Consider the following 41,782-nt stretch of genomic DNA (forward strand, 5'->3'; position numbering starts at 1 on the left):
CCTCCCTGCGGCTGCGGCGGTTTGCGACGGTGCTCGCTCATCGAACGACTACTCCTCGGGCAGGCGCGCCCCTGCGCGCCTGGAAACAACAGCGGCTGGTCTCCGGTCGGTCCCCCCGAAGTACGGATGTGGCCGATCTCGCATTCACCCGTACTGCACCGAGGACGAGGACGCCCCCGGGCGCCTCGTGGTTCCCGGCGTTGTGCATGGCGGACAGACTACGCACCGCCAAAACCCACCGGTCCCCGAAGTTCACCCCAAATCAGGCAACTTGGCTCCAACGAAACGGTGATGTGATCCCGTTCACTCCACCCCCTCTTGTCGCGCGCGCGGGGCCGTTCTATCGTCTGGATGTATCGAGTCGATACATCAGCACGGCATAAAGACCGTCACGGCACCCGCCACCGGCGGGTCGCGGCAGAGAGGAGGCGACGATGGGCCGGCGTTCCGGAATCCTTGAGTTCGCCGTACTCGGCCTGCTCCGCGAGTCCCCGATGCACGGCTATGAGCTGCGCAAACGACTCAATACATCACTGGGCGTGTTCCGGGCCTTCAGCTACGGCACGCTGTATCCCTGCCTCAAGACGCTGGTCACGAGCGGCTGGTTGACCGAGGAGCCGGGCCACACCACCGAGGACGCCCTCGCCGCTCCGCTGGCGGGGCGCCGCGCCAAGATCGTCTACCGGCTGACGGCCGAGGGCAAGGAGCACTTCGAGGAGCTGCTCTCCCAGACGGGCCCCGACGCGTACGACGACGAGCACTTCGCCGCGCGTTTCGCCTTCTTCGGGCAGACCTCGCGCGATGTGCGCATGCGCGTGCTGGAGGGCCGCCGCAGCCGTCTGGAGGAGCGCCTGGAGAAGATGCGCGCCTCCCTGGCACGCACCCGGGAGCGCCTCGACGACTACACCCTCGAACTCCAGCGCCACGGCATGGAGTCCGTGGAGCGCGAAGTGCGCTGGCTGAACGAGCTGATCGAGAGCGAGCGGGCCGGGCGGGACCTCAAGGGTTCCGCCGCGGGGGGAACCGCTCAGCAGGACACCACCAATGGAGCGACGGGCGGCCTGCCCCGGTCCGGGGAGCCTTCCCGGCCGGATACGCCCGGCGACACCGCCACGTGAGGTCCCGTCGGGGCTTCACCGAGTACACACAGGGAGCAACCGGAATGGGTTCGGTTCGCGTAGCCATCGTCGGCGTGGGCAACTGCGCCGCATCGCTGGTGCAGGGCGTCGAGTACTACAAGGACGCCGACCCGGCGTCCAAGGTCCCGGGCCTCATGCACGTGCAGTTCGGCGACTACCACGTGCGTGACGTCGAGTTCGTCGCCGCCTTCGACGTCGACGCGAAGAAGGTCGGCCTGGACCTCGCGGACGCCATCGGCGCCTCCGAGAACAACACCATCAAGATCTGCGACGTCCCCTCCACCGGTGTGACGGTCCAGCGCGGCCACACCCTCGACGGCCTGGGCAAGTACTACCGCCAGACCATCGAGGAGTCCGCCGAGGCGCCGGTCGACATCGTCCAGATCCTCAAGGACAAGCAGGTCGACGTCCTCGTCTGCTACCTGCCGGTCGGTTCCGAGGACGCGGCGAAGTACTACGCCCAGTGCGCCATCGACGCCAAGGTCGGCTTCGTCAACGCCCTCCCGGTCTTCATCGCCGGCACCAAGGAGTGGGCGGACAAGTTCACCGAGGCGGGCGTCCCGATCGTCGGTGACGACATCAAGTCGCAGGTCGGCGCCACCATCACGCACCGCGTCATGGCGAAGCTGTTCGAGGACCGGGGCGTCATCCTGGACCGCACGATGCAGCTGAACGTCGGCGGCAACATGGACTTCAAGAACATGCTCGAACGCGAGCGCCTGGAGTCCAAGAAGATCTCCAAGACGCAGGCCGTCACCTCCCAGATCCCCGACCGGGACCTCGGCGAGAAGAACGTCCACATCGGCCCGTCCGACTACGTGGCCTGGCTGGACGACCGCAAGTGGGCCTACGTCCGCCTGGAGGGCCGCGCCTTCGGTGACGTCCCGCTGAACCTGGAGTACAAGCTTGAGGTCTGGGACTCCCCGAACTCCGCGGGTGTCATCATCGACGCCCTGCGCGCCGCGAAGATCGCCAAGGACCGCGGCATCGGCGGCCCGATCCTCTCGGCCTCCTCGTACTTCATGAAGTCCCCGCCGGTCCAGTACTTCGACGACGAGGCCCGCGAGAACGTCGAGAAGTTCATCCGCGGCGACGTCGAGCGCTAGCCGGACCGGGCGCCGCGCACCGGGGAACACTCCTCACAAGCGCTCCTGCCGGGGCTGCCGGGCCCTCGGACGCACCCTGTGTGCGTCCGAGGGCCCTGCCTTGTGTGAGGCTGTGCCCCATGGCCGTCGTCCGTGACCTGCGCGTCCTGCTGCGCCTGCGGGACTTCCGGCACCTGCTGGGCGTACGGCTGCTCTCGCAGGGCGCCGACGGCGTCTTCCAGGTCGCGCTCGCCGCCTACGTCGTCTTCTCGCCGGAACACCAGGCGACGGCCGCCGCGGTCGCCTCCGCGATGGCGGTGCTGCTGCTCCCCTACTCCCTGGTCGGCCCGTTCGCCGGGGTGCTCCTGGACCGCTGGCGGCGCCGGCAGGTCCTGCTGCACGGCAATCTGGTGCGCGCGGCGCTGGCGTGCGCCACGGCCGTGCTGATGGCGGCCGCCGTGCCGGACTGGCTGTTCTACGTCTCCGCCCTGTGCGTCACCGCCGTCAACCGCTTCGTCCTTGCGGGCCTGTCCGCCGCGCTGCCGCGGGTGGTCGACGCCGAGCGGCTGGTGGTGGCCAACTCCCTGTCGCCGACCGCCGGCTCCCTGGCCGCGTTCGGCGGCGGCGGCCTCGCCTTCGCCGTGCGCCTGGCCGGGGCCGACTCCGACACCGCCGTGGTCCTGCTGGGCGCCGTCCTCTATCTCTGCGCGGCCCTCGTGTCGCTGCTCATCGCACCCGGGCTGCTCGGCCCGGACCGGGACTCGGCGCGACCCCCGCTGGGCACCGCGCTGCGGGGCACCGCCCGCGACCTGGCCGCGGGCGTACGGCATCTCCTCGCACCGCGGCGCCGGGCGGCCGCCGGGGCGCTGGCCGCCATGACGCTGATGCGGTTCTGCTACGGCGCGCTCACGGTCATGGTGCTGATGCTGTGCCGCTACGCCCTGACGCCGGGGCCGGCCGCCGGACTGCGCCTGCTCGGGTTGGCGCTGGGTGTCTCGGGAGCCGGGTTCTTCGCCGCGGCGGCGCTGACCCCGTGGGCGGCGGGGCGCCTCGGCCCGGCCCGGTGGATCGCCGTGTGCGCCGGGGCGGCCGCGGTGCTGGAGCCCGCCCTCGGGCTGCCGTTCGCCACCGGCCCGCTGCTGGTCGCCGCCTTCGTGCTGGGGCTGGCGACCCAGGGCGCGAAGATCGCCACGGACACGATCGTGCAGTCCGCCGTCGAGGACGGCTTCCGCGGCCGGATCTTCTCCGTGTACGACGTGCTCTTCAACCTCGCCTTCGTCGCCGCGGCGGCCGTCGCCGCGCTCGTGCTGCCGCCGGACGGGCGCTCGGCCGTGCTGGTGGTCGCGGTCGCCGTGATCCAGGCGGCGGTTGCGGTGGCTATGGCCCGGTTTGATCGACGGTGAGTGTCACATCAATGACACAGACCCCCCGTGAAGTACGGGGTTGTCAGTGCGGGGCGGTAGCTTACGTGCGTCTTATTTCGACGTCGTGTTCGCGTCATCGTGCCTATGTTCTAGGGGGACCCCCAAGTGACCACTCCGCCGCCCCAGGGCCAGAACCCGTACGCCCAGGTGCCCACCGCTCCCCTGGGGCAGCAGCCGGGGCAGCCGGGAGTCCCTCAGCAGCCGTACCCGCAGCAGCAGCCCTACCCCCCGCAGCAGCCGTACGCCCCCTTCCCGCAGCAGCAGGGCGCACCGGTCCCGCCGCCGCCCGCGCCGGCCAAGCGCGGCGGCAAGAAGATGCTGCGCATCGTCGGCGGTATCGTCGTCGCCGTCCTCCTGGGCCTGCTGAAGTTCGGCGGCGCCCTGGGGCTGGGCTGGTTCCTGAGCCGTGACGACGCGGAGACCACCTCGGTGGGCTCGTGCATGCACAACGACGGCACGATGTCCAAGCCGGACCTCAAGGACGTCGACTGCTCCTCCGGCAACGCGCAGTACAAGGTGGTCCAGAAGTTCGACAGCTCCACCGACGAGAGCAAGTGCCAGACCGTCACCGACGCGACGGTCTCCTACGTCCAGTACGGCGGCGGCCACGACGTGGTGCTCTGCCTGAAGGAGACCAAGTAGCGGCCGGCCGGCTCATGACTGAGGGGCGGTGTTTCACGTGAAACACCGCCCCTCAGCCATGACCGGGAACGGAGACGGAGACGGGGGCGGGGTCGTGTTTCACGTGAAACACGACCCCCTCCCCGTCTCTCAGCCCTGCTCGGCCCACCACTCCTTGAGTGCCGTGACCGCCGCGTCGTGGTCCATCGGCCCGTTCTCCAGGCGCAGCTCCAGCAGGTGCTGGTAGGCGCGGCCCACGGCCGGGCCGGGCTTGACGCCCAGGATCTCCATGATCTGGTTGCCGTCGAGGTCCGGACGGATCGCGTCCAGCTCCTCCTGCTCCTGGAGCTGCGCGATGCGCGCCTCCAGCCCGTCGTACGCCCGCGACAGCGCGGCCGCCCGGCGCTTGTTGCGGGTGGTGCAGTCGGAGCGGGTCAGCTGGTGCAGGCGGCCGAGGAGAGGGCCCGCGTCGCGGACGTAGCGGCGGACCGCGGAGTCCGTCCACTCGCCGGTGCCGTACCCGTGGAAGCGCAGGTGCAGCTCGACCAGCCGAGAGACGTCCTTCACCAGCTCGTTGGAGTACTTCAGGGCCGTCATGCGCTTCTTGGTCATCTTCGCGCCCACCACCTCGTGGTGGTGGAAGGAGACCCGGCCGTCCTGCTCGAAGCGGCGGGTGCGGGGCTTGCCGATGTCGTGCAGCAGCGCGGCCAGCCGGAGGGTGAGGTCGGGGCCGTCCTCCTCCAGGGCCATCGCCTGCTCCAGGACGATCAGCGTGTGGTCGTAGACGTCCTTGTGCCGGTGGTGCTCGTCGCGCTCCAGGCGCAGGGCGGGCAGCTCGGGCAGCACCCGCTCGGCGAGCCCGGTGTCGACGAGCAGGGTCAGGCCCTCGCGAGGGTGTGCGGACAGGATCAGCTTGTTCAGCTCGTCGCGCACCCGCTCGGCCGAGACGATCCCGATCCGCTCGGACATCTCCCGCATCGCCGTGACCACGTCCGCGGCGACCTCGAAGTCCAGCTGGGCGGCGAAGCGCGCGGCCCGCATCATGCGCAGCGGGTCGTCGGAGAAGGACTCCTCGGGCGTGCCGGGCGTGCGCAGCACCCGCGCGGCGAGATCCTCGAGGCCGTGGTGCGGGTCGATGAACGTCTTCTCCGGCAGCCCCACCGCCATCGCGTTGACGGTGAAGTCCCGCCGGACCAGATCCTGCTCGATGGAGTCCCCGTACGACACCTCGGGCTTGCGCGAGGTGCGGTCGTAGGCCTCGGAGCGGTAGGTGGTCACCTCGATCTGGAAGCAGCGGTCGGTGCCGCCGACGCGGGCCTGCTTCTGGGCGCCGACCGTGCCGAAGGCGATCCCCACGTCCCACACGGCGTCCGCCCAGGGCCGCACGATCTTCAGTACGTCCTCGGGACGCGCGTCGGTCGTGAAGTCCAGGTCGTTGCCGAGCCGGCCGAGCAGCGCGTCCCGGACCGAGCCGCCGACCAGGGCGAGGGAGAACCCGGCCTCCTGGAAGCGGCGCGCGAGATCGTCGGCGACGGGGGCCACCCGCAGCAGCTCGCTCACCGCGCGCTGCTGCACCTGGCTCAGGGCAGGGGGAGTGTCTTCGTTGGCGTTCGGCACAACAGAAGAGGGTACGTGGCCCGGACGCCGCACCGCGCCCTCCTGCCCGTGCGCCTGCCCGCCGCCGCGCCCCCGCGCCACCCGCGCAATCCCCGCCGTTCGTGACGTAACGAACAGCATCCCCGGATACCCGTACATGCGGGGCGACGGCGGCCTCCCGCCGATCTTGTGGCGGCCTCCGCGGCACTTCCGCTCAGCGCACATCGTTACCATGCGTGGACGCACATTCCAACGACCACTGACGACGAGGGACGGGCGAGCGCGTGGCCGAGGCGGCAGACTTCCAGGGGACCCGTCCCTCACCTGCCCGCCGCTGGCTGCGGCGCACCGGGGCGCTGCTCGCCGCGGCGCCCCTGCTGGCCGGTCTGCTGCAGCTCTCCGCCGCCCCGGACGCGCACGCCGCGGGCCGGGAAGCACCCCGCGCGGCGGCCTCCGGCTCGCGCACGGTGGCGGTGTCCCTCGACTCGCTCAGCCCCGGCGTCCCCTCCGAGGGGGACACGCTGACCGTCTCGGGCACGGTGACCAACAACGGCGGCCAGGCGGTCACCGACGCCCATGTCGGCCTGCGCCTCGGGCCGGAACTGGGCACCCGCTCGGACATCGACTCCGTGGCCCGGCGCACCGGGTTCGATCCGGGCGCCGACGGCGCCGAGCTGGGCGGCGCGTATGTGCAGAAGTTCGCCCGGCTGTCCCCGGGTGTCGCCCAGCCCTTCAAGATCTCCGTGCCGGTCGCCAAGCTGGGCCTCGGCTCGGACGGGGTCTACGCGTTCTCCGTGTCGCTGTCGGGCCGGACCGCCGCCGAGCAGTGGGACCAGGTGCTGGGCATCCAGCACACGTTCCTGCCGTGGCAGCCGGCCGACGCGGGCACGAAGACGAGGACGACCTATCTGTGGCCGCTCGTCTCCCCCGTCCACATGACCTCGGAGACGGGACCCGGCGCGCAGCAGGTGCCGGTCTTCCTCGACGACGACCTCGCCAAGGACCTCGCCCCCGGCGGCCGGCTGGAGCGGATGCTGGCCCTGGGCAAGGACCTCGACGTCACCTGGGTGATCGACCCGGACCTGCTGGCGACCGTCGACGCCATGACCCGCGCCTACCGCGTCCGGACGGCCGGCGACCCCGGTCCCGTGGCCGGCACCCATCAGGCGGTGGCCAAGCAGTGGCTCGCCGAGCTGCAGCAGGCCATCGCGGGCAAGGAGGTCGTGGCGCTGCCCTTCGCCGACCCTGACCTGGCCTCCCTCGCGCACAACGGCACCAGCGTCTCCGGCTCGCTGAGCCAGCTCAAGGACGCCACCGACGTCGCCTCCAGCACCGTGGAGACCGTGCTCCACGTGAAACCGGACACGGACTTCGCCTGGCCGGTGGACGGAGCCGTCGACCCGGCGATCGTCAGGGTCGCCACCTCCGCGGGGGCCGACAAGGTCATCGCGCGCAGCGACAGCCTCCAGGAGACGGGCGGCCTGAGCTACACGCCCTCCGCGGCCCGCCCGATCGGCGGCGGCACCACGGCGGTCGTCGCGGACGCCCGGATGTCGACGGCGTTCGAGGGCGACCTGACCCGGGCCGGCACGAGCACGCTGGCCGTGCAGCGCTTCCTCGCCGAGAGCCTCGAACTCGACGGCCAGACCGGCACGCAGCGCAGCATCGTCGTCGCCCCGCAGCGCATGCCCACCACGGGCCAGGCCCAGGCCATGGCGCAGGCGCTGCTCGCCCTCCAGCAGAGCACCTGGTCCCAGTCCCAGAACCTGGCCGCCGCCGCCAAGGCGAAGCCGGACCCCGGCGCCACGACCCGGGTGCCGTCGGCGGCGGACTACCCGTCCGCGCTGCGCCGGCAGGAACTGGGCGGCCCCGCCTTCGCGGAGATCTCCGGCACCCAGGACGCGGTCGACAACTTCAAGGTCGTCCTCACCGACGAGTCCCGGGTCGTCACGCCGTTCGGGCGGGCCATGAACCGCGAGATGTCCACCGCCTGGCGCGGCCAGGCCCGCGCGGCCCAGAGCTTCCGGGACGGGGTGAAGGCCTACCTCGGCGACCTCTCCCATCAGGTCCGGCTGATCGACAAGTCGGAGACCAAGCTGTCCGGCCGCAGCGCCACGATCCCCGTGACCGTGCAGAACAACCTCGTGCAGGGCGTCGACCACCTGGTGCTGCGGCTCACCTCGACCAACCCCACCCGTCTCAAGATCGGCGGCAAGGCGTACTCGGAACAGCCCGTCGCGGTCTCGGGCGGGCACAGCCAGTCGGTGAAGTTCACCACCTCGTCCAACGCCAACGGGCCGGTGACGGTGATCGCCCAGCTGTACACCCAGGACGGCCAGGAGTACGGCGCTCCCGTCACCTTCGACGTGAAGGTCACCGAGATCACCGCCACCGTCATGCTGGTCATCGGCGGCGGCGTCCTGCTCCTCGTCCTGGCCGGCTTCCGCATGTACACCCAGCGCAAGCGCGCCGCGGCCAGGGACGACACGGCGGCGGGGGACGCGGACGGCTCGGGGGACGGCCCGGACGGCCCCGCCGGGGGCACGCACGGACCGCGCGACGACGGCCCGGAGAACCCCGCGGCCCCTGACGGACGTCTCACGCAGGAGTCGGGCGCCCGGCCCCCGGAGGAAGACCCGGAGCAGCCGAGTGACCCGACACCGGACACCGCATCGGAAAGCGCCGACCCGTCCGGCACGGGTGAGAAAGTGGACCGTTGAGGATGTCGTGGCCCGGAGGGCCCGGGACGATGAGGTGGGGTAACCATGAACGCGCCGTACGACGGTGACCGCGGCCGGGCCGTGGACGGCTCGGGCCACCCCGACGCCCCGCAGCCCGGGCCCGGTCAGGTGCCGCCGCAGCATCCGGCGGACATGTACCTCCAGGACGCCTACGCCGAGGACCCCTACCGGGCGCAGGACCTCACCGCGCAGGACCCGGTCGGCGAGGCGCTGTACGACCGGGCGGCGCACCCGCCGCCGCCACCGGGCAGCTACGAGCCGCAGCAGCCGCTCTACGGCAGCCCGCCGCAGTCGCCGTACGCCCCCGACCCGCGCGTCTGGGCCCGGACCCCGCCGCCGGAGCCGTCGGGCACCACCCAGTACCTGCCGCACGGTGAGGACCCCCGGACCACGCAGTTCGTGGGCGTCGACGACCTCGTCAGCCACTCCGCCGAGGAGCAGCACGAGCCGGACGCCTTCGCGCACCTCTTCCGGGACCAGCAGCAGGGCGGCTACCAGGACCCCCGGCAGAGCGCCTACCAGGACCCCGCCCAGGGCTACCCCGACGCCGGTCAGAACGGCTACCGGGCCGCGGAGCAGGGCGGGCAGTACGGCGGCGGCCAGGCCGCCGCCGGTCCGTACGGCTACCAGGCGCCGCAGCAGACGAACGGGTACGCGCAGGCGCAGACCCCGCCGGTCCCCGGCCCCGCGCCGGTCGCCGGGCAGGTCCCGCTCACCGGTCAGGACCCGATGGGGCCGTACGCCCCCGCCCCCGTCGGCGGCCAGGCCGCTGCGCCGGCCGCCACCATGGAGGCCGCCCCGGCCCCGGTGGCCGCCCCGGCGAAGAAGGGCGGGAAGGCCGGGAACCTGCTCAAGTCGAGCGCCGTGATGGCGGCGGGCACGCTGGTCTCACGGCTCACCGGTTTCATCCGCTCCGCGATGATCGTCTCCGCGCTGGGCGTCGGCGTGCTCGGCGACACCTTCCAGGTCGCCTACCAGCTGCCGACGATGATCTACATCCTGACCGTCGGCGGCGGCCTCAACTCGGTCTTCGTGCCGCAGCTCGTGCGGACCATGAAGGAGGACGAGGACGGCGGCGAGGCGTACGCCAACCGGCTGCTGACGCTGGTCATGGTGGCGCTGGGGGCCCTGACCGTGCTCGCGGTGGTCGCCGCGCCGCTGCTGATCCGCCTGCTGTCGCCGTCGGTGGCGGCCGACCCGGCCGCCGACCAGGTCGGCATCACCTTCGTCCGCTACTTCGTGCCCACGATCTTCTTCATGGGCATCCACGTGGTGATGGGGCAGGTCCTCAACGCGCGCGGCAAGTTCGGCGCGATGATGTGGACGCCGGTCCTGAACAACATCGTCATCATCGTCACCCTCTCCACGTTCATCTGGGTGTACGGCACGGCCGCCCACTCCGGTATGAAGGTCGCCAACATCCCGGCGGACGGCCAGCGCCTGCTGGGCGTCGGCATCCTGCTGGGCCTCGTCGTCCAGGCCCTCGCGATGCTGCCCTACCTGCGCGAGACCGGTTTCCGGCTGCGGCCGCGCTTCGACTGGCGCGGGCACGGCCTCGGCAAGGCCGCCACGCTCGCCAAGTGGACCGTCCTGTTCGTGCTCGCCAACCAGGCGGGCGCGATCATCGTCACGCGGCTGTCCACCGCGGCCGGCAAGGACTCGCCCGCGGACGGCACCGGTTTCGCCGCCTACGCCAACGCCCAGCTGATCTGGGGTCTGCCCCAGGCCATCATCACCGTCTCCCTGATGGCCGCCCTGCTGCCGCGGATCTCCCGCTCGGCCCACGAGGGCGACGCCGGGGCCGTCCGCGACGACATCTCGCAGGGCCTGCGCACCACGGCCGTGGCCATCGTGCCGATCGCCTTCGGCTTCGTCTCGCTCGGCATCCCGATGTGCACGCTGATCTTCGGCTCCTCGGGCACCGGCGAGGCCACCAACATGGGCTTCATGCTGATGGCCTTCGGCCTCGGTCTGATCCCCTACTCGGTGCAGTACGTCGTCCTGCGCGCCTTCTACGCCTACGAGGACACCCGCACCCCCTTCTACAACACGGTCATCGTGGCCGCCGTCAACGCGAGCGCCTCGGCCCTGTGCTACTTCCTGCTCCCGGCCCGCTGGTCGGTGATCGGCATGTCCGCCGCGTACGGCCTCGCCTACGCGATCGGCGTGGGCGTCGCCTGGAACCGGCTGCGCAAGCGGCTCGGCGGCGACCTCGACGGCTCCCGGGTGCTGCGCACGTACGCCAGGCTGTGCATCGCCTCCGTACCGGCGGCGCTGCTCAGCGGCGCGGCCTGCTACGGCATCGGCCGCACCCTGGGCCAGGGGGTCGTCGGCTCGTTCGCGGCGCTGGTGGCCGGCGGGGCCCTGCTGCTGGGCGTCTTCTTCGTCGCCGCCCGCCGGATGCGCATCGAGGAACTCAACTCGCTCGTGGGCATGGTCCGCGGACGGTTGGGACGCTGAGGCAGGGTAGGCGCACAACCATCGTCCGAGGCCGCGTGTCGTGCATAGCGCCGGACTGTGGGCACAATGGGGCTCGGCGTCGGACAGCGCGCGATGGATGGGGAGGCAGGAGCGACGGTGGCGGAACGGAGCACGGCTGCCGTCGACGTGGCAGACACCAGCGGTGACGAACCGCTGACCGCCGAGGCGGACCAGTCCACGGCCGACGGGGTGGCCCAGAAGCGGGAGCGGGACACGGACATCGACGAGGTACAGGGGAGCGGCGGGACCGCGGGTCCCGGGAAGAAAGCCTCGACGCCTGAACTGCACAGCGGCCACAAGCTGGCCAGACGCTACCGCCTGGAGGAGTGCGTCACCCGTCTGGACGGGTTCAGCAGTTGGCGGGCGGTGGACGAGAAGCTCCGCCGTGCCGTCGGTGTGCACGTCCTGCCCGCGGACCACGCGCGTTCCCGTTCGGTGCTGGCCGCGGCCCGCTCCTCCGCCCTGCTGGGCGACCCCCGCTTCGTCCAGGTCCTCGACGCCGTCGACGAGAACGACCTCGTCTACGTCGTCCACGAATGGCTCCCGGACGCCACCGAGCTGACCACGCTGCTGTCGGCCGGGCCGCTGGAGCCGCACGACGCCTACCAGTTGGTCAGCCAGACCGCCTCCGCGATGGCCGCCGCACACCGCGAGGGCCTCGCCCATCTGCGGCTCAACCCCAACGCCGTGCTGCGCACCTCCACCGGGCAGTGGCGCATCCGCGGCCTGGCCGTGAACGCCGCGCTGCGCGGCGCCGGCTCCGACACCCCGCAGCGCACCGACACCGAGGCGATCGGTGCCCTGCTGTACGCGGCGCTCACCCAGCGCTGGCCGTACGAGAGCGACGCCTACGGCCTGTCCGGCCTGCCCAAGGACCTCGGTCTCATCCCTCCCGACCAGGTGCGCGCCGGCGTCCACCGCGGCCTGTCCGAACTGGCCATGCGCGCCCTCGCCAACGACGGCGCCACCGCCTCCCGCCACGAGTCCCCGTGCACCACGCCGGAGGAACTGGTGAAGGCGATCGGCGAGATGCCCCGGATCCGCCCGCCGGAGGCCGCGTTCACCGCGCCGCCGGAGTATCAGGGCACGACGTACCAGCAGGGCAGCTACGGCCGCCCGGCGGCGCGCCCCGGCGTCACCCAGCCGGTCGTGGCGCCGCCGCCCCCGCTGCAGAGCCGCACCGGCAAGGCCCTCAAATGGGCCGTCTCGGCGCTGCTCATCGCCGCCCTGGGCCTGGGCAGCTGGCAGCTCGCGGACGCCCTGATGGACCGCGGCGGCAAGTCCACCAAGAACTCCCAGACCCAGACGCAGGACAGCAGCGACAAGAACGACACACAGCCCAAGCCGGTCAAACCGCTGCCGATCCAGGGCGCCCAGGAGTTCGTCGCCAAGGGCGACTTCCAGCACCCCGGTGACGTCGCCAAGACATACGACGGCAACCCGTCGACGTCCTGGCGCACCTCCACGTTCCTGGACGGGCCGCCCCTCGCGCCGCTCAAGCCCGGTGTCGGGATCGTCTACGACCTCGGCTCGGCGCAGCAGCTGAGCACGGCGTCCATAGGGCTCCAGTACGGCGGCGACCACACCACGGTCCAGTTGTACGCGGCCGACTCCCTGTCACCGTCACCGGCGTCGCTGGACTCGATGCGCAGGATCGGTGAGGTGCGGACCAGCGGGACCACCGCCACGGTGAAGGTCTCCAAGCCGGTCAAGAGCCGGTACGTCCTCGTGTGGCTCACCGCGCTGCCCTACTCGGGCTCCGACCCCAGCTCCTACGCCGGTGCCGGGTACAAGCAGGCCATCACCGAAGTGAAGTTCACGGGCTGAGGCCGCCGGACGGGGAGGGGGGTCCGATGGCGGACGACACCGGCTACGGCGACGCGAGCGACCAGGACCTTCTGGGCCGCCATGTCGCCGGTGACCCCGACGCCTTCGGGGAGCTGGTACGCCGCCACCGCGACCGGCTCTGGGCGGTCGCCCTGCGCACGCTGGGCGACCGCGAGGAGGCCGCCGACGCCGTGCAGGACGCGTTCGTCTCCGCCTACCGCGCCGCCCACACCTTCCGCGGCCAGTCGGCCGTCACGACCTGGCTGCACCGGATCACCGTGAACGCCTGCCTGGACCGGGTCCGCAAGGCGGCCACCCGCAGGACGTCGCCGGTGGACGACACCGAGCGCCTGGAGCAGCTGCTGGAGCCGCACGAGTCGGCCGCGGCGCCCGCCGAGCGCAACGACGTGCAGCGACAGCTCGTCGAGGCGCTCGGCACCCTCCCGCCCGACCAGCGGGCCGCCCTGGTGCTCGTGGACATGCAGGGCTATCCCGTCGCGGAGGCCGCCCGGGTCCTCGACGTGCCGACCGGGACGGTGAAGAGCCGCTGCGCGCGGGGCAGGGCCAGACTCCTGCCGCTCCTCGCCCATCTGCGGCCGGCCGGCTCCGGCGGCGGAAAAGATCCGGGCGCGGGACGGAACCGGCCGCAGGGGGCATCCGTCCCACCGGCAGCGGACCCGCCGGACAAGGGTGCGCGCAGGACGGGACCAGATGATTCGGCCGCGGTGAAGGGCGGAGGTGGGCGAGCGTGACATCCACGACGGATACGGCCGGGCACCCGGACGTCACGGAGATCTCCGACCTCACCGAGGGCCTGCTCACTCCCGCCAGGGCCGAGGAACTGCACCGGCACCTGGCGGTGTGCGCGGCCTGCGCCGAGGTACACGCCTCGCTGGAGGAGATCCGCGGCCTGCTCGGCGCACTGCCGCAGCCGCAGGCGATGCCCGACGATGTCGCCGCCCGCATCGACGCGGCGCTCGCCGCCGAGAGTGACGGCTCCGGCGACGGCACGGGTGTTTCACGTGAAACAGCGGCCGCGGACCGCCCGGCGGGCCGCCCCCGCACCTCCGCCACCGGACCGGGCCGCAAGCCCCGCGCCCGCCGAGGACGCCGCAGGATCGCCGTGCTGGGCACCGCCTTCACCGTCGCCGCCCTCGGTGTCGCCGCCGTGGTACTGGCGGCCCTGCCCGGCAGCGAGAAGCCCGGCACGGCGGTGCAGGGGCAGTCCACCGCACCCCCGGGCACCCTCGCGGAGGGCACACTGGCCGGCCAGGTCGCACACCTCCTCGGGCAGGGCCAGGCGCCGCGGAACACTCCCCGCTCGCCGCACAGCCTCGGTGCGGACACCGGAGCCGGCACCGACCGGCCGAATGTCCTGAAGACCGCTCCCACCGCCCCGGTGCCGGCCTGTGTCCGCCAGGGCATCCACCGCCCCGACCCTCCGCTCGCCGCCGAGCCGGGCACCTACGCGGGCAAGGACGCCTATCTCGTGGTGCTGCCCGACACCTCCGGTGACAGCACCCGGGTCACGGCCTATGTCGTCGACGCCGCCTGCGAGCACCACCCCTCGGTCACGGCCGAGGTACTGCTGTCGCACTCCTACCCGCGCCCCTGATCACCGGGCGCCGCCGTGTGCCCGGCTCCATCGGGAATGCGCGCCCCGTAGGATCCGTTGGGTGGGGTGAGAGCGGTGAGCGAGGCTCCACCGGCCGTAGAACGCAGTCCAGAGACGAGGAACCCAGCCGTGAGCGACGTCCGTAACGTGATCATCATCGGCTCCGGGCCCGCCGGCTACACGGCGGCGCTCTACACCGCGCGCGCGTCGCTGAAGCCGCTGGTGTTCGAGGGCGCCGTCACCGCGGGCGGTGCGCTGATGAACACCACCGAGGTGGAGAACTTCCCGGGCTTCCGCGACGGCATCATGGGTCCCGACCTCATGGACAACATGCGCGCCCAGGCCGAGCGTTTCGGCGCCGAGCTGGTGCCGGACGACATCGTCTCCGTGGACCTCGCGGGCGAGATCAAGACCGTCACGGACACCACGGGCACGGTGCACCGCGCCAGGGCCGTCATCGTCACCACCGGCTCGCAGCACCGCAAGCTCGGCCTGCCGAACGAGGACGCCCTCTCCGGCCGGGGCGTCTCCTGGTGCGCCACCTGTGACGGCTTCTTCTTCCGGGACCAGGACATCGCCGTGATCGGCGGCGGCGACACCGCGATGGAGGAGGCCACCTTCCTCTCCCGGTTCGCCAAGTCCGTGACGATCGTCCACCGCCGCGACACCCTGCGCGCCTCCAAGGCGATGCAGGAACGCGCCTTCGCCGACCCGAAGATCAAGTTCGTCTGGGACAGCGAGATCGCCGAGGTCCAGGGCGAGCAGAAGCTCTCCGGCCTGAAGCTGCGCAACGTCAAGACCGGAGAACTCTCGGACCTGCCGGTGACCGGCCTGTTCATCGCGATCGGGCACGACCCGCGGACCGAGCTGTTCAAGGGCCAGCTGGACCTGGACGAAGAGGGTTACCTCAAGGTCGACGCGCCGTCCACCCGCACCAACCTCACCGGTGTCTTCGGCGCCGGTGACGTGGTCGACCACACCTACCGCCAGGCCATCACCGCGGCCGGCACCGGCTGCTCCGCGGCTCTGGACGCCGAGCGCTTCCTCGCCGCTCTGGCGGACGGCGAGCAGAAGGCCGAGCCCGAGAAGACCACCGTCTGATCTCCCCACCACCCCACCGCAGAACCAGCTAAGGAGCCCGCCGTGGCAGGCACCCTGAAGAACGTGACCGACTCCTCCTTCGAAGAGGACGTCCTCAAGAGCGACAAGCCCGTCCTGGTGGACTTCTGGGCCGCCTGGTGCGGTCCCTGCCGCCAGATCGCCCCGTCCCTGGAGGCGATCGCCGCAGAGCACGGCGACAAGATCGAGGTCGTCAAGCTCAACATCGACGAGAATCCGGACACGGCCGCCAAGTACGGCGTCATGTCGATCCCGACGCTGAACGTCTACCAGAACGGCGAGGTCGCCAAGACCATCGTCGGCGCCAAGCCGAAGGCCGCGATCGTCCGCGACCTGGAGGACTTCATCGCCGAGTGACGTGAGCGGCCGCCGCACGAACGGCGCATGTTTCACGTGAAACACGAAGGGGCCGGCCCCGAGGGGCCGGCCCCTTTCGCTTGCCGCGGCACTCACAGCGGCCGCAGCACGGGTTCCTTCTGCACCGCGCCCAGCAGCCGGTCGAGCGCCATCTCCACGTCTTCCTTCCAGGACAGGGTCGAGCGCAGCTCCAACCGCAGCCGGGGATGAGCCGGGTGAGAGCGGACCGTCTTGAAGCCCACCGCCAGCAGATGGTCGGCCGGCAGCACACAGGCGGGTTCCTTCCAGCGGGCGTCACCGAACGCCTCGATGGCCTTGAAGCCGCGCCGCAGCAGATCCTTGGCGACCGTCTGGACCAGCATCCGGCCCAGGCCCTGCCCCTGGTAGCCCGGCATGACGAAGCCGGTCAGCAGCTGCACGGCGTCGGGGGAGACGGGGCTCGTGGGGAACGCCGCGGAGCGCGGCACATAGGCCGGGGGCGCGTAGAGCACGAACCCCACCGGTACGTCGTCGACATAGGCGACGCGGCCGCAGGACCCCCAGTCCAGCAGCACGGCGGAGATCCACGCCTCCTTCTCCCCGGCGGCCGTGCCGCCCCGCACCGCGGCCTCACCGCTGACGGGGTCCAACTCCCAGAAGACACAGGCACGGCAGCGCGTGGGGAGGTCCTGAAGGTTGTCCAGCGTGAGCGGCAGGAGCCTACGGCCCATGGAGGCTGATCCTCGCTTCCTTCGCCCGCTGTGTCACCAGCGGCCCTCGGTCGATGAGGTGGTGCCGGGTGGACGTGTCGTCCCGATCGCATCGTATCCACGATGGGTTTCCCTCGGCACCGGCCCAAAGCAAAGGGCGGGCCGTGATCCGCTGTACCGGATCACGGCCCGCCCGCGCCGGACTCGCGGCCCGGTGCCTGACGGGAGACGTCAGCCGTCCGTCTCCTCGTCCCCGTCCTCCTGAAGACCGCCCTGGAGGGCCAGCCGCTCACCCGGGGCGAGCGAGCCGAGGATGCGTTCGAGGTCCACCGGCGAGGCGAACTCGACCGTGATCTTGCCCTTCTTCTGGCCCAGCTCCACCTTCACCCGCGTCTCGAAGCGGTCCGAGAGCCGGGTCGCCAGCTCGTTCAGCGCCGGGGAGAGCACGGAACCGGCCCGCGGCCCCTTGGCGCGCTGTGCCTTCTGGGGACGCGAGCCCATCAGGTGCACGATCTCCTCGACGGACCGCACCGACAGGCCTTCCCGCACGATCCGCAGGGCGAGCCGGTCCTGCTCCTCGGAGTCCTCGATCGGCAGCAGTGCCCGGGCGTGCCCCGCGGACAGCACGCCGGCCGCCACCCGGAGCTGCACCGCCGGTGAGAGCTTCAGCAGCCGCAGGGTGTTGGAGATCTGCGGACGGGAGCGCCCGATGCGCTCGGCCAGCTGATCGTGCGTGCAGTTGAAGTCCTTCAGCAACTGGTCGTAGGCGCGTGCCTCTTCCACCGGGTTCAGCTCGGCCCGGTGCAGGTTCTCCAGCAGCGCGTCCAGCAGGAGCTTCTCGTCGTCCGTGGTCCGTACGATCGCCGGGATCTTCTCGAACTCCGCCTCACGGCAGGCCCGCCAGCGCCGCTCGCCCATGATGAGCTCGTAGCGCTCGGGGCCGAGCTGCCGTACGACGACCGGCTGGAGGAGCCCGACCTCCTTGACGGAGGTGACGAGTTCGGCCAGCGCGTCCGTGTCGAAGTACTCGCGGGGCTGGCGCGGGTTCGGCGTGATGAAGTCGAGGGGGATCTCCGCGAAGTGGGCGCCGATCGGCGGCGGTGGCGTTTCGTCGGCGCCGTTCACCGCCGGGCCCTCTGTTTCACGTGAAACAGGGGGCAGGTGCGCCGCCTTCGCCGCGGCCATTCCCCGCTCGGGCGTCAGCACCGGCACCGCGGCCGGTGACGTGGACGCGGGGCCTCCCGCCAGACCGGTGCCCGGCGTCTGCTCCGTCGAGGCGGCAGGGATCAGTGCGGCGAGACCGCGGCCCAGTCCCACCCTCCGTCGCTCGCTCACTGCATCCCCTCCACCATGCTCGGATCGTTCTGTGCGCCGGCGTGGGCGTGTGCGGCGTCGTAGCTGACGCCGGCACCCTTGAGCGCGATTTCCCGTGCCGCCTCGAAGTAGGAGAGGGCACCGCTGGACCCTGGATCGTAGGTCAGCACCGTCTGCCCGTAGCTGGGAGCCTCGGAGATACGGACGGAGCGGGGGATACTCGTCCGCAGCACCTCGTCGCCGAAGTGGCTGCGCACCTCCTCCGCGACCTGCGACGCCAGTCGGGTCCGGCCGTCGTACATGGTGAGCAGGATGGTCGACACATGCAGGGTCGGGTTCAGGTGTCCGCGTACCAGGTCCACGTTGCGCAGCAGCTGGCCCAGGCCCTCCAGCGCGTAGTACTCGCACTGGATCGGGATGAGGACTTCCTGACCGGCGACGAGCGCGTTGACCGTCAGCAGGCCGAGCGAGGGCGGGCAGTCGATGAGGACGTAGTCCAGCGGCTGCTCGTACGCCTGGATGGCCCGCTGCAACCGGCTCTCCCGGGCCACCAGGGACACCAGCTCGATCTCCGCACCGGCGAGATCGATCGTGGCGGGGGCGCAGAAGAGACCCTCGACGTCGGGTACCGGCTGGACCACCTCGGCCAGCGGCTTGCCCTCCACCAGCACGTCGTAGATGGACGGGACTTCGGCGTGGTGGTCGATGCCCAGCGCGGTGGAGGCGTTGCCCTGCGGGTCGAGGTCGACCACCAGGACGCGACTGCCGTGCAGAGCCAGCGAAGCGGCGAGGTTGACGGTCGTCGTCGTCTTGCCGACGCCGCCCTTCTGGTTGGCCACCACGATGAGGCGGGTCTGCTCCGGCCGTGGCAGCCCGTCGCCGGCGCGGCCCAGAGCCTCGACCGCCAGCTGGGCGGCACGTCCGATGGGAGTGTCGTCCATCGGGGGCGGTGTTTCACGTGAAACATTCTCCCCCGTCGATTCGGTACGGGGGCCGGGGACCGGATCGGTCATCGGTCCCGCGAGGTCGGCGTCGGACCGCAAGGATTCACTCTCCTCGACTTCAGGCTCGCAATGAACAGAGCCTCCCATGCCATCGGGGTCATGAACCAGTGAGGTCCGGCGTTCTGTGGAGAAATCCACCTCTGTGGACAACTCTGTTCCCGCTACGGGTGAACCCGGGGACTTTCGGTCGCGGGGCGGGACCCCGGCGCGGCCGCGGTTGATGATGCCGTGCAGCAGTGAGCGACGTTTCACGTGAAACACGATGCACAGCAGCCGTGGCCGATCAGCCGCGACACTCCGTCATACGGAGTCAGGGCAGCTTGTGTGGAGTACGGCCGGTGGCCGGGCCGCCGGTACAGCGGTCGCCGTGCCGACGGCCCGGGGAGGCTCAGCGACGCCGCCGCGTCCGTCCCGTCCGGGCCGCCTTGGCGCGCTTCGCCGCGAAGCGCACACCGCCCGGGCTCTCCCCGACCTCGACCCGCACCACGGTGGAGAGCGGGTCCACGACACCTTCACCCACCTGGAGGACGGAGGTCTCCACCGCGCCGAGCCTGCTCAGGGCGGCCGCCGCGCTCTTCAGCTCCTCCTCGGCCGTGTCCCCCTTGAGCGCGAGCATCTCGCCGTAGGGACGCAGCAGCGGGACGCCCCAGGTGGCCAGCCGGTCCAGCGGGGCCACCGCCCGGGCGGTCACCACGTGCACCGGCGGCAGCTTGCCCATGACCTCCTCGGCGCGGCCGCGCACGACGGTCACATGATCGAGCCCCAGCAGCTCGACCACCTCGGTGAGGAAGTTGGTGCGGCGCAGCAGCGGCTCCAGCAGGGTGATCTTGATGTCCTCGCGCACCAGCGCCAGCGGGATCCCCGGCAGGCCGGCACCGGAGCCGACGTCGCACACCGTCACCCCCTCGGGGACGACCTCGGAGAGCACCGCGCAGTTCAGCAGGTGCCGCTCCCACAGCCGGGGTACTTCGCGCGGGCCGATGAGCCCGCGCTGCACCCCTGCCTCGGCCAGCAGCTCGGCGTACCGGACCGCATCCGCGAAGCGATCACCGAATACCTCACGTGCCTGCTCGGGCGCAGGGGGGAGTTCCGCTGCCTCCGTCACGGGGGGACCGTCCTTCCGTACCGCATCAGCGCACTCGGCGCCGACCACCAGAACTACCAGGCTGACAAAGTTCGGCCCCGTCTGCGCTACAGACGGGGCCGGTGGAACGTGGGACCGCTCAGGCGGGCAGCACGACGACGAAGCGCTGCGGCTCCTCGCCCTCGGACTCGCTGCGCAGGCCCGCGGCCTTGACCGCGTCGTGCACCACCTTGCGCTCGAACGGGCTCATCGGCTTGAGCTTCACCGGCTCGCCGGTGCTCCGGGCCTCGGCCGCGGCCTTCGCGCCCAGCTCGGACAGCTCGGTCCGCTTCTTGGCACGGTAGCCCCCGATGTCCAGCATCAGGCGGCTGCGGTCACCGGTCTCGCGGTGCACGGCCAGACGCGTCAGCTCCTGCAGCGCCTCCAGCACCTCGCCGTCGCGCCCGACCAGCTTCTGCAGGTCCCGGCCGCCGGCGTCGCTGATGATCGAGACCGCGGCGCGGTCCGCCTCGACGTCCATGTCGATGTCGCCGTCGAGATCGGCGATGTCCAGCAGACCTTCGAGGTAGTCCGCCGCGATCTCGCCCTCCTGCTCCAGGCGGGACAGGGCGTCTGCGCCTTCGGCAGCGGCGGAGGTGGTGCCTTCCGTCACGGGATGGGCTCCTTCTTACTTCTTGGACGGGGACTTGGGCCGCTGCGGGCCCTTGCGCTGGCCGGACTGGGCCTTGCTGCGCGTGCCGTTCCCGGTCTTGGGGGCGGGCTTCTCGGCAGCGGCGGCCGGCGTGTCCTGCGGCTCGTCGGACTTGGTCAGCGAGGTGACCGGCTCGTCGTCGTCCTCGGCCCCGGCCGCCTTCGGGCCGCCCGACTGGCGCTGGGACTTGGACTGCCGCTTGGGCTGCTGGCGCCTGGGCGCGGCCACGGTGGTGGTCGTGCCGTCCTCGGACTGCACGACGGCCGCGCTCTCGCCCTTCACCACGGTGCCGTCCGGCTGGGCGCTCAGACCGGCCTTGCCGAGGCCGTTGATGAACTTGCGCTCGAACTCGTTGCGCTCGCGGCCCTTGGCGACGATCGCCTTGACGATGGCCTTCTCGCCCCGGCTGCGGGTCCTGCCGTGGTGCGTGACGTGCTTGAGCAGCCGCTCCAGGTAGGAGGCCTGGGCCTTGGACCCCGGGGTCGGGTTGTTGCGGATCACGTACATCTGCTGGCCCATGGTCCACACGTTGGTGGTCAGCCAGTAGACGAGGACACCGACCGGGAAGCGGATACCGAAGAAGGCGAACATGATCGGGAAGACGTACATCAGCATCTTCTGCTGCTGCATGAAGGGCGTCTTCACCGTGGTGTCGACGTTCTTCGTCATCAGCTGGCGCTGCGTGTAGAACTGCGACCCCGACATCAGCACGATCATGACGGCGGTGACGACCCGGACGTCGGTCAGCGAGGCACCGAGCTTCTGCACGGTGTCGGCGCCGTCCAGGAACTTCGCGGCCAGCGGGGCCCCGAAGATGTGCGCGTGCCGGGCGCTGGCCAGCAGCGAGTCGTTGATGTACCCGATCTTGGTGCCCGAGGCGATGCCGTTGAGCACGTGGTACAGGGCGAAGAAGAACGGGGACTGCGCCAGGATGGGAAGGCACGAGGAGAGCGGGTTGGTGCCCGCCTCCTTGTACAGCTTCATCATCTCTTCGGACTGACGCTGCTTGTCGTTCTTGTAGCGCTCCTGGATCTTCTTCATCTCGGGCTGGAGCGTCTGCATGGCCCGGGTCGCCTTGATCTGCTTCACGAAGAGCGGGATCAGGCAGATGCGGATCAGTACCACCAGGGACACGATGGACAGGCCCCAGGCCCACCCGGTGTCAGGCCCGAAGATCGCTCCGTACACCTTGTGGAACTGGACGATGACCCAGGAGACGGGCCAGGTGATGAAACTGAAGAGGCTGGCAATCGTGTCCACTAATCATGCTCCTTGGGCATGGGACGAGGTCTCTGCGACCGGTCCCGGCGGACGGTGTCCGTCGGGGGCCGGTTCAGCGGCGGAGGGCCCGCCCCTGCGCGCGCGCCATGCGTCACGCAGCATTTCGTGCCACCGCGGGCGCTTGCGCGGCGGGACATGGTCCACGCCGCCCAGCGACCACGGATTGCACCGCAGGATGCGCCAGGCGGTGAGCGCCGTGCCCTTGATCGCACCGTGCCGGTCGATGGCCGTGTAGCCGTAGTGGGAACACGACGGGTAGTACTTGCACACCGGCCCGAGCAACGGGCTGATGGTCCACTGGTACAGCTTGATGAGTGCCAGCAGCGGGTACTTCATCGCGCGCCCCCTCCCAGCAGTCGTTGAAGGGCGGCATCCAGGTCTCGGGCCAGCTGTGCGTGGTCGGCGTCGCCCGCACCGGGCAGCGCTCGTACGACTACCAGGCTACCGGGGGGCAGCAGGGCGACCCGGTCACGCATCAGATGGCGAAGCCTGCGCTTCACCGCGTTGCGGACGACCGCGCCACCCACTGCCTTGCTGACGACGAAACCCGCACGCGTCGGGGGAGCGCTCTCCCCAGGCGCGTGCGGGTCCGTGGCACCGCTACGAAGATGGACGACGAGAAGCGGGCGTCCGGCCCGGCGCCCTCGTCGTACCGCGGTCGCGAAGTCCTCGCGCCGCCTCAGCCGGTTCTCGGTGGGCAGCACGACGTCATGACCTGACCGGGATCAGGCGGACAGACGGGCGCGACCCTTGCTACGGCGGGACGCGAGAATCGCGCGGCCGGCACGGGTGCGCATACGCAGCCGGAAGCCGTGGGTCTTCGCGCGACGACGGTTGTTCGGCTGGAAGGTGCGCTTGCTCACTCGGGGGCTCCAGAAAGAATCGGTGGTTGCGGGGTGCCGTCCTGGCTGTCACCGTGCGCCCACGAGTAGCTCGCAGGTAACGCGCGTGTGCACCGCTTGACCGATCACCTTGACGCGATCTGTGCCCTTCGGAGGCAGGCGGCAGCAGCCATCGACAACTCGACCTGGCTACGGTACGCGCGGCTACGCCATCCGGTCAAACCGCGAGGCGTCGGGCGTCGCTGTCCACAGCCTGGGGACAACAACTTGAACGGTACCCGCCGCGCTGACTACCGTGGGCGGACTCCCATTCGTTCCCTTGTCCCCCGTTTACATCCCGCCCCGTCCCGAACCACACGTTCGTGGGACCCCGTGAGAGAGCGTGCCCTGTGGCTGACGTACCTGCCGATCTTGCCGCAGTGTGGCCACGCGTACTGGAGCAGCTCCTCGGGGAGGGCCGCGGACAGGATGTCGAGACGAAGGACGAGCGCTGGATCCGGCGCTGCCAGCCGCTCGCGCTGGTCGCCGACACCGCCCTGCTCGCGGTGCCCAACGAGTTCGCGAAGAACGTGCTGGAGGGGCGCCTGGCCCCGGTGGTCAGCGAGACGCTGAGCCGCGAGTGCGGCCGCCCGATCCGCATCGCGATCACCGTGGACAGCTCGGTCGGCGAGACCCACCAGGCCCCCGCGCCCGCCCCGGGCCCGCGCTACGAGGAGCAGGAACTGCCCGGCGGCCAGGGCGGCTACGAGGGGTACGGCAGGCACCGGGCCGAGCCGCACCGCCCCGAGCGGCCCGGCCGCGGCGAGCAGCACCCGGGCGGCTCCGGCGACCAGCTGCCGCCCTCGCGCACCGGCCCGCAGCCGGCCGACGGCGGTGACCAGCTGCCGACCGCGCGCCCCGCCTATCCCGCGGAGTACGGCGACTACCAGCGCCCCGAGCCCGGCGCCTGGCCGCGGCCCGGCCAGGACGACTACGGCTGGCAGCAGCAGCGGCTCGGCTTCCCCGAGCGCGACCCGTACGCGACGCCCGCCCAGGAGCCGTACGGCCCGCGCGACGGCTACGGCCAGCAGGACGGCGGCTACGGCGCGCAGGACGGCTACGGCCAGCAGGACGAGTACGGCGCGAAGGACACCTACGGGAACGCCAAGGACACCTACGGGGCCGCGAAAGACACGTACGGCGGCGCGAAGGACACGTACGGGAACGCGCAGGACACGTACGGCAGTGCGAAGGACGCCTACTCGCCGCCCCAGGACTACCGTCAGCGGCCGCCGGAGCGCCCGCCGTACGGCCAGCCGCGCCCCGACTACGACGCCCCGCGCCCGGACTACGACCAGCGCGACTACGAGCAGCGCGACCCCGGCCGCCGGGAGCGGCCCGAGCCGCCGTCCGGTTCCGGGCACGGGCACCGCGGCGGAGGTCCCGGGCCGTCGTCCGGGCAGTCCGCGCCGGCGCCCGGCCCGGGCGAGCCGACCGCGCGGCTGAACCCGAAGTACCTCTTCGACACCTTCGTCATCGGCGCCTCCAACCGCTTCGCGCACGCGGCCGCGGTCGCCGTCGCCGAGGCACCGGCCAAGGCGTACAACCCGCTGTTCATCTACGGCGAGTCGGGCCTCGGCAAGACGCACCTGCTGCACGCCATCGGGCACTACGCGCGCAGCCTGTACCCGGGCACCCGGGTGCGGTACGTCAGCTCGGAGGAGTTCACCAACGAGTTCATCAACTCCATCCGCGACGGCAAGGGCGACAGCTTCCGCAAGCGCTACCGCGAGATGGACATCCTGCTCGTCGACGACATCCAGTTCCTGGCGGACAAGGAGTCGACGCAGGAGGAGTTCTTCCACACCTTCAACACGCTGCACAACGCCAACAAGCAGATCGTGCTCTCCTCCGACCGGCCGCCCAAGCAGCTGGTGACCCTGGAGGACCGGCTGCGCAACCGCTTCGAGTGGGGACTGATCACCGACGTCCAGCCGCCGGAGCTGGAGACGCGGATCGCGATCCTGCGCAAGAAGGCGGTGCAGGAGCAGCTCAACGCCCCGCCGGAGGTGCTGGAGTTCATCGCCTCACGGATCTCGCGCAACATCCGCGAGCTGGAGGGCGCGCTGATCCGGGTCACGGCGTTCGCCTCGCTCAACCGGCAGCCGGTGGACCTGGGCCTGACGGAGATCGTCCTCAAGGACCTGATCCCGGGCGGCGAGGACTCCGCCCCCGAGATCACCGCGACGGCCATCATGGCGGCCACCGCCGACTACTTCGGGCTCACCGTCGAGGACCTGTGCGGCACCTCGCGCGGGCGCGCGCTGGTCACGGCCCGGCAGATCGCCATGTACCTGTGCCGGGAGCTGACCGACCTGTCGCTGCCGAAGATCGGCGCGCAGTTCGGCGGCCGGGACCACACCACGGTCATGCACGCCGACCGCAAGATCCGCGCGCTGATGGCGGAGCGGCGCTCCATCTACAACCAGGTCACCGAGCTGACCAACCGCATCAAGAACGGCTGACGACGGCCGTACGGCAGCGCCGAGGCGCCCTCCGGAGCATCCGTTCCGGAGGGCGCCTTCGCGTTCGGCGGGGGCCTACGGGGCGGCGGCGGGCCGGGTGACCGGTCGGCGGCGGGCGCGGTGTCCGGCCGCCGGTGTTCGAATCAGGGCGAGGTTACGGCCGTCCTCCACAGATTCGCCGACTTTCTTCCGTCCACACGCTGGGGACCGGGAAGTTGTCCAGATCGCATCCACAGGCTGAGCGGTCGGTTCGCGATCTTCGCAGCTCAGCTGCCTGTGGACTCGTGGATGACGACTCTCCACAGCCTGTGGACGAAGCGGGCGTCCACAGGCTGTGCACGGAGTTGTCCACGGGCAACCCACAGGATGTGGGCCGTTGTCCCCAGCGATCGGCGGCTTCTCCACATCCTTGTCCACTGTTCGGCAACGCGACGCACCCGGTCACCGCGTCGAGTGAAAGCCGTCACACCAAGGTGCGGGATTGGGGTGTGGGAAAGCTGGGTAAATCTGGGGACGCAGCTGGGGAGAACTGCCCTCGGGCTGTGGGTGGAGTGTGCAGAACTTCTTGTTCTCCACAGAGACCCCGAGTTGTCCACTGCCTCCGCCCACAGGGCCGGTGGACAAAATTCCCGCTCTGAGCTGGGAAAACGCGGTTATCCACGGTATCCACAGCCCCTACTACTACTCCCAACCGGTAAGAGTGCGGAATCCGTTTCGAAGCGGGGCCTGTGCACAACTCGCGCTCTCGTCGCCTGCTGCCCCTCGGAGCGACTTGACCCCGACCGGCACCTACTGTCAGTGGGGTGCGTCAGACTGGTCCCCGGTGCTCCTCCCGTCACAGCGGGCGGTGCCACCGAGTCGGAGGACTCAGTAGCAACAGCAGGAGGCGGCTTACGGTGAAGATCCGGGTGGAACGCGACGTACTCGCGGAGGCAGTGGCCTGGGCGGCACGCAGCCTCCCGGCCCGTCCGCCGGCGCCTGTTCTCGCCGGCCTGCTGCTCAAGGCGGAGGACGGCCAGCTGAGCCTGTCCAGCTTCGACTACGAGGTCTCCGCGCGGGTCTCGGTGGACGCCGAGGTCGAGGAGGAGGGCACCGTCCTGGTCTCCGGCCGGCTGCTCGCCGACATCTCCCGCGCCCTGCCCAACCGCCCGGTGGAGATCTCCACAGACGGTGTACGGGCGACGGTGGTCTGCGGCTCCTCCCGCTTCACCCTCCACACCCTGCCGGTGGAGGAGTACCCGGCGCTGCCGCAGATGCCGAACGCCACGGGCACCGTCCCCGGCGAGGTCTTCGCCTCCGCCGTGCAGCAGGTGGCCATCGCCGCCGGCCGCGACGACACGCTGCCCGTCCTCACCGGTGTGCGCATCGAGATCGAGGGCGACACGGTGACGCTGGCCTCCACCGACCGCTACCGCTTCGCGGTCCGCGAGTTCCTGTGGAAGCCGGAGAACCCGGACGTCTCCGCGGTCGCCCTGGTCCCCGCCAAGACGCTCCAGGACACCGCCAAGGCGCTCACCAGCGGCGACAGCGTCATCCTGGCGCTGTCCGGCTCGGGTGCGGGCGAGGGCCTGATCGGCTTCGAGGGCGCGGGCCGGCGCACGACCACGCGCCTGCTCGAAGGCGACCTGCCGAAGTACCGCACGCTGTTCCCCACCGAGTTCAACAGCGTCGCCGTCATCGAGACCGCCCCCTTCGTGGAGGCCGTCAAGCGCGTGGCCCTGGTCGCCGAGCGCAACACCCCGGTGCGCCTCAGCTTCGAGCAGGGCGTGCTCATCCTGGAGGCCGGCTCCAGCGACGACGCACAGGCTGTGGAAAGGGTCGAGGCCCAGCTGGAGGGCGACGACATCTCCATCGCCTTCAACCCCACGTTCCTCCTGGACGGCCTGAGCGCCATCGACTCCCCGGTCGCCCAGCTGTCGTTCACCACGTCCACCAAGCCCGCGCTGCTCAGCGGCAAGCCCGCCCTGGACGCCGAGGCGGACGAGGCGTACAAGTACCTGATCATGCCGGTGCGGCTGAGCGGCTGAGCCCCCGTCCCGGCCGGCGGCGGGGGTGCGTATGAGCGCGTATGCCCACGGATGTGCGCAGACGTCCGGGTCTAGGCTCGGACGCGGGTACGCCTGTGCCCCGCACGCCACGTCGGACATCTAAGGAACACAACTGATGGAGCTCGGTCTCGTCGGCCTCGGCAAGATGGGCGGCAACATGCGCGAGCGCATACGCCGCGCAGGCCACACCGTCATCGGATACGACCGCGACCCGGACCTCGCGGACGTCCACAGCCTGCGGGAGCTTGTGGACAAACTGCAGGGCCCGCGCGTGGTCTGGGTGATGGTCCCGGCCGGTGCCCCCACCCAGTCCACCGTCGACGAGCTGGCCGAGCTGCTCGAACCCGGTGACGTGGTCGTGGACGGCGGCAACTCCCGCTGGACCGACGACGAGAAGCACGCCGGGCAGCTGGCCGCCAAGGGCATCGGCTTCGTCGACTGCGGTGTCTCCGGCGGTGTGTGGGGCCTCAAGAACGGCTACGCGCTGATGTACGGCGGCGACGCGGAGGACATCGCCAAGGTGCGGCCCGTCTTCGACGCCCTCAAGCCGGAGGGCGACTTCGGCTCGGTGCACGCGGGCCGGGTCGGTGCGGGCCACTTCGCGAAGATGGTCCACAACGGCATCGAGTACGCGATGATGCAGGCGTACGCCGAGGGCTGGGAGCTGCTGGAGAAGGTCGACTCCGTGGACAACGTCCGCGAGGTCTTCCGCTCCTGGCAGGAGGGCACCGTCATCCGCTCCTGGCTGCTCGACCTCGCGGTGAACGCGCTGGACGAGGACGAGCACCTGAACAAGCTGCGCGGCTACGCGGAGGACTCGGGCGAGGGCCGCTGGACCGTGGAGGCGGCCATCGACAACGCGGTGCCGCTGCCCGCGATCACCGCCTCGCTGTTCGCGCGGTTCGCCTCCCGCCAGGAGGACTCGCCGCAGATGAAGATGATCGCCGCGCTGCGCAACCAGTTCGGCGGCCACGCCGTCGAGAAGAAGTAGCCCACGCCCCCGGGTCCGAGGACCCCGGACGGTCCGCAGCAGGACGGGACCGTCCCCAGGACACCGGACCGCCCGGCGGTCCACCACGCTGGAGGAGGCCGGCGAACGACCATGCACGTCACGCATCTGTCGCTGGCCGACTTCCGCTCCTACACCCGGGCCGAGGTGCCGCTGGACCCGGGCGTCACCGCCTTCGTCGGCCCCAACGGCCAGGGCAAGACCAACCTCGTCGAGGCGATCGGCTACCTCGCCACCCTCGGCAGCCACCGGGTCGCCACGGACGCCCCCCTGGTCCGGATGGGCGCCGAGCGGGCCGTGATCCGGGCGCAGGTCCGCCAGGGCGAGCGGCAGCAGCTGGTCGAACTGGAGCTGAGCCCCGGCCGCGCCAACCGGGCCCGCATCAACCGGTCCTCGCAGGTCAGACCGCGTGACGTGCTCGGCATCGTGCGGACCGTGCTGTTCGCGCCGGAGGACCTGGCCCTGGTCAAGGGCGACCCCGGCGAGCGCCGCCGCTTCCTCGACGAGCTGATCACCGCCCGCTCGCCGCGCATGGCCGGTGTGCGCTCCGACTACGAGCGGGTCCTCAAGCAGCGCAACACACTGCTGAAGTCCGCGGCCCTCGCCCGGCGGCACGGCGGGCGTTCCATGGACCTGTCCACCCTGGACGTGTGGGACCAGCACCTCGCCCACGCCGGCGCCGAGCTGCTGGCCCGGCGCCTGGACCTGATCGCCGCGCTCCAGCCGCTGGCCGACAAGGCGTACGAGCAGCTGGCGCCCGGCGGCGGTCCGGTCGCGCTGGAGTACAAGCCGTCCGCGCCCGGCGGCGCGCACACGCGCGAGGAGCTGTTCGCGCAGCTCACGGCGGCCCTCGCGGAGGCCCGCAAGCAGGAGATCGAGCGCGGGGTCACCCTGGTCGGGCCGCACCGCGACGATCTCGTCCTCAAGCTGGGGCAGCTGCCCGCCAAGGGCTACGCCTCGCACGGCGAGTCCTGGTCGTACGCGCTGGCGCTGCGCCTGGCCTCGTACGACCTGCTGCGCGCGGAGGGCAACGAACCGGTGCTGGTCCTCGACGACGTCTTCGCCGAGCTGGACGCGCGCCGCCGGGAGCGGCTGGCCGAGCTGGTCGCGCCCGGTGAGCAGGTCCTGGTGACCGCCGCCGTCGACGACGACGTACCGCATGTGCTGGCCGGGACGCGGTTCGCCGTGGCGGGCGGAGCGGTGGAGCGGGTATGAGCGGCGAGAGCGACCCGGCGGCCAAGGCGGCGGACGCGGCGAAGGCGGCGCGGAAGTCCCCCGAGCCCTCCGGTGTCGACCTGGCGCGGGTGGCGCTGCGCGCGGCGAAGGAGGCGGCCCGCGCGCGCGGCGACGCGGCGCAGCAGAAGAAGCAGGCGCGGCGCGGCGGGCTGCGCTCCGGCGCGCGCGCCGACGGCCGCGATCCGATGGCGCTCGGCGCGGCGATCAACCGGCTGATCACCGAGCGCGGCTGGGAGACCCCGGCCGCGGTGGGCGGTGTGATGGGGCGCTGGCCGCAGATCGTCGGCGAGGACGTGGCCAAGCACTGCGTGCCGGAGCGGTACGACGAGGACGAGCGGGTACTGGCCGTGCGCTGCGACTCGACGGCCTGGGCGACCAATCTGCGGCTGCTCGCCCCGACGCTGGTGGCCCGGCTCAACGAGGACCTCGGGCACGGCGCGGTCCGGCTGATCAAGGTGCACGGTCCCGGCGGCGCCGCCCGCCGCTACGGGCCGCTGCGCGCTCCCGGCAGCACGGGACCCGGTGACACCTACGGGTGACGGACCTCCCGGCACGGTGAGTGACAGAGATCACACAGGGCGGTCAATGGAGGGCCCCGCGCGGACGTGTCGGCCCGGGGTGCGGCACACCCGCACGCTCTTGCGAATCCTGACCTGACCCGGGAGTAGCGAAGGGTTGACGGCTCGAAGCGCTGAGTGCCGCCGTGAGCCTCTTGGAGCCCCCTTCCGCATATCGGGACCCGGTCGAGGCTGGTTCAGGTCGCCACATGGGGACTCAGGTACCGGCAAACCCCCATCACTGTCGGCGCTACCGGTAGACTGGAAGACAATCCCGCCCCGCCGTGGGGACCGCCGGGAAAAGCTGAGCAACGCTGATCAAGGCCGACCAACGCAACATGCCGCAGCCGCTCCGGCAACCGCCGACGAGCCCGGCTCGTGCTGTGCCAGAAAGGGCGCTTCGTGGCCGATTCCGGCAACCCCAACGACAACATCCCGTCCACCGACACCGGCGACGGTGACCTGGCCGCCTCCTCGAACGGCGAGGTCACGGCCGTTTCGTACGACGCCAGCGCCATCACCGTGCTGGAGGGCCTGGACGCGGTCCGCAAGCGCCCCGGCATGTACATCGGTTCCACCGGTGAGCGCGGCCTCCACCACCTCGTGTACGAGGTGGTGGACAACTCCGTCGACGAGGCGCTCGCCGGGCACGCGGACACCATCGACATCACGATCCTGGCCGACGGCGGCGTCCGTGTCGTCGACAACGGCCGCGGCATCCCGGTCGGCATCGTCCCCTCCGAGGGCAAGCCGGCCCTGGAGGTCGTGCTCACCGTGCTGCACGCGGGCGGCAAGTTCGGCGGCGGCGGCTACGCGGTCTCCGGTGGTCTGCACGGCGTCGGCGTCTCCGTGGTGAACGCCCTGTCCTCGAAGGTCTCCGTCGAGGTCAGGACCGACGGCCACCGCTGGACGCAGGATTACAAGATGGGCGTCCCGACAGCGCCGCTGGCCCAGCACGAGGCGATCGAGGAGACGGGCACCTCGGTCACCTTCTGGGCCGACGCGGACATCTTCGAGACCACCGAGTACTCCTTCGAGACGCTCTCGCGGCGCTTCCAGGAGATGGCGTTCCTCAACAAGGGCCTGACGATCCGGCTCACCGACGAGCGCGAGTCGGCGAAGGCCACCAGCGGTGCGGACGAGGCGGGTGCCGACCTGAAGGACGAGGTCAAGACCGTCACGTACCACTACGAGGGCGGCATCGTCGACTTCGTGAAGTACCTCAACTCCCGCAAGGGCGACGTGGTGCACCCCACCGTGATCGACCTGGAGGCCGAGGACAGGGACAAGAGCCTGTCCCTTGAGGTCGCCATGCAGTGGAACAGCGGTTACAGCGAGGGCGTGTACTCCTTCGCGAACATCATCCACACCCACGAGGGCGGCACGCACGAAGAGGGCTTCCGCGCCGCCCTCACCAGCCTGATCAACAAGTACGCGCGCGACAAGAAGCTGCTGCGCGACAAGGACGACAACCTCACGGGCGACGACATCCGCGAGGGCCTGACCGCGATCATCTCGGTCAAGCTCAGCGAGCCGCAGTTCGAGGGCCAGACGAAGACCAAGCTGGGCAACACCGAGGCGAAGACCTTCGTCCAGCGCGCCGTCTACGAACACCTGAACGACTGGCTGGACCGCAACCCGGTCGAGGCGGCGGACATCATCCGCAAGGGCATCCAGGCGGCCACCGCGCGCGTGGCGGCCCGCAAGGCCCGCGACCTCACCCGCCGCAAGGGCCTGCTGGAGTCCGCCTCGCTGCCGGGCAAGCTCTCCGACTGCCAGTCGAACGACCCCACCAAGTGCGAGATCTTCATCGTCGAGGGCGACTCCGCCGGCGGCTCGGCCAAGTCCGGCCGCAACCCGGAGTACCAGGCGATCCTCCCGATCCGCGGCAAGATCCTCAACGTCGAGAAGGCGCGGATCGACAAGATCCTCCAGAACCAGGAGATCCAGGCGCTGATCTCCGCGTTCGGCACCGGCGTGCACGAGGACTTCGACATCGAGAAGCTCCGCTATCACAAGATCATCCTGATGGCGGACGCCGACGTCGACGGCCAGCACATCAACACCCTGCTGCTGACCTTCCTGTTCCGCTTCATGCGGCCGCTGGTCGAGGCCGGGCACGTCTTCCTGTCCCGCCCCCCGCTCTACAAGATCAAGTGGGGCCGGGAGGACGTCGAGTACGCGTACTCCGACCGGGAGCGCGACGCCCTCCTGGAGCTGGGCCGCCAGCGCGGCAAGCGGGTGCGGGAGGACTCGATCCAGCGCTTCAAGGGTCTCGGCGAGATGAACGCCGAGGAGCTGCGCGTGACCACCATGGACCAGGAGCACCGCGTGCTCGGCCAGGTCACCCTCGACGACGCCGCCCAGGCCGACGACCTGTTCTCGGTCCTGATGGGCGAGGACGTCGAGGCCCGGCGCCAGTTCATCCAGCGCAATGCCAAGGACGTCCGCTTCCTCGACATCTGAGTCGGTCTCAGCTGACCGCACCAGGAAGGATCCCCACCAGCAATGGCCGACGAGAACACCCCCGTCACCCCTGAAGAGGGCGGCGACCTCGCGATGCGCGTCGAGCCCGTCGGGCTCGAGACCGAGATGCAGCGCTCGTACCTCGACTACGCGATGTCCGTCATCGTCTCGCGTGCGCTGCCCGACGTCCGGGACGGCCTCAAGCCCGTCCACCGGCGCGTGCTGTACGCCATGTACGACGGCGGCTACCGCCCCGAGCGCGGCTTCTACAAGTGCGCCCGCGTCGTCGGCGACGTCATGGGCAACTACCACCCGCACGGCGACTCCTCGATCTACGACGCGCTGGTCCGCCTGGCGCAGCCGTGGGCGATGCGGATGCCGCTGGTGGACTCCAACGGCAACTTCGGCTCGCCGGGCAACGACCCGGCGGCGGCCATGCGCTACACCGAGTGCAAGATGGCGCCGCTGTCGATGGAGATGGTCCGCGACATCGACGAGGAGACCGTCGACTTCACGGACAACTACGACGGCCGCTCCCAGGAGCCGACCGTCCTGCCCGCCCGCTTCCCGAACCTGCTGATCAACGGCTCGGCCGGCATCGCGGTCGGCATGGCGACCAACATCCCGCCGCACAACCTGCGCGAGGTCGCCGCCGGCGCCCAGTGGTGCCTGGAGAACCCGGAGGCCTCGCACGAGGAGCTGCTCGACGCGCTGATCGAGCGCATCAAGGGCCCGGACTTCCCGACCGGCGCGCTGGTCGTGGGCCGCAAGGGCATCGAGGAGGCGTACCGCACCGGCCGCGGCTCCATCACGATGCGCGCGGTGGTCGAGGTCGAGGAGATCCAGAACCGCCAGTGCCTGGTGGTCACCGAGCTGCCGTACCAGACCAACCCGGACAACCTCGCGCAGAAGATCGCCGACCTGGTGAAGGACGGCAGGATCGGCGGCATCGCGGACGTCCGCGACGAGACGTCCTCCCGCACCGGCCAGCGCCTGGTCATCGTGCTCAAGCGGGACGCGGTCGCCAAGGTCGTCCTGAACAACCTGTACAAGCACACCGACCTGCAGACCAACTTCGGCGCCAACATGCTGGCGCTGGTCGACGGGGTGCCGCGCACGCTGTCCCTGGACGCGTTCATCCGCCACTGGGTGACGCACCAGATCGAGGTCGTCGTCCGCCGGACCCGCTTCCGGCTGCGCAAGGCCGAGGAGCGCGCCCACATCCTGCGCGGCCTGCTCAAGGCCCTGGACGCCATCGACGAGGTCATCGCGCTGATCCGGCGCAGTGACACCGTCGAGATCGCCCGCGGCGGCCTGATGGAGCTGCTGGAGATCGACGAGATCCAGGCCAACGCCATCCTGGAGATGCAGCTGCGCCGGCTGGCCGCCCTGGAGCGCCAGAAGATCGTCCAGGAGCACGACGAGCTGCAGGCGAAGATCAGCGAGTACAACCAGATCCTCGCCTCCCCGGTCCGCCAGCGCGGGATCGTCAGCGAGGAGCTGGCCGCGATCGTCGAGAAGTACGGCGACGACCGCAAGACCATGCTGGTGCCCTACGACGGCGACATGTCCATCGAGGACCTGATCGCCGAGGAGGACATCGTCGTCACGGTCACCCGCGGCGGCTACATCAAGCGGACCAAGACCGACGACTACCGCGCCCAGAAGCGCGGCGGCAAGGGCGTGCGCGGCGCGAAGCTCAAGGAAGACGACATCGTCGACCACTTCTTCGTCTCCACCACGCACCACTGGCTGCTGTTCTTCACCAACAAGGGCCGCGTCTACCGCGCCAAGGCGTACGAGCTGCCGGACGCCGGCCGGGACGCGCGCGGCCAGCACGTGGCGAACCTGCTGGCCTTCCAGCCGGACGAGGCCATCGCCCAGATCCTCGCCATCCGCGACTACGAGGCCGTGCCCTACCTGGTGCTCGGCACCAAGGCCGGCCTGGTCAAGAAGACGCCGCTGAAGGATTACGATTCGCCCCGCTCCGGCGGTGTCATCGCCATCAACCTGCGCGAGCAGGAGGACGGCACCGACGACGAGCTGATCGGCGCGGAGCTGGTCTCGGCCGACGACGATCTGCTGCTGATCAGCAAGAAGGCGCAATCGATCAGGTTCACCGCCTCGGACGACACCCTGCGTCCGATGGGCCGTGCCACCTCGGGTGTGAAGGGCATGAGCTTCCGCGAGGGCGACGAACTGCTGTCGATGAATGTGGTGCGACCCGGTACGTTCGTGTTCACTGCCACCGACGGCGGGTACGCCAAGCGGACCGGCGTCGACGAGTACCGCGTCCAGGGCCGCGGCGGCCTCGGCATCAAGGCCGCCAAGATCGTGGAGGACCGCGGTTCGCTCGTGGGCGCGCTGATCGTGGAGGAGAGCGACGAGATCCTCGCCATCACGCTGTCGGGCGGAGTGATTCGCACGCGCGTCAGCGGGGTCAGGGAGACGGGCCGTGACACCATGGGCGTCCAGCTGATCAACCTGGGCAAGCGCGATGCCGTGGTCGGTATCGCACGTAACGCCGAGGCGGGGCGCGAGGCGGAGGAAGTCGACGGCGACGTGGCCGTGGACGAGATCGCCGAGGACGCCGCGACCAGCGGCACGGACGAGGGTGAGGCGCCCTCGGCCGAGTAGCACGAGGAGAGAGTCATCGTGAGCGGAGCCACGGGCGCCGGATCGGCCGGTACCTCCACTGGTACGGAAGCGGACGGCGGCGGCTGTGGCTCCGCCGCGCGTGCGAAGGACGCGCACACGACCAACCTCAACGCGGTCAAGCCGTCCCCGGCCGGATCGCACTCGCCCGACTCGCACGCACCCCAGGGGGGAACGGTGACCGACACCCGAGGCCCGCAGGCGCGGGAGCAGGCCGGCCAGCAGGGCGCGGCCTCCCCGCTGCCGGGCGAGCGCCGGTCGCAGCAGTCCGCGGGGCCGTACCATCCGCCGCAGGCGTACCCGGCGGGCTCCGCGGACCGGCAGGGCGCGGCGCGCCGGCCGCGCCCCGGCGTGCGCACCGCCCCGCGCACCCGCAAGGCCCGGCTGCGTGTCGCCAAGGCCGACCCGTGGTCGGTGATGAAGGTCAGCTTCCTGCTCTCCATCGCGCTGGGCATCTGCACCATCGTGGCGTCCGCCGTGCTGTGGATGGTCATGAACGCGATGGGCGTGTTCTCGACGGTCGGCGGGACGATCTCCGAGGCCACCGGCTCGAACGAGTCGAACGGCTTCGACCTGCAGTCCTTCCTCTCGCTGCCGCACGTCCTGATGTTCGCGGTGATCATCGCGGCGATCGACGTCGTCCTGGCGACGGCCCTGGCCACGCTCGGCGCGTTCATCTACAACCTCGCCGCGGGCTTCGTCGGCGGCATCGAGCTGACGCTGGCCGAGGACGAGTGAGCGGCTTTCCGCACCCCTCGCCCCCGCGCTGACGGGCCTCGGCCAATCGATTTTGGGACTGCCCCCGTCGTGCGCTAATCTTCAGGAGTCAGCGCGCGGGACATACACCGCAGAGCGCGGCGGGGCTATAGCTCAGTTGGTTAGAGCGCATCCCTGATAAGGATGAGGCCACAGGTTCAAATCCTGTTAGCCCCACAAGACGAGAAGTCCCCCAGTCCACTCGGACTGGGGGACTTCTCGTTGTGGGATGTGGCCCCTGAGTGGGGTATTGCGCCCTGCCAGGGCTGGACGTCGTCCCGCTGGAGGAGGGGAGAAGGCCGAGGGCCGGCCGTATCCCGGCTTCCGGGCCGAGGACCAGGCCGCCGAGGTGGCCCGCTTCGACGGCCATGGCGCTCAGCGGCGCGTCGGCATCGGCCGGGGCGGGCAGTCGTGGGTCGTGGTGGCGGCGGACCCCGGGGGCGGCGAGTGCTGTGTCCTGGGCGGGTGGCAGCGGTGAGCGCACAGGAGAGGACCCCCGGTCGGTGATCGACCGGGGGTCCTCGGCGCTTCGGTGACGCTGTACGCAGATCGCCGTTACGTCATGGGTGCGGGCGGGTGGCCCCGGCGGTGCCGGAGCGGCGCTGTCAGCGCTGCAGGGGGATGCTCGGCCGGGTCGCGGGTTCGGCGGGGGCGCAGTCCTCCGGATCGGTTTCGAGCGAAGGGGCGTCGGCGAGCGGGCGGTGGCGGCAACTGGGCGACTTGCCGTGGGCCTCGGCCCGGATCCGCTGCTTCATCGTGGGGGGCAATGACCGGGCGTGGGGCCTGGACCAGGAGTGCGTCGTCTGTGCCGGCACCCGGGCGGTGCTGCTCTTGGGCGCCGTCTCGGGCTGCGGGGCGGCCGTGGCCGCGGTGGCGGTCGTGGTGATGAGTCCGAGCGCCGTGCAGAGCGCGAGGAAGGCGGTGACGATGGCGGTCCACAGCTTCATGACCCTGTGCTGGTCCATGGCCCCTCACTTTCAGGTTGGGCGATTTGCGTACTTTGCTCATCATGTGTAGGAGCGACGCGAAGTGGTGGACCGACGCCCGTGGCGCCGCGATCTTCGGATGAACACCACTCGGATGGGTGCGTGAGGGGCGAAAAGCTCCGCAGACGGGCGGAGTGGGGGCAAATCTCACCGTGCGTACGGGTCTGATCACCCTCCGATCGGAGCGGTTCGGTCCGTTTCGACTGCGTTCCTCTACCTGACAGTTGAGGGCCGATGCAGGTCACCGATCGGTATCGGTCGGTGTGTATAGTCGGGCGCCAGAGGTCCCCTACGTCAAGGAAAGACGAGGTCGCGCGGTGAAGAAGCTTCTCCTGGTCGCACTGGCCGCCATCGGCGGGCTCCTCGTGTACCGCCAGATCCAGGCGGATCGCGCCGAGCAGGATCTGTGGACGGAGGCGACCGACTCCGTGCCCACGGGTTCGTGAGCAGAGACATCCGGTTCTGAGCAGACCCCGGCCGCCTGAGCGGTCGGGGTTTTGTGTTGCCCGGTTGCCCGGTTGCCCGGTTGCCCGGTTGCCCGGTTGCCCGGTCGGCCGGGTCCGTGGGGTCGGCGTCCCGTGTTGCGGGGGCGGGCCGGGTGCGGTAGCCGTAGGCCGGGAGGCCGTCCGCGCGGCGGATGTTCTCGGACGCGCGTACGGAATACGCGGATGGCGCAGCGCCGGGCGGGGCAGGATGGCCGTCGTCCACGGCGACGGCGGCGGTGCGGGGGTGGCGCGGGATGAGAGGGCCCACGGCGGGACGGCGGGCTCCGGCCCGAGGGCGCGCCACGAAGGCGGGCCCGGCCGCGGTGATCCGCTCGGCTGCCGTCGCCGCGGTGCTGTGCCTGGTGGCCGCCCTGCCGGCGCCGGACGCGCGCGCGGCCGGGACACCGGGGCCGTACGCCTTCGCGGACGGCGCCCGGAGCGTGGCCGGGGCGACGGCCCCCGCCGGTGCGGCGCGCCTGGAGCCGGGCCGCGCCTACCGCAGTTCCCTGCCGCACGACGGCCGGCTCTACTACCGCCTCGACCTCGACGCCGGCTCCACCGCCTACGTCTCCGCCACCGCCGTACCCGCGGCGGACAGCACGGTCTTCGCCACGGACGGCCTGCGGGTCTCGGTGCGGGACGCGCACGGCGGGTCCTGCTCCTACCAGGCCACCCGGTTCGGCACCGGCCGCAGCCCGCACCCGATCGCCGCCTGGGGCATGCGCGAGGCGTCCCCCGGCCACACCCCGTGCCAGGGAGCCGGTACGTACTACGTGCTCGTGGAGCGCATCGCCGCCACCGGCTCCTCGACGGACACCTGGCCCCTGGAACTCACCACCGCGACGGAGCCCCCGGTGCGGGCCGCCGGGGCGACGAAGGCCCCCGGGACCTGGGACTCCGCCTCGCCCGCACCGGTCACCGGCCGGGCGGCGGGCCGGGCGGGCGGCGCCGGGTTCGCCGGGGCGAGCGCCGTGGGAGAAGGGGTCTGGCAGGACCGGCTCCGGCCCGGCCGGACGCTCTTCTACCGGGTTCCGGTCGACTGGGGGCAGCAACTGAACGCCACCGCCGAACTGGACGGTACCGGTGGCGGCAGCGGCTATGTGGACGGGGCGCTGACCCTGTCGCTCTACAACCCCGTGCGCGGATACGTCGAGGAGGCGTACGCCGGTTACAGCGGCAAGCGCACGAGCGCCGCCCTCGCGCCCCTGCCACCCGTCGTCTACGCCAACCGCGCCGGCTTCGCCGACCAGGCCAAGGCCATGCGGTTCGCCGGCTCCTACTACCTCGTCGCGCACCTCGCCGAGCAGACGGCCACCGGATTCGGCGACGGGCCCTACGGCCTGACCCTGCGGGTGCGGGTGAGCGGGGCGGCGGGGGCCGGGCCGCGGTACGAGGGCGGCTCCGCACCGCCGGATCTGTTCGAGGTCACCGCCGCGGACCGGGTGGCGGCGAGTGCCCCGGGCCCCGGGCCCGCGGGTGCGGCCGGGGCGGGGGGTGCGGGGGGCGGTTCCTCGGTGATGCGGGCGCTCGCCGCGGGCGGGATCGGCACCGGGACCGCCCTGCTGATCGTCCTCGGGGCGTGGACGCTGAGCGCCCGGCGCAGGGTCCCGAGCGGGTAGGGCGGCGCTGCGGGGCCTGGCAGGGCGGCGGGCTCAGATCCTGGCCAGAGCCCAGAAACCCACCGCGTAGCAGGCCAGCGCGAGCAGGAGCAGCGGGACGACGGCCTTCGCGGGCGGACCCGCCCGGCGCGCACGCACGGCACGGTGCCGGGAGGCGGGCACCGGGGGCGGGGCGTGGGGCCGTGGGACCTCGGCGGTGTACGAGAAGGTCGGGATCTCCACCGCGGCGGACTGCGGTGGCGGGAGGTGGAAGCTGCCCGCGTCGGATATCGGGAGGGGGCGCATCGGGCCCGCGTCTGGCGCGGGCACCGGTGTCGGCGCGGGCACCGGTGTGGAGGGAAGCGCCGGTGCCGAGGGAGGCGTCGGCGATGGAGGCGTCAGCGGGGGAGGCGTCGGTGGTGCGGGCGGCGCGGGCGGTGCTGCGAGCGCCCGCCGGGGGCTCCGGGGGTCCCGGGGGCCGGGGAGCGGCCGGCCGGAGTCCGTGCCGTCCGCAGCGCCGGTGTCCGCCGTCCCCGGCCCACCCTCCGCCGCGCCGCGTACCGCCCTGTGCTCGGCCGTCACGGCCGGGCTGAGCTTGAAGGGGCCCGCCGGACCGAACCCCGGCGGCAGCGGCCCGAGTTGGTCGAAGACCTCGATCAGCTCGTCGTCGGGGCCCGGCTCGGGCAGCAGCTCGACGGCCGCGGCGAGGGCCTTGCGCGCCCCCGTCGCCGTACGGAACCGGGCCTGCGGGTCCGGTTGCAGCAGGGCGGCCACGACCTGCCACAGCGGTTCGGGGACGCCCTCGGGCGCACTCGGCGTGCCGTGCGCCGTGAAGTACTCCACGAGCGCCCTGGCATCCGGTTTGGCGCCCTGGATCAGGTACAGGGCGACCAGGCCGGTGGCGAACAGGTCGGCGGGGAAGTCGGGTTCCGCCCCCATCAGTTGCTCGGGGGCCAGGTAGCCGGGGGTGCCCACCACGAGGTCGGTCTCGGTCAGCCGCGGTTCGCCCAGCCGCATCGCGATGCCGAAGTCGGACAGCCGCAGCCGGGGGCGGCCGGTGCCGGTGGCCTCCAGCAGGACGTTGGCGGGCTTGATGTCGCGGTGCACGACCCCCTCCGTGTGCACGGCGGCCAGTCCCGAGAGCAACTGGTCGAGGAGGGTGCAGACGAACGCCGGGGGCAGGGGGCCGTAGTCCCCGACGAGGTGGACCAGCGAACCGCCGGTCACCAGGTCCATGGTGAACAGGACATGGTCGTCGTCGGCGGCCCAGCTGGCCGGGGCGAGCACATGGGGATGGTCGATGCGCAGCGCCTGTTCCCGTACGAACCGCAGCAGGGAGTGGGCGTCGCGCTGCCGCAGCACCTTGGCGGCCACATAGCGGCGCCGGCGGTGGTCCCAGGCGCGCCAGACCGCTCCGGCCCCACCGCGTCCGACCGGGTCGGCCAGCTCGTACCGGCCGGCGAAGACCTCACCCATGGCTGCGCGTCGCTCCTCCCCCTGCGGCTCCCCCCGTTGCCTGCCCCGCGCCGCGCGCCGCGACCCCTGCCGGGGGCGTCAGTTCTGGTGCGACTGGTAGTGCGCGACGGCGTCGGAGGTGCGTCCGGCGCCGTAGACCCGGAGGAACTCGGCCAGTTCGGGGTGGGAGGGGGCGAGGCTGTCCGCGGCCTCGATGATGTCGCCGGCGGCGGCGACCGAACGCAGCAGCGACTGGATCTCGCGGACCACCCGCCTGACGGTGGGCGCCCCCGAACCGTTCGTCGTGTGCGTGGTGTTGCTGAGCACCGAGCCCCCCTGCGACCTCTTGATCTCCTCCATGCGCTCGGTCGCCTCGGCCGCGCTGACGCTGCCGTCCGCCACCTGCCCCGACAGCTCCTGCAACAGCTGCACCCGCTGGACCACCGCCGGGTTGCCGATCTTCGCGCGCTGGCCGCTCATCAGCTGGGACAGCATCGGTGCGGACAGTCCGAGCACCCCCGCCAGCCGGGCCTGGTTGAGCCCGAGATCGTCTATGAGCTTACGGAAGAGTGCCCCCAACGGCTCCCCGTACCAGTTCCGCTGCAGTTCCCGCGCTCTTGCGGTCGCTTCCTGCTGTGCGGCGTCCATTGCGTCTCCCCATCGCTTCCCCAAGTACCGCGGTTCGCTGCCGCGAACCACGCGGAGCATCTTACGGAGCGTGGTCGTTCGCGGGGACCCCCAATCTTTTTGCGAGATCCGGGGGGTGACCCGGTACTCTGGTGTGCGGCACCTGACCGGCGGGCGACACCTCCGGCCGGATGCTCCTCTTCCGGGGGCCTTAGCTCAGTTGGTAGAGCGCTGTCTTTGCATGGCAGATGTCAGGGGTTCGACTCCCCTAGGCTCCACACTCAAAAACCCCTCCGACCTGCGGAAACGCGAGTCGGAGGGGTTTTTTCGAGGAGCTGCTGCCTGACCGCCACGGCGCACAGGGCTGAAGTGGTGTCACAAGCCTGTGGAAAAACCTGCGTCGGCCCTATGGGACGGGGCGTGGAGGGGTAGCGGCCGCCGCCGCGAACGGGGTCGACGCCACGAACGGGGCCGGGGCCGGGGGCGCGAC

General features: G+C 71.2%; 35 protein-coding genes and 2 tRNA genes (1 of these 37 running past the window's edge). 23 read left to right on the top strand and 14 right to left on the bottom strand.

Features of this window, described 5'->3' with window-relative positions; translation table 11 throughout:
- A protein-coding gene (locus tag ABZ858_RS31550) for a transglycosylase domain-containing protein (protein ID WP_361386307.1) crosses the window boundary here: on the bottom strand, positions 1–41 show its beginning. The gene continues 2,662 nt to the left of window position 1, outside the view; the window shows 41 of its 2,703 coding nt (coding positions 1–41); the start codon lies at positions 39–41; its stop codon lies beyond the left edge, outside the window.
- Positions 42–434: 393 nt separating this feature from the next.
- Between ABZ858_RS31550 and ABZ858_RS31555 the strand changes: the two genes are divergently transcribed.
- The 4 genes from ABZ858_RS31555 to ABZ858_RS31570 all read left to right on the top strand — a co-directional run bounded on the left by ABZ858_RS31555 (position 435) and on the right by ABZ858_RS31570 (position 4,290).
- On the top strand, positions 435–1,118 hold the full coding sequence (locus tag ABZ858_RS31555; RefSeq protein WP_361386310.1) for a helix-turn-helix transcriptional regulator: 684 nt from the start codon (positions 435–437) through the stop codon (positions 1,116–1,118).
- 44 nt (positions 1,119–1,162) lie between these two features.
- Positions 1,163–2,245, top strand: coding sequence for an inositol-3-phosphate synthase (locus ABZ858_RS31560; protein WP_361386313.1), 1,083 nt, complete (start codon positions 1,163–1,165; stop codon positions 2,243–2,245).
- Positions 2,246–2,364: 119 nt separating this feature from the next.
- The gene (locus tag ABZ858_RS31565; protein WP_361386316.1) at positions 2,365–3,627 is read left to right on the top strand and encodes an MFS transporter; all 1,263 of its coding nucleotides are present in this window, start codon (positions 2,365–2,367) and stop codon (positions 3,625–3,627) included.
- Positions 3,628–3,753: 126 nt separating this feature from the next.
- Positions 3,754–4,290 carry a hypothetical protein gene (locus tag ABZ858_RS31570; protein WP_361386319.1) on the top strand — a complete coding sequence of 179 codons (537 nt, stop codon included), beginning with the start codon at positions 3,754–3,756 and terminating at the stop codon, positions 4,288–4,290.
- A gap of 129 nt (positions 4,291–4,419) precedes the next feature.
- Here ABZ858_RS31570 and ABZ858_RS31575 read toward each other — a convergent pair whose 3' ends face one another.
- Positions 4,420–5,886, bottom strand: a complete 1,467-nt coding sequence (locus ABZ858_RS31575; protein ID WP_361386322.1) for a CCA tRNA nucleotidyltransferase — start codon at positions 5,884–5,886, stop codon at positions 4,420–4,422.
- 263 nt (positions 5,887–6,149) lie between these two features.
- Here ABZ858_RS31575 and ABZ858_RS31580 point away from each other — a divergent pair, with 263 nt between their 5' ends.
- From ABZ858_RS31580 to trxA, 7 genes are all read left to right on the top strand, one after another.
- Positions 6,150–8,585, top strand: coding sequence for a DUF6049 family protein (locus ABZ858_RS31580; RefSeq protein ID WP_361386325.1), 2,436 nt, complete (start codon positions 6,150–6,152; stop codon positions 8,583–8,585).
- Positions 8,586–8,630: 45 nt separating this feature from the next.
- A complete protein-coding gene (murJ, locus tag ABZ858_RS31585) occupies positions 8,631–11,066 on the top strand; it encodes a murein biosynthesis integral membrane protein MurJ (RefSeq protein WP_361386328.1) in 2,436 nt (811 codons plus the stop codon).
- A 117-nt stretch (positions 11,067–11,183) separates the two neighbouring features.
- Entirely contained in the window at positions 11,184–12,914 is a 1,731-nt protein-coding gene (locus ABZ858_RS31590) for a protein kinase family protein (protein WP_361386331.1), read from the top strand.
- A gap of 26 nt (positions 12,915–12,940) precedes the next feature.
- Positions 12,941–13,666 (top strand): RNA polymerase sigma factor SigM, encoded by a 726-nt coding sequence (gene sigM, locus ABZ858_RS31595; RefSeq protein ID WP_361386334.1) that lies wholly within the window; start codon positions 12,941–12,943, stop codon positions 13,664–13,666.
- Complete coding sequence (locus ABZ858_RS31600; RefSeq protein ID WP_361386337.1) at positions 13,663–14,529, top strand: zf-HC2 domain-containing protein; 867 nt, start codon at positions 13,663–13,665, stop codon at positions 14,527–14,529. Before sigM ends, ABZ858_RS31600 begins: the two co-directional genes overlap by 4 nt.
- A 129-nt stretch (positions 14,530–14,658) precedes the next feature.
- Complete coding sequence (trxB, locus tag ABZ858_RS31605) at positions 14,659–15,630, top strand: thioredoxin-disulfide reductase (RefSeq protein ID WP_361386340.1); 972 nt, start codon at positions 14,659–14,661, stop codon at positions 15,628–15,630.
- Positions 15,631–15,672: 42 nt separating this feature from the next.
- Positions 15,673–16,005, top strand: a complete 333-nt coding sequence (trxA, locus tag ABZ858_RS31610; protein WP_361386343.1) for a thioredoxin — start codon at positions 15,673–15,675, stop codon at positions 16,003–16,005.
- 92 nt (positions 16,006–16,097) lie between these two features.
- On the opposite strand, the gene ABZ858_RS31615 is transcribed toward trxA, so the two are convergent.
- The 9 genes from ABZ858_RS31615 to rpmH all read right to left on the bottom strand — a co-directional run bounded on the left by ABZ858_RS31615 (position 16,098) and on the right by rpmH (position 22,931).
- Positions 16,098–16,715, bottom strand: a complete 618-nt coding sequence (locus ABZ858_RS31615) for a GNAT family N-acetyltransferase (protein WP_361386346.1) — start codon at positions 16,713–16,715, stop codon at positions 16,098–16,100.
- A gap of 210 nt (positions 16,716–16,925) precedes the next feature.
- Positions 16,926–18,029, bottom strand: coding sequence for a ParB/RepB/Spo0J family partition protein (locus ABZ858_RS31620; RefSeq protein WP_361386349.1), 1,104 nt, complete (start codon positions 18,027–18,029; stop codon positions 16,926–16,928).
- Positions 18,026–19,099, bottom strand: coding sequence for an AAA family ATPase (locus ABZ858_RS31625; protein ID WP_361386352.1), 1,074 nt, complete (start codon positions 19,097–19,099; stop codon positions 18,026–18,028). The genes ABZ858_RS31620 and ABZ858_RS31625 overlap by 4 nt, the downstream gene beginning before the upstream one ends.
- A 301-nt stretch (positions 19,100–19,400) precedes the next feature.
- Positions 19,401–20,117 (bottom strand): 16S rRNA (guanine(527)-N(7))-methyltransferase RsmG, encoded by a 717-nt coding sequence (rsmG, locus tag ABZ858_RS31630; protein ID WP_361386354.1) that lies wholly within the window; start codon positions 20,115–20,117, stop codon positions 19,401–19,403.
- A gap of 118 nt (positions 20,118–20,235) precedes the next feature.
- On the bottom strand, positions 20,236–20,748 hold the full coding sequence (locus tag ABZ858_RS31635; RefSeq protein ID WP_361386358.1) for a R3H domain-containing nucleic acid-binding protein: 513 nt from the start codon (positions 20,746–20,748) through the stop codon (positions 20,236–20,238).
- Between the two features lie 15 nt (positions 20,749–20,763).
- Entirely contained in the window at positions 20,764–22,047 is a 1,284-nt protein-coding gene (gene yidC / locus ABZ858_RS31640) for a membrane protein insertase YidC (RefSeq protein ID WP_361386361.1), read from the bottom strand.
- Positions 22,048–22,050: 3 nt separating this feature from the next.
- Positions 22,051–22,404, bottom strand: coding sequence for a membrane protein insertion efficiency factor YidD (yidD, locus tag ABZ858_RS31645; protein WP_361386365.1), 354 nt, complete (start codon positions 22,402–22,404; stop codon positions 22,051–22,053).
- Positions 22,401–22,772, bottom strand: coding sequence for a ribonuclease P protein component (gene rnpA, locus ABZ858_RS31650; RefSeq protein ID WP_361386368.1), 372 nt, complete (start codon positions 22,770–22,772; stop codon positions 22,401–22,403). The genes yidD and rnpA overlap by 4 nt, the downstream gene beginning before the upstream one ends.
- 21 nt (positions 22,773–22,793) lie before the next feature.
- Positions 22,794–22,931, bottom strand: coding sequence for a 50S ribosomal protein L34 (rpmH, locus tag ABZ858_RS31655; RefSeq protein ID WP_003956500.1), 138 nt, complete (start codon positions 22,929–22,931; stop codon positions 22,794–22,796).
- Positions 22,932–23,299: 368 nt separating this feature from the next.
- Here rpmH and dnaA point away from each other — a divergent pair, with 368 nt between their 5' ends.
- From dnaA to ABZ858_RS31700, 9 genes are all read left to right on the top strand, one after another.
- Positions 23,300–25,414, top strand: coding sequence for a chromosomal replication initiator protein DnaA (gene dnaA, locus ABZ858_RS31660; RefSeq protein ID WP_361386371.1), 2,115 nt, complete (start codon positions 23,300–23,302; stop codon positions 25,412–25,414).
- A gap of 896 nt (positions 25,415–26,310) precedes the next feature.
- A complete protein-coding gene (gene dnaN, locus ABZ858_RS31665; RefSeq protein ID WP_361386374.1) occupies positions 26,311–27,441 on the top strand; it encodes a DNA polymerase III subunit beta in 1,131 nt (376 codons plus the stop codon).
- Positions 27,442–27,577: 136 nt separating this feature from the next.
- Positions 27,578–28,453 (top strand): phosphogluconate dehydrogenase (NAD(+)-dependent, decarboxylating), encoded by an 876-nt coding sequence (gene gnd, locus ABZ858_RS31670; protein WP_361386377.1) that lies wholly within the window; start codon positions 27,578–27,580, stop codon positions 28,451–28,453.
- Between the two features lie 111 nt (positions 28,454–28,564).
- Positions 28,565–29,686, top strand: a complete 1,122-nt coding sequence (gene recF / locus ABZ858_RS31675) for a DNA replication/repair protein RecF (RefSeq protein WP_361386380.1) — start codon at positions 28,565–28,567, stop codon at positions 29,684–29,686.
- Positions 29,683–30,246 carry a DciA family protein gene (locus tag ABZ858_RS31680; RefSeq protein WP_361386383.1) on the top strand — a complete coding sequence of 188 codons (564 nt, stop codon included), beginning with the start codon at positions 29,683–29,685 and terminating at the stop codon, positions 30,244–30,246. The genes recF and ABZ858_RS31680 overlap by 4 nt, the downstream gene beginning before the upstream one ends.
- Before the next feature lie 396 nt (positions 30,247–30,642).
- Positions 30,643–32,730 (top strand): DNA topoisomerase (ATP-hydrolyzing) subunit B, encoded by a 2,088-nt coding sequence (gene gyrB, locus ABZ858_RS31685; protein WP_361386386.1) that lies wholly within the window; start codon positions 30,643–30,645, stop codon positions 32,728–32,730.
- Positions 32,731–32,772: 42 nt separating this feature from the next.
- Positions 32,773–35,367, top strand: a complete 2,595-nt coding sequence (gene gyrA, locus ABZ858_RS31690; protein WP_361386389.1) for a DNA gyrase subunit A — start codon at positions 32,773–32,775, stop codon at positions 35,365–35,367.
- An 18-nt stretch (positions 35,368–35,385) separates the two neighbouring features.
- The gene (locus tag ABZ858_RS31695; protein WP_361386392.1) at positions 35,386–36,123 is read left to right on the top strand and encodes a DUF3566 domain-containing protein; all 738 of its coding nucleotides are present in this window, start codon (positions 35,386–35,388) and stop codon (positions 36,121–36,123) included.
- Positions 36,124–36,244: 121 nt separating this feature from the next.
- Positions 36,245–36,318: transfer RNA gene (locus tag ABZ858_RS31700), tRNA-Ile, on the top strand.
- Between the two features lie 428 nt (positions 36,319–36,746).
- Here the strand turns inward: ABZ858_RS31700 and ABZ858_RS31705 are convergent.
- Positions 36,747–37,106, bottom strand: a complete 360-nt coding sequence (locus ABZ858_RS31705; RefSeq protein WP_361386395.1) for a DUF6344 domain-containing protein — start codon at positions 37,104–37,106, stop codon at positions 36,747–36,749.
- A 338-nt stretch (positions 37,107–37,444) separates the two neighbouring features.
- Between ABZ858_RS31705 and ABZ858_RS31710 the strand changes: the two genes are divergently transcribed.
- Both ABZ858_RS31710 and ABZ858_RS31715 read left to right on the top strand, forming a co-directional pair.
- Entirely contained in the window at positions 37,445–37,573 is a 129-nt protein-coding gene (locus tag ABZ858_RS31710) for a DLW-39 family protein (RefSeq protein ID WP_003999697.1), read from the top strand.
- Between the two features lie 362 nt (positions 37,574–37,935).
- Positions 37,936–39,231, top strand: a complete 1,296-nt coding sequence (locus tag ABZ858_RS31715; RefSeq protein ID WP_361386398.1) for a hypothetical protein — start codon at positions 37,936–37,938, stop codon at positions 39,229–39,231.
- A 33-nt stretch (positions 39,232–39,264) separates the two neighbouring features.
- Here ABZ858_RS31715 and ABZ858_RS31720 read toward each other — a convergent pair whose 3' ends face one another.
- Both ABZ858_RS31720 and ABZ858_RS31725 read right to left on the bottom strand, forming a co-directional pair.
- Positions 39,265–40,686: a serine/threonine-protein kinase gene (locus tag ABZ858_RS31720; protein WP_361386401.1), complete on the bottom strand. Its 1,422-nt coding sequence runs from the start codon at positions 40,684–40,686 to the stop codon at positions 39,265–39,267.
- 78 nt (positions 40,687–40,764) lie between these two features.
- Positions 40,765–41,313: a DNA-binding protein gene (locus tag ABZ858_RS31725; protein ID WP_361386404.1), complete on the bottom strand. Its 549-nt coding sequence runs from the start codon at positions 41,311–41,313 to the stop codon at positions 40,765–40,767.
- A gap of 184 nt (positions 41,314–41,497) precedes the next feature.
- On the opposite strand from ABZ858_RS31725, the gene ABZ858_RS31730 reads away from it, so the two are divergent.
- Positions 41,498–41,570, top strand: a tRNA-Ala gene (locus tag ABZ858_RS31730).
- Positions 41,571–41,782 lie beyond the last annotated feature (212 nt).

Source organism: Streptomyces sp. NPDC047017 (genome assembly GCF_040644175.1).
In the GTDB taxonomy this organism is placed as follows: domain Bacteria; phylum Actinomycetota; class Actinomycetes; order Streptomycetales; family Streptomycetaceae; genus Streptomyces.

Coding starts and splice junctions, on each gene's coding strand:
- gyrA (WP_361386389.1), top strand. CDS start 32,773: ATGGCCGACGAGAACACCCCCGTCACCCCTGAAGAGGGCGGCGACCTC.
- sigM (WP_361386334.1), top strand. CDS start 12,941: ATGGCGGACGACACCGGCTACGGCGACGCGAGCGACCAGGACCTTCTG.
- ABZ858_RS31725 (WP_361386404.1), bottom strand. CDS start 41,313: ATGGACGCCGCACAGCAGGAAGCGACCGCAAGAGCGCGGGAACTGCAG.
- recF (WP_361386380.1), top strand. CDS start 28,565: ATGCACGTCACGCATCTGTCGCTGGCCGACTTCCGCTCCTACACCCGG.
- yidD (WP_361386365.1), bottom strand. CDS start 22,404: ATGAAGTACCCGCTGCTGGCACTCATCAAGCTGTACCAGTGGACCATC.
- ABZ858_RS31565 (WP_361386316.1), top strand. CDS start 2,365: ATGGCCGTCGTCCGTGACCTGCGCGTCCTGCTGCGCCTGCGGGACTTC.
- ABZ858_RS31720 (WP_361386401.1), bottom strand. CDS start 40,686: ATGGGTGAGGTCTTCGCCGGCCGGTACGAGCTGGCCGACCCGGTCGGA.
- murJ (WP_361386328.1), top strand. CDS start 8,631: ATGAACGCGCCGTACGACGGTGACCGCGGCCGGGCCGTGGACGGCTCG.
- ABZ858_RS31560 (WP_361386313.1), top strand. CDS start 1,163: ATGGGTTCGGTTCGCGTAGCCATCGTCGGCGTGGGCAACTGCGCCGCA.
- gnd (WP_361386377.1), top strand. CDS start 27,578: ATGGAGCTCGGTCTCGTCGGCCTCGGCAAGATGGGCGGCAACATGCGC.
- ABZ858_RS31680 (WP_361386383.1), top strand. CDS start 29,683: ATGAGCGGCGAGAGCGACCCGGCGGCCAAGGCGGCGGACGCGGCGAAG.
- ABZ858_RS31615 (WP_361386346.1), bottom strand. CDS start 16,715: ATGGGCCGTAGGCTCCTGCCGCTCACGCTGGACAACCTTCAGGACCTC.
- ABZ858_RS31555 (WP_361386310.1), top strand. CDS start 435: ATGGGCCGGCGTTCCGGAATCCTTGAGTTCGCCGTACTCGGCCTGCTC.
- ABZ858_RS31705 (WP_361386395.1), bottom strand. CDS start 37,106: ATGGACCAGCACAGGGTCATGAAGCTGTGGACCGCCATCGTCACCGCC.
- ABZ858_RS31625 (WP_361386352.1), bottom strand. CDS start 19,099: ATGGGAGGCTCTGTTCATTGCGAGCCTGAAGTCGAGGAGAGTGAATCC.